57 protein-coding genes (1 of these 57 cut by a window edge) are annotated in these 56,811 nt (G+C 69.2%); 13 read left to right on the plus strand and 44 right to left on the minus strand.

Annotation, left to right across the window (positions count from 1 at the left end; translation table 11 throughout):
* Positions 1-317: 317 nt before the first annotated feature.
* On the minus strand, positions 318-1,586 hold the full coding sequence (locus IU449_RS09075) for a lipase family protein (protein ID WP_195001413.1): 1,269 nt from the start codon (positions 1,584-1,586) through the stop codon (positions 318-320).
* Positions 1,587-1,804: 218 nt separating this feature from the next.
* The gene (locus IU449_RS09080) at positions 1,805-1,960 is read right to left on the minus strand and encodes a hypothetical protein (RefSeq protein ID WP_195001414.1); all 156 of its coding nucleotides are present in this window, start codon (positions 1,958-1,960) and stop codon (positions 1,805-1,807) included.
* A gap of 121 nt (positions 1,961-2,081) precedes the next feature.
* On the opposite strand from IU449_RS09080, the gene IU449_RS09085 reads away from it, so the two are divergent.
* Together IU449_RS09085 and IU449_RS09090 are read left to right on the plus strand one after the other, a co-directional pair.
* Positions 2,082-2,669 carry a TetR/AcrR family transcriptional regulator gene (locus IU449_RS09085; RefSeq protein WP_195001415.1) on the plus strand — a complete coding sequence of 196 codons (588 nt, stop codon included), beginning with the start codon at positions 2,082-2,084 and terminating at the stop codon, positions 2,667-2,669.
* Positions 2,666-3,592: an alpha/beta fold hydrolase gene (locus IU449_RS09090; protein ID WP_195001416.1), complete on the plus strand. Its 927-nt coding sequence runs from the start codon at positions 2,666-2,668 to the stop codon at positions 3,590-3,592. The genes IU449_RS09085 and IU449_RS09090 overlap by 4 nt, the downstream gene beginning before the upstream one ends.
* Before the next feature lie 113 nt (positions 3,593-3,705).
* Here IU449_RS09090 and dprA read toward each other — a convergent pair whose 3' ends face one another.
* From dprA to IU449_RS09140, 10 genes are all read right to left on the minus strand, one after another.
* The gene (dprA, locus tag IU449_RS09095) at positions 3,706-4,881 is read right to left on the minus strand and encodes a DNA-processing protein DprA (protein WP_324188237.1); all 1,176 of its coding nucleotides are present in this window, start codon (positions 4,879-4,881) and stop codon (positions 3,706-3,708) included.
* A 581-nt stretch (positions 4,882-5,462) separates the two neighbouring features.
* Positions 5,463-6,971: a YifB family Mg chelatase-like AAA ATPase gene (locus tag IU449_RS09100; protein ID WP_195001418.1), complete on the minus strand. Its 1,509-nt coding sequence runs from the start codon at positions 6,969-6,971 to the stop codon at positions 5,463-5,465.
* On the minus strand, positions 6,971-7,336 hold the full coding sequence (locus IU449_RS09105; RefSeq protein WP_195001419.1) for a YraN family protein: 366 nt from the start codon (positions 7,334-7,336) through the stop codon (positions 6,971-6,973). The genes IU449_RS09100 and IU449_RS09105 overlap by 1 nt, the downstream gene beginning before the upstream one ends.
* A 90-nt stretch (positions 7,337-7,426) precedes the next feature.
* Positions 7,427-7,732 carry a DUF2469 domain-containing protein gene (locus IU449_RS09110; protein ID WP_011210678.1) on the minus strand — a complete coding sequence of 102 codons (306 nt, stop codon included), beginning with the start codon at positions 7,730-7,732 and terminating at the stop codon, positions 7,427-7,429.
* Positions 7,733-7,778: 46 nt separating this feature from the next.
* Complete coding sequence (locus tag IU449_RS09115; protein ID WP_195002432.1) at positions 7,779-8,525, minus strand: ribonuclease HII; 747 nt, start codon at positions 8,523-8,525, stop codon at positions 7,779-7,781.
* 33 nt (positions 8,526-8,558) lie between these two features.
* Positions 8,559-9,341, minus strand: a complete 783-nt coding sequence (gene lepB / locus IU449_RS09120) for a signal peptidase I (RefSeq protein ID WP_324188144.1) — start codon at positions 9,339-9,341, stop codon at positions 8,559-8,561.
* Between the two features lie 83 nt (positions 9,342-9,424).
* On the minus strand, positions 9,425-9,766 hold the full coding sequence (gene rplS / locus IU449_RS09125) for a 50S ribosomal protein L19 (RefSeq protein WP_011210681.1): 342 nt from the start codon (positions 9,764-9,766) through the stop codon (positions 9,425-9,427).
* A gap of 175 nt (positions 9,767-9,941) precedes the next feature.
* On the minus strand, positions 9,942-10,904 hold the full coding sequence (locus tag IU449_RS09130; RefSeq protein WP_228803842.1) for a hypothetical protein: 963 nt from the start codon (positions 10,902-10,904) through the stop codon (positions 9,942-9,944).
* 44 nt (positions 10,905-10,948) lie between these two features.
* Positions 10,949-13,297 carry a Tex family protein gene (locus IU449_RS09135; RefSeq protein WP_195002434.1) on the minus strand — a complete coding sequence of 783 codons (2,349 nt, stop codon included), beginning with the start codon at positions 13,295-13,297 and terminating at the stop codon, positions 10,949-10,951.
* 222 nt (positions 13,298-13,519) lie between these two features.
* Positions 13,520-15,184, minus strand: a complete 1,665-nt coding sequence (locus tag IU449_RS09140; RefSeq protein ID WP_195002435.1) for an AMP-binding protein — start codon at positions 15,182-15,184, stop codon at positions 13,520-13,522.
* Between the two features lie 93 nt (positions 15,185-15,277).
* Between IU449_RS09140 and IU449_RS09145 the strand changes: the two genes are divergently transcribed.
* Both IU449_RS09145 and IU449_RS09150 read left to right on the plus strand, forming a co-directional pair.
* Positions 15,278-16,135, plus strand: a complete 858-nt coding sequence (locus IU449_RS09145; protein WP_195001420.1) for a helix-turn-helix transcriptional regulator — start codon at positions 15,278-15,280, stop codon at positions 16,133-16,135.
* A gap of 139 nt (positions 16,136-16,274) precedes the next feature.
* Positions 16,275-17,465, plus strand: coding sequence for a PQQ-binding-like beta-propeller repeat protein (locus tag IU449_RS09150; protein WP_195001421.1), 1,191 nt, complete (start codon positions 16,275-16,277; stop codon positions 17,463-17,465).
* Between the two features lie 4 nt (positions 17,466-17,469).
* Here IU449_RS09150 and trmD read toward each other — a convergent pair whose 3' ends face one another.
* The 12 genes from trmD to ftsY form a co-directional block, all read right to left on the minus strand.
* A complete protein-coding gene (trmD, locus tag IU449_RS09155; RefSeq protein ID WP_195001422.1) occupies positions 17,470-18,153 on the minus strand; it encodes a tRNA (guanosine(37)-N1)-methyltransferase TrmD in 684 nt (227 codons plus the stop codon).
* Between the two features lie 33 nt (positions 18,154-18,186).
* Complete coding sequence (rimM, locus tag IU449_RS09160; protein WP_195001423.1) at positions 18,187-18,711, minus strand: ribosome maturation factor RimM; 525 nt, start codon at positions 18,709-18,711, stop codon at positions 18,187-18,189.
* Between the two features lie 17 nt (positions 18,712-18,728).
* Positions 18,729-18,971 carry an RNA-binding protein gene (locus IU449_RS09165; RefSeq protein ID WP_011210690.1) on the minus strand — a complete coding sequence of 81 codons (243 nt, stop codon included), beginning with the start codon at positions 18,969-18,971 and terminating at the stop codon, positions 18,729-18,731.
* A complete protein-coding gene (gene rpsP, locus IU449_RS09170; protein ID WP_195001424.1) occupies positions 18,971-19,405 on the minus strand; it encodes a 30S ribosomal protein S16 in 435 nt (144 codons plus the stop codon). Before rpsP ends, IU449_RS09165 begins: the two co-directional genes overlap by 1 nt.
* Before the next feature lie 204 nt (positions 19,406-19,609).
* Entirely contained in the window at positions 19,610-20,191 is a 582-nt protein-coding gene (locus IU449_RS09175; RefSeq protein ID WP_195001425.1) for a dihydrofolate reductase family protein, read from the minus strand.
* Positions 20,192-20,247: 56 nt separating this feature from the next.
* Complete coding sequence (locus IU449_RS09180) at positions 20,248-21,342, minus strand: amidohydrolase family protein (RefSeq protein WP_195001426.1); 1,095 nt, start codon at positions 21,340-21,342, stop codon at positions 20,248-20,250.
* An 86-nt stretch (positions 21,343-21,428) separates the two neighbouring features.
* On the minus strand, positions 21,429-22,997 hold the full coding sequence (gene ffh, locus IU449_RS09185) for a signal recognition particle protein (protein WP_195001427.1): 1,569 nt from the start codon (positions 22,995-22,997) through the stop codon (positions 21,429-21,431).
* Between the two features lie 95 nt (positions 22,998-23,092).
* Positions 23,093-23,407 (minus strand): hypothetical protein, encoded by a 315-nt coding sequence (locus IU449_RS09190; protein WP_195001428.1) that lies wholly within the window; start codon positions 23,405-23,407, stop codon positions 23,093-23,095.
* A gap of 122 nt (positions 23,408-23,529) precedes the next feature.
* Positions 23,530-25,974 (minus strand): [protein-PII] uridylyltransferase, encoded by a 2,445-nt coding sequence (locus IU449_RS09195; protein WP_195001429.1) that lies wholly within the window; start codon positions 25,972-25,974, stop codon positions 23,530-23,532.
* Positions 25,975-26,060: 86 nt separating this feature from the next.
* Positions 26,061-26,399: a P-II family nitrogen regulator gene (locus tag IU449_RS09200; protein ID WP_195001430.1), complete on the minus strand. Its 339-nt coding sequence runs from the start codon at positions 26,397-26,399 to the stop codon at positions 26,061-26,063.
* Between the two features lie 4 nt (positions 26,400-26,403).
* Positions 26,404-27,726: an ammonium transporter gene (locus tag IU449_RS09205; RefSeq protein ID WP_324188145.1), complete on the minus strand. Its 1,323-nt coding sequence runs from the start codon at positions 27,724-27,726 to the stop codon at positions 26,404-26,406.
* Between the two features lie 310 nt (positions 27,727-28,036).
* Entirely contained in the window at positions 28,037-29,575 is a 1,539-nt protein-coding gene (gene ftsY, locus IU449_RS09210) for a signal recognition particle-docking protein FtsY (RefSeq protein WP_228803846.1), read from the minus strand.
* Positions 29,576-29,699: 124 nt separating this feature from the next.
* Here ftsY and IU449_RS09215 point away from each other — a divergent pair, with 124 nt between their 5' ends.
* Entirely contained in the window at positions 29,700-30,089 is a 390-nt protein-coding gene (locus tag IU449_RS09215; protein WP_195001432.1) for a DUF2237 family protein, read from the plus strand.
* 36 nt (positions 30,090-30,125) lie between these two features.
* Here IU449_RS09215 and IU449_RS09220 read toward each other — a convergent pair whose 3' ends face one another.
* Entirely contained in the window at positions 30,126-30,938 is an 813-nt protein-coding gene (locus IU449_RS09220) for a TetR family transcriptional regulator (RefSeq protein WP_195001433.1), read from the minus strand.
* A gap of 108 nt (positions 30,939-31,046) precedes the next feature.
* Here IU449_RS09220 and IU449_RS09225 point away from each other — a divergent pair, with 108 nt between their 5' ends.
* Positions 31,047-31,997, plus strand: a complete 951-nt coding sequence (locus tag IU449_RS09225) for an NmrA family NAD(P)-binding protein (RefSeq protein WP_195001434.1) — start codon at positions 31,047-31,049, stop codon at positions 31,995-31,997.
* Positions 31,998-32,130: 133 nt separating this feature from the next.
* Here IU449_RS09225 and smc read toward each other — a convergent pair whose 3' ends face one another.
* Positions 32,131-35,748, minus strand: coding sequence for a chromosome segregation protein SMC (gene smc / locus IU449_RS09230; RefSeq protein WP_195001435.1), 3,618 nt, complete (start codon positions 35,746-35,748; stop codon positions 32,131-32,133).
* A 315-nt stretch (positions 35,749-36,063) separates the two neighbouring features.
* Here smc and IU449_RS09235 point away from each other — a divergent pair, with 315 nt between their 5' ends.
* Entirely contained in the window at positions 36,064-37,656 is a 1,593-nt protein-coding gene (locus IU449_RS09235) for a hypothetical protein (protein WP_195001436.1), read from the plus strand.
* A gap of 47 nt (positions 37,657-37,703) precedes the next feature.
* On the opposite strand, the gene IU449_RS09240 is transcribed toward IU449_RS09235, so the two are convergent.
* Positions 37,704-38,156, minus strand: coding sequence for a DUF1707 SHOCT-like domain-containing protein (locus IU449_RS09240; RefSeq protein WP_195001437.1), 453 nt, complete (start codon positions 38,154-38,156; stop codon positions 37,704-37,706).
* 192 nt (positions 38,157-38,348) lie between these two features.
* Here IU449_RS09240 and IU449_RS09245 point away from each other — a divergent pair, with 192 nt between their 5' ends.
* On the plus strand, positions 38,349-39,434 hold the full coding sequence (locus tag IU449_RS09245; protein WP_195001438.1) for an S-(hydroxymethyl)mycothiol dehydrogenase: 1,086 nt from the start codon (positions 38,349-38,351) through the stop codon (positions 39,432-39,434).
* A complete protein-coding gene (locus IU449_RS09250; protein ID WP_195001439.1) occupies positions 39,431-40,057 on the plus strand; it encodes an MBL fold metallo-hydrolase in 627 nt (208 codons plus the stop codon). Before IU449_RS09245 ends, IU449_RS09250 begins: the two co-directional genes overlap by 4 nt.
* A gap of 66 nt (positions 40,058-40,123) precedes the next feature.
* On the opposite strand, the gene IU449_RS09255 is transcribed toward IU449_RS09250, so the two are convergent.
* The 6 genes from IU449_RS09255 to IU449_RS09280 form a co-directional block, all read right to left on the minus strand.
* Positions 40,124-40,573 (minus strand): DUF350 domain-containing protein, encoded by a 450-nt coding sequence (locus IU449_RS09255; protein ID WP_195001440.1) that lies wholly within the window; start codon positions 40,571-40,573, stop codon positions 40,124-40,126.
* A gap of 60 nt (positions 40,574-40,633) precedes the next feature.
* Positions 40,634-41,800, minus strand: coding sequence for a glutathionylspermidine synthase family protein (locus IU449_RS09260; protein ID WP_195001441.1), 1,167 nt, complete (start codon positions 41,798-41,800; stop codon positions 40,634-40,636).
* The gene (locus IU449_RS09265; protein ID WP_228803848.1) at positions 41,800-42,480 is read right to left on the minus strand and encodes a hypothetical protein; all 681 of its coding nucleotides are present in this window, start codon (positions 42,478-42,480) and stop codon (positions 41,800-41,802) included. Before IU449_RS09265 ends, IU449_RS09260 begins: the two co-directional genes overlap by 1 nt.
* A gap of 31 nt (positions 42,481-42,511) precedes the next feature.
* Positions 42,512-42,808, minus strand: a complete 297-nt coding sequence (locus tag IU449_RS09270) for an acylphosphatase (protein ID WP_195001442.1) — start codon at positions 42,806-42,808, stop codon at positions 42,512-42,514.
* 76 nt (positions 42,809-42,884) lie between these two features.
* Positions 42,885-43,343 (minus strand): OsmC family protein, encoded by a 459-nt coding sequence (locus IU449_RS09275; protein WP_195001443.1) that lies wholly within the window; start codon positions 43,341-43,343, stop codon positions 42,885-42,887.
* Positions 43,344-43,511: 168 nt separating this feature from the next.
* Positions 43,512-43,700 carry a hypothetical protein gene (locus tag IU449_RS09280; protein WP_195001444.1) on the minus strand — a complete coding sequence of 63 codons (189 nt, stop codon included), beginning with the start codon at positions 43,698-43,700 and terminating at the stop codon, positions 43,512-43,514.
* A 510-nt stretch (positions 43,701-44,210) separates the two neighbouring features.
* Between IU449_RS09280 and IU449_RS09285 the strand changes: the two genes are divergently transcribed.
* From IU449_RS09285 to IU449_RS09295, 3 genes are all read left to right on the plus strand, one after another.
* Positions 44,211-45,344 carry a glycosyltransferase family 4 protein gene (locus tag IU449_RS09285; protein WP_195002438.1) on the plus strand — a complete coding sequence of 378 codons (1,134 nt, stop codon included), beginning with the start codon at positions 44,211-44,213 and terminating at the stop codon, positions 45,342-45,344.
* Entirely contained in the window at positions 45,341-47,476 is a 2,136-nt protein-coding gene (locus tag IU449_RS09290; protein WP_416382117.1) for a glycogen debranching N-terminal domain-containing protein, read from the plus strand. Before IU449_RS09285 ends, IU449_RS09290 begins: the two co-directional genes overlap by 4 nt.
* A 73-nt stretch (positions 47,477-47,549) precedes the next feature.
* The gene (locus IU449_RS09295) at positions 47,550-47,750 is read left to right on the plus strand and encodes a hypothetical protein (protein ID WP_228803851.1); all 201 of its coding nucleotides are present in this window, start codon (positions 47,550-47,552) and stop codon (positions 47,748-47,750) included.
* Positions 47,751-47,763: 13 nt separating this feature from the next.
* Here the strand turns inward: IU449_RS09295 and IU449_RS09300 are convergent, their stop codons facing one another.
* The 8 genes from IU449_RS09300 to IU449_RS09335 all read right to left on the minus strand — a co-directional run bounded on the left by IU449_RS09300 (position 47,764) and on the right by IU449_RS09335 (position 54,559).
* Complete coding sequence (locus IU449_RS09300) at positions 47,764-49,278, minus strand: PstS family phosphate ABC transporter substrate-binding protein (protein ID WP_228803853.1); 1,515 nt, start codon at positions 49,276-49,278, stop codon at positions 47,764-47,766.
* A 123-nt stretch (positions 49,279-49,401) separates the two neighbouring features.
* A complete protein-coding gene (locus IU449_RS09305; protein ID WP_195001445.1) occupies positions 49,402-50,466 on the minus strand; it encodes a PHP domain-containing protein in 1,065 nt (354 codons plus the stop codon).
* A complete protein-coding gene (locus IU449_RS09310) occupies positions 50,467-51,048 on the minus strand; it encodes a dihydrofolate reductase family protein (RefSeq protein WP_195001446.1) in 582 nt (193 codons plus the stop codon). It lies immediately after the preceding gene.
* Positions 51,049-51,205: 157 nt separating this feature from the next.
* The gene (gene mutM / locus IU449_RS09315; protein WP_195001447.1) at positions 51,206-52,096 is read right to left on the minus strand and encodes a bifunctional DNA-formamidopyrimidine glycosylase/DNA-(apurinic or apyrimidinic site) lyase; all 891 of its coding nucleotides are present in this window, start codon (positions 52,094-52,096) and stop codon (positions 51,206-51,208) included.
* Position 52,097: 1 nt separating this feature from the next.
* Positions 52,098-52,820, minus strand: a complete 723-nt coding sequence (rnc, locus tag IU449_RS09320; protein WP_195001448.1) for a ribonuclease III — start codon at positions 52,818-52,820, stop codon at positions 52,098-52,100.
* A gap of 23 nt (positions 52,821-52,843) precedes the next feature.
* The gene (gene rpmF / locus IU449_RS09325) at positions 52,844-53,026 is read right to left on the minus strand and encodes a 50S ribosomal protein L32 (protein WP_084495052.1); all 183 of its coding nucleotides are present in this window, start codon (positions 53,024-53,026) and stop codon (positions 52,844-52,846) included.
* Positions 53,027-53,089: 63 nt separating this feature from the next.
* Complete coding sequence (locus IU449_RS09330; RefSeq protein WP_195002442.1) at positions 53,090-53,713, minus strand: YceD family protein; 624 nt, start codon at positions 53,711-53,713, stop codon at positions 53,090-53,092.
* A gap of 99 nt (positions 53,714-53,812) precedes the next feature.
* Complete coding sequence (locus tag IU449_RS09335; RefSeq protein ID WP_195001449.1) at positions 53,813-54,559, minus strand: DivIVA domain-containing protein; 747 nt, start codon at positions 54,557-54,559, stop codon at positions 53,813-53,815.
* Positions 54,560-54,789: 230 nt separating this feature from the next.
* On the opposite strand from IU449_RS09335, the gene IU449_RS09340 reads away from it, so the two are divergent.
* The gene (locus IU449_RS09340; protein WP_195001450.1) at positions 54,790-55,344 is read left to right on the plus strand and encodes a GtrA family protein; all 555 of its coding nucleotides are present in this window, start codon (positions 54,790-54,792) and stop codon (positions 55,342-55,344) included.
* 44 nt (positions 55,345-55,388) lie between these two features.
* On the opposite strand, the gene coaD is transcribed toward IU449_RS09340, so the two are convergent.
* The 3 genes from coaD to IU449_RS09355 all read right to left on the minus strand — a co-directional run.
* The gene (gene coaD, locus IU449_RS09345) at positions 55,389-55,874 is read right to left on the minus strand and encodes a pantetheine-phosphate adenylyltransferase (protein ID WP_195001451.1); all 486 of its coding nucleotides are present in this window, start codon (positions 55,872-55,874) and stop codon (positions 55,389-55,391) included.
* A gap of 67 nt (positions 55,875-55,941) precedes the next feature.
* The gene (gene rsmD / locus IU449_RS09350) at positions 55,942-56,508 is read right to left on the minus strand and encodes a 16S rRNA (guanine(966)-N(2))-methyltransferase RsmD (protein ID WP_195001452.1); all 567 of its coding nucleotides are present in this window, start codon (positions 56,506-56,508) and stop codon (positions 55,942-55,944) included.
* On the minus strand, positions 56,508-56,811 hold the 3' portion of the coding sequence (locus tag IU449_RS09355; protein WP_195001453.1) for a pyruvate carboxylase. The gene runs 3,098 nt beyond the window's last position; the window shows 304 of its 3,402 coding nt (coding positions 3,099-3,402); its start codon lies off the right edge, out of view; the stop codon is at positions 56,508-56,510. The genes rsmD and IU449_RS09355 overlap by 1 nt, the downstream gene beginning before the upstream one ends.

Below are 56,811 nucleotides of genomic sequence, written 5' to 3' on the forward strand. Positions count from 1 at the left end.
TACACGCGAATCCACCGGACGACACGGTGCACGCGACCGCTCCGACACTCACCGGCCACCGTGATGCGCCTGCTGCGCGACCACGACCAGAACATGCTCACCGCCGCGGCGGCGACCACCCCACCACACTCGGGGTGATCGGCGTGAGCACGGCGAAGACCCTCGAGACAACACCGGTCCCGCCTGGTAAACGGCAGCCCGGTTCCTCGACGGGACTTCCCGGGAGAACCGGTGGCCAGGTCGTCGCCGTGAAGGATGTCAGGCCACTGTGAACGGCCGGTGCGATGCCGCGTCCTGTCGGTTCGGTTTTGCCTCGCTCAGCGGGTGCAGGTGCTCGGCGCAGGGGCGTCGGCGAGGCGTTGGGTCATCCAGTCGAGGGCGCGGGCGGTGGCCAGGGGGTAGACCAGTACGTGGACGGTACTGGTTCCGGGCAGGATCGCCGGTACCTCGGAGGCCTTGTCGAGGTGGACGGCGACGCCTTTGGCGCACCAGTCGGTAGCAAGCTGCTCGACCGACTGGTGCGGCACGATGTCGTCGGCGGTGTTGGACACCATCAGCACAGGCGCGTTCGGGGTGAGAGCGCCGATGTCTTGTTGAGCGAGCAGCTCGCGCAGGACCGGATTGCCGGTGATGGCGGACGATATCGTCTCGCCGGTGTGTGTCCAGGCCCGCGAGTCGAGCAGGCCGTAACGGGCGATGCTCTCGCTGTCACATTGGGTTGCTGATTCTTGCAGCCAGGTCTGCCCGGCCGGGCTCAGGATGTTCTGGATCTCGGGTCCGGCCTGTGGATAATCCGCGGCGAGGCCGTTGAGTGCCCAGGCGATGTATCCCTTGGCGACACTGGCGTCCAGCGTAGTCAGCAGCTGCGCCAGGTCTGCGGGCGGCGCGCCGGCGAAGGTACCGCGCACGTCCAGTTCGGGGGCGTATCGCGGCTGTAGTTCGGCAGCTGCGGCTGCGGCGCCCCCACCTTGGGAGTATCCCCAGATCCCGATGGGCGCGGTGGGGGTGATTGTGGTGGCGGGCAGATTCTTCGCGGCGCGCGCGGCGTCGAGAACCGCGTGTGCGGTGGCTGCGCGGTTGAGCCAGTCGTGCACTGCGGGAGTGCCCAGGCCGTGGTAGTCGGTGACCACCACCGCGAACCCGCGTGCGGCGAGCAGCTCGATTGTGGGTACTTCGTAGCCGGCGGCGAGCCCGAGCGGTGGGGTGTAGCCCAGCAGCGATCCGGCTGTTTTGGAGGGCGCGCACGTGTCGCCTTGGCCCTGGGTGCCCACGGCCAAGGTGATCAGCGGCCTCTCGCCGGGCCCGGTCCAGTCGGTGGTGGGCTCGAGGTAGAAGCCGCTGACTGCGATCGGGTTGCCGTGGGTGTCGTTGCTGCGGTACAGGATCCGTGTCGCGTGGCCGGGAAGCGGCCCGTCGGCGCTGGGGATCGACAGCGCCATAGGCAGTGGTTCTGTGCGTAACACATCGCCCGGCGCGGTGGCGCTCAGATCGGCGGGCACATCGTAGAAGTCTTCCGGGGTGGCGTTTGCCGGTGGTGTCTGGACTCCGCACAGCAAGGCCGCGATCGCCGCGACCGATCCCGCCATCGCCCTCGCTCGAGTGCGTTCGACTCCTTTTGGTCGTGGAGAAGGCTGCGACCAAAAGAGGTGTGAGCTTGTCGCCGATGAAGCGGGGGCTGTGGGCGGGAAGGTCGACATCGGAGGCTCCGTCGTTGGAGTGGTGGGCTAATGCGTGGTGGCAGGCCGAGCAGCACGGTCTCGGTGCGGGTCGATCGGTCGGGGCAGCCGCGTGAGCGGGCCGGTGACTACCTGGCTTGCAGAAACTGTCCGGCGTGCACGGCGGTGCCGAACCCTTCGGCGAAGAGACCGTATTCGTAGAACACGTCGTCGGCGAGGACGGTGGCCGCGACGGCGTGGTCGTTACGGTTGATCATGCGGTCGGGCCCATCGAGGCCGGGCATGAGTGATCCGGCGTCGGCGTAGACAGTTGATAGCGAGTAACTGCCCCAGGACGGTGCGACATCAGACCCTTCGATACTGGCAAGTATTGAAATTTGGATACTGGCGAGTATCGTCAGGCTGGTGACCACAGTCAACCCCCGAATCCGCACCCCACGTGCCGAAGTACGGGAAAGAGTCCTGGAAGCGGCTCTGTCCGAGTTCGTCGGCAAAGGATTCGCCGGCACCACGATCGACGCGATCGCCGAGGTCGCGGGCTTCACCAAGGGCGCCGTCTACTCCAATTTCGGTTCCAAAGACGACTTGTTCTTCGCGTTGCTCGACCAGCAGGTCAGTCGCCGGATCGAGGCGGTCACCGCGCTGGCCGACGCCGCTGCCACACGTCCCACGTTCGCAGCGATCGGCGAACTCTTGATGCAGGGCCTGCGCGACAACCGGGACTGGCAGCTGCTGTTCACCGAATACTGGCTGCGCGCTCTCCGAGACGAGGCAGTCCACGAGAGATTCGTGCGACACCGCCGCACCGTCCGGGCCGCGGTCGCCGAGGCTGTCCAGCGCTTGGACCTGGGAACCGAGATCGACCCCGCCACGACCGCGGTGCTGGTGCTGGCGCTCAACAGCGGCCTGTCGATCGAGGAATTCACCGAACCCGGCGTCGTACCGGCAGACCTGTTCGGCGCGGTCCTGCAAGCCGTCATCGCACCGCGATGACAGCGATCCCGCGACGTGCCGGACGTGGTGGCGCCGCGCCGGTGCGCACCGCGATCGGGGAACTGCTCACGATCGGATCCCACGAACTGCATATCCGGCAAGACGGGCCTGCAGACGCCGAACCTCTGCTGCTCGTGCACGGTTTCATGGAATCGCTGCACTGGTGGGACCGGCTCACGCCCTTGCTGAGCGACACCTACCGCGTCATCCGGGTCGATCTGGCCGGCTACGGATGCACCCGTGCCGCCACCGGGTTCGACGCGAGCTCCCAAGCCGCGCTCCTGGAAGCGGCTCTGGACAGTCTCGAACTCTCCGACCTCACCGCCGTCGGGCACTCCTGGGGCGCCGATCACGTCCTGTCTTTGGCCGAACGCTCCGATCGAGTTGCCAGAATCGTGGTCATCGGCCAAGCGCCCGACTGCAGCGACTTGCCGATACCGGCGATCGCACGCCTGCTGGGCTTCGAAGCCATGGACCCGATAGTCGCTCTAGCGCACCGGCTTGTGCCGGAACCGGTCTTCCGCCGCATCATCGCGCACGCGTTCGCCGAGGGATTCGATCTGACGACCTTGGACAACCCCGCACAGCTGTACGCCGATTACAAAGCCATGTCACCGCGAATGTTTCGCGCAGCTGCCCTGGACCGCCCGAAAGCACTCACGCTACGACCTCTCGACGCCCGAGTACGCGAGCTCGCCCGTCCGACACTGGTAATCCACGGACAGCGAGACCGCATGTTCGACTGCGCGAGGGCCATCGCCCGATACGCCGCCGTCGGCGCCCGCACCGAAGTAATCCCCGACGCAGGGCACTCACCGCAGGTCGAAACACCACACCACGTCGCCGCTCTCATACGAGACTTCTGCGGTGGGCTACCACTGAAGATGACTTCGAGCATCACTGAAGGCGACTTCGAAATCTGACAACGGCCCCTTCGACGGCTCGGTCACGCCAACCTAACACGCCACACCCGCCGGTATCGAACGAATGTGCTAACCCACCTCGAACGGCGGAGCCTGCGCACCGCACATCTCGGTCACGACCGGGCAGATCTACGCCAACCGGCGTCCTCGGGGACGGCGAGACCCGCCAGTTCGAGGGCGACCAGCGCCGCGCGTACCGCCGCGATCGCGAGTTCGGTGCGGACAGCCAGATCGGCGGGTGAACATCCGCCCGAAGCGGGCAGTGCGGTGTACACCGTCGCTTCGTCCCCGATGAGCTGATCCCCCGCGACCGTTCCGGCTGCCCCGTTCGCGGCCCGAGCAGTCATGTCAGGCACGGACAACCGCAGAGGGCCCGCTTCGGCGATCACCTCCTCGACGCGAGTGACGAGGTGCGCTTCTCCCTCCCGGATCATGTGATGGCAGCCCGCGGACGCGGCTGAGGAGACCGGGCCGGGGACGGCGAGCGCGGGGCGGCCGAGCCGACGGGCCCACTTGACGGTGTTGCGAGCGCCGCTGCGCATCCCCGCTTCCACGACGAGCACACCGTCGGCCAGCGCCGCGACCAGTCGATTACGGGCGAGGAAACAGTGCTTACGGGCGACGGCGCCCGGTGGGTACTCGCTGACCACCAGACCGGTTTCGGCGATCTGGGAGAGCAGGCGGTCGTGTTGGGCCGGGTAGGGACGATCCACTCCGCAGGCGAGCACCGCGACGGTGGGGCCACCGACAGCCAGTGCCGCGCGATGCGCCATCGCGTCGATGCCGAAGGCGGCGCCCGAGACGACGGTCCATCCCCGCGCGGCCAGCCCACCGACGATCTCGCCGGTCACGTGCTCGCCGTAGCCGGTGCTGCATCGCGCGCCCACCACCGCGAGCGCGCGCTCGCTGATGTCGAGCAACGAACGCGGACCACGCACCCACAGCACCAGCGGAACCGCGCTGTCCGGATCCCGCCCGGCCTCCAGCTGCCCCAAGCCCAACATCCGCCATGCGGGCCACTCCGCGTCGTCGGGCGTCACCACCCGGCCACCGAGGCGCCGCACAACCTCCAGATCGGCTTCGGCCCGGTCGATGTCGCGCCGCGCACGGACCGCCCCGCCGAACGCGTCCGGCAACTCCCGCTCGCGGACCGCTCGTGCGGCCTCGAGCACGCCCACCGCCGCGATCAACGCCGACAGCGGCGCACAAGGCCCCTGGGCGACACGCGACAGGTACACCCAGGCCAGCCGCCGCCGCTCGTCGTCGGACCGGGCCCCGGAATCATGCACCACATGACGCAGGAGATGTTGTCGACGGCGGTCGTCGGGTGCGGTGAGCGCGCGTTCTTCGACCACCGCGCCGCTCGACGCCACCTCCGCCGGACGACCGGTCGAAGATTCGCCTGCGCCGATGCCGGATCCGGCATCGGGGTGGCCGGGCTCGACGTCTCCCTGCGCCGCCGAGCCGCGGCCGTATCCCGCTCCCTCACCGGTGACCTCGTCCGCGTTCACCGGCGCCGGAAAACCGGAAACCTCTTGTCGCGCGGCCGCATCCGAGACCACACTCGAACCGCGTGCGCCGAGTACACAGCCGAGATCCACAGAACCGCCGGCGTTCGGCCCACCGACCGCACTCGATTCACGAACTCCGCTCGGACCCTCGACACCTCCAGCACCCACGGCTGCGGCCTCGGCACCTCGTGCGACCTCGATGTCGCCGGGTTCGCGAACTACACGGCTGTTGCGCACCGCGCTCGTTCGATGTGCCCGTCCGATGCCGGGCACATCGCAGATTACCTCGGGCACAATCACTTTCCCTTCGGTTTCGCCGACATCCACCGAGATTTCCGGCGTGTCTTTCCCCGGCCGTGTCATTGCGCGCTCCGGCGGCGAAAGTTCAACGCCAGCATCACGTCTCGCGCCGAGGGCAACGTGCCACCGCCCAGGTCGCTGATCGTCCAGGCGACGCGGATCGCGCGATCTGCGCCGCGCGCGGAAAGCCTGCCCATCCGGACGGCCGCTTCCAACGGGGCGATGGCGTCCGGGGGCAACGGAAACCTCCGCCGCAGAACATGCCCCGGTACCTCGGCATTGAGACGCCAGCCGTCGGCACGCCAGCGCTCGGCGGCGGCCACTCGGGCGCGGGCCACCCGTTCGCGCACGGCGGCGCTGCTCTCGGCCGCCTCGGAAGTCAGCACCGGCCCGGTGTGACCGTGCATCCGTACCCACAGGTCGATGCGATCCATCAGTGGTCCGGACAGTTTGCCGAGATAGCGGCGCCGTGCCAGCGGCGGGCAGACACAGTCGATGTCGCGTGCGGGAGCGCACGGGCACGGATTGGCCGCCAGCACCAGCTGGAACCGTGCCGGATAGCGCGCCACCCCGTCACGCCGGGCGATGCGCACCTCCCCCTCCTCCAAGGGGGTGCGCATGGCTTCGAGCACCTTGGTACCGACTTCGGCGCATTCGTCGAGGAACAACACACCGCGATGCGCGCGACTGACCGCACCGGGCCGCGCCGTGCCCGACCCGCCGCCGATCATGGCGGTGACCGAGGTGGAGTGATGCGGCGCGACGAAGGGCGGCACCGTCACCAGTGGATGCTCGCCGGACAGGGCCCCCGCCATGGAGTGGATGGCGGTCACCTCCAGCGACTCGGCGTCGGTGAGCGGCGGAAGCAGACCGGGAAGACGTTGGGCCAGCATGGTTTTGCCGATGCCGGGCGGACCGGTGAGCAACAGATGGTGACCACCCGCGGCGGCGACCTCCAGTGCCCAGCGGGCCTCCTCCTGCCCCACCACTTCGCTCAGATCACCAGGCGGGACCGTCATGTCCGGCAGCAGACCCTCCGGTTCGGCGAGTGTGCCCTCTCCCCGCAGCCAGGCCACGAATTCGCGCAGGCTGCTCACACCGAGCACCTCGATACCGCGCACCAGCCCCGCTTCGGCCAGCGCTTCGCGCGGCACCACCACGGTCGCACAGCCCGCGCGGCGTGCGGTCAACACCGCGGGCAGGACACCGCGCACCCGACGCACCCGCCCGTCGAGGGCGAGTTCGCCCAGCAACACCGTCTTCGCGAGCTTGGTCGCCGGTACCGCGTCGGCGGCGTCGAGGACCGAGGCGGCCAGGGCGAGGTCGTAGACACTGCCCAGTTTCGGCAGGGTGGCCGGGCTCAGCGCGAGAACGACCCGGCCGTCCGGCCACTTCTCCCCCGAGTTCGCCACCGCCGCGCGCACCCTGTCCCTGGACTCGGAGAGCGCGGTGTCGGGCAGGCCGACCAGATGCACCGAGGGCAGTCCCTGGCCGATGTCGGCCTCGATCTCGACCAACTGCCCGTCCACGCCGGCGACCGCGACCGAATGAGCTCGCCCGAGCGCCATCAGAAGACCGCCTGGAGATGATCGATGACCGGGCCTCGCCCCGGTGTCATCAGCACCGACACCACGTCGAAGCGGATGTGCCGCCACGGGCCGTCCTGTTCGGCCAGCCAGAGCAGGGCGAGCCGACGGATGCGTTGCCGCTTGCTGAACGTGACGGCTTCGGCGGGCGTGCCGTAGGCCAGCCCGCGGCGTGTCTTCACCTCCACGAAGACGGTGGTCGTCGCGTCCTGCGCGATCAGATCCAGCTCGCCGTATCGGCACCGCCAGTTCCGCGCGACGATCTCCAAGCCCGCGTCCCGCAGGAACCGGGCCGCCAGTTCTTCCCCTCGTGCGCCGAGCGCCTGTTTGTCTCCCACGCGGCCCATCGTGGCCGTATCCGGCATGGGCGCCCGGAGCGCGACCTGGGCTCACGCACCACCCTGTGGACTACCGGGCGGCTGTGCACAACTGCCCGGCTATTCGGGAAGCCGCAGGTCCGGCTTCTCCAACTCCTCGATGTTGACGTCCTTGAACGTGATCACCCGGACGTGCTTGACGAAGCGGGCGGGTCGGTACATGTCCCAGACCCAGGCATCGCTCATACGCACTTCGAAGTACACCTCGCCGTCGGCGTTCTGCGGACGCAGCTCGACGGAATTGGCCAGGTAGAAGCGACGCTCGGTCTCCACCACGTACGAGAACTGACCGACGATGTCCTTGTACTCGCGATACAGCGAGAGCTCCATCTCGGTTTCGTACTTCTCGAGGTCCTCGGCACTCATCGGGTGGGACGTCCTCCTTCTCGGCGCACTGCGTCGTATTCGACAATCATCCCGCATGCGCCGATTCGGCAGCCACCCGGCTGCCCTCCTCGGCACCGTCGGCGAGCACCCGACCCGCGTGGTCGACCGCGGCGCCGGGCCGCGTCGATCCCCGTTCGTCGCGTACATTGCGCCAGGATCTGCGGTGCTCGGGACAGGGACCGAGTCGCTTCAACGCCGCGATGTGCTCGGATGTGTTGTAGCCCTTGTGGGCCGCGAAACCATACCCCGGATGGCGGCGGTCCAATTCGATCATGATCCGGTCCCGGGTGACCTTGGCGAGGATGCTGGCGGCCGCGATGCAGGCCGCGGTCGCGTCCCCGCCGATCACCGGCAGGGAGGGCACCGCGAGCCCGGGCACCCGGAAACCGTCGGTGAGGACATAGCCCGGCCGCTGTCGCAGGCCCGCCACCGCGCGGCGCATGCCCTCGATGTTGGCCACGTGGATACCGATCGCGTCGACCTCCGCGGCCGGGATCACCACGACCTCGTAGGCCAGCGCCAGCCTGGTGATCACCGGGAACAACCGCTCACGCGTCGCCTCGGTGAGTTTCTTGGAGTCGTCGAGGTCGGCCAGCCGGTCGTAGGCCTTGGGCGCGAGCAGACAGGAGGCGACCACCAGCGGTCCGGCGCACGGCCCGCGTCCCGCCTCGTCCACCCCGGCCACCGGGCCGAGCCCGCCGCGGATCAGCGCCGCTTCCAGCGTGCGCAAACCACCCGCCTTGCGCATCACCATGCGCGGCGGCCACCCCATTCGTACTGTCACTCTTCGATCCTCCCCCGCCGATCAGTTCGCCTGCGGGTCCTCGGATCGGATCGGTCCGATCCGGCCGGGCGGCCAGATCTTGAACACCGCTTTGCCGCGCACATTGTCGATCGGCACGGTGCCCTGCCACTCGTCTCCCACATGCGCGCGCGAGTCCGCGGACTGGTTGCGGTTGTCGCCCATCACCCACAGATGGCCTTCGGGCACGACGACCGGGCCGAACACCCGGCCGGATGGGTAGGAGGCGTTCTGCTGGCCGGGAAGCCAGCGGAAATCGTTCTCCACATACGGCTCGACCAGCGCCTTGCCATCGACCATCACCCGCCCCTCGGCGTCACAGCACTGGACGGTCTGACCGCCGACCGCGATGACCCGTTTGACCAGATCGTTCTCGTCCGGCGGGACGAGTCCGAAGTAGGAGAGGAAGTTCTGCAGGCCGCGTACCACCGCGTTGTCCGAGCGGATCGACTGGTAGCGGGTGTTCCACGATTCCGGACCGACGAAGACCACCACGTCACCCGGCTGCGGGTCGCTGCTGTAGTAGCTGATCTTCTGCACGTAGATGCGATCGCCGATCTGCAGTGTCTCCTCCATCGACTGCGAGGGGATCACATACGGACGGCCGACGAAGGTGACCATCAACGCCGCGATGACGGCGGCGATCACGATGAGGACCGGTAGCTCCTGCCAGAACGGCCGTTGCGGCTTGGCTTTGCGCTTCGCATTGCGGCGGCCACGGCGCCTGCCGCCCGCGCCTTCATCGTCCGAATCGGACACTCGCACCGATCCACTCTCGTCTGCCACGCCGAACAGACTAGCCCGGCACCGGAACGTACGTCCGATGCCGGGCCAGTCGAAGATCAGTTGTGCCCCGCGAGGGCGAGCGCTCAGCGCTTCTCCTTGATCTTGGCCGCCTTACCGCGCAGGTCGCGCAGGTAGTACAGCTTCGCGCGGCGGACATCACCGCGGGTCACGACGTCGATGTGATCGATGTTGGGGCTGTGCACCGGGAAGGTGCGCTCGACGCCGACACCGAAGGACACCTTGCGCACGGTGAAGGTCTCGCGGATGCCACCACCCTGGCGACGGATCACGACGCCCTTGAAGACCTGGATGCGCTCCTTCGAGCCTTCGATGACCTTCACGTGCACGTTCAGGGTGTCGCCGGGACGGAAGTCCGGGACATCGCTGCGCAGCGACTTTTCGTCGACGAAGTCAAGGGTGTTCATTTTCATCCTTCTGGAGTTCGCGCGAACAGAGGACCCTGGCGGCACACGTGTGCGCGACCGGTTCATGCTCCGAATTAGGGGATGCCCCCGGGGTCGGGAAAAGCGCCCAGGGCAACCCGAGCATTGTGCCAGATCGGAGCGCCGCGGAGAAAATCGGGCCGCCCCGCACCCCAGCTCACGGACCGCGGCTCACGGTGGCGTCGGTCGTCGACTCGGCGTGCTCCCCTGTCCGTACACCGTCCCCGTCCGCCTCCTCGCCCGGCTCGTGGTGGCCCGTGCCGGGACGGTCCGCGATCCAGGAGAAGTGATGCCGGTGCGGCGAGGGCGGCGCAGGCACCACGGTGCGGCTGAGCTCGGCCTCGGCAGCCGTGCGGACATGCTCGACGTCGGGCTTGCCCGCGACCAGGTCCTGCACGAAGATCTTCGCCCGGATGACCGGCCTGCGGTAGCGACGTTCCCGCACGATCGCGCGCGCCATCAGTCGCCGCCGATCGCCGTAGCGCCACCGGGCCCACGGCGCGCCCGGCCTGCTCAACCGCAGCGCACCGACGAACAGCAGCGGTGGGAAGAACATCCCGAACAGGCCGGTCCAGATCTTGCCCTTGGCGATGACGATCGCGGCCATCGCCAGATTCGCCAGCGCGAACGCGACCGCCACCAGGTGCCCCCAGGTGCCCAGCGAGTCGCGGAAATCGTTGACCTCGAGCAACGAGAGTGGATGGAAGCCCAGCAACAGCAGACCGGTCACGGCCAGCGCGACGAAGACCGCGTCCACCGAGGTGCGACCTTGTTCCTCCCAGTAGACATCGCGCAGGTAGTAGATGAGCGCGAACTCGTCGAGCACCAGCGCCGCGCCGACCCCGAACCCGGCGGCCAGTGCCGCGGCGACCGGGGTACTCGCGTCCTCGAGGACCGCGACCATGCCGAGCCCGGAACCGAGGACGAGGACCACGCCGAACACCATGTGGTGGATGTGCACGTCACCGGCGCGCAGGTTGCCCGGCCACCAACGCACCTGCGCCCGGATCATCCGCACGCTGAGCCGGATGAACAGGAAGCCGAGCATGAACCCGAACAGGAAGCACAACAGCGGCAATCGGCCGGTCGCGATCACGTCCTCTTCGAGCCACCGTCGCATGACCGCCGATTCCTCCCCTCGTCGCCGGGTGCCCGGCTCCGGGGTCAGCTCCCGAAGCCGGCGCGGCGCAGAGCGTCTGCCATCGATCCGCTCGGCGCGGGCGCGGGCCGCTTGCCCTGATTGCCCTTCTGCTGCCGCCCCTGACCATTCTGCCGTTGTCCGCCGCCCGAAGCGGGCGAACCGCCGCGACGAGCGCCGTCGCGATTGCCACCGCGCTCGCTCTTGGCGGCGCCCGGCTCATCGTCCAAGCGCAGCGACAGCCCGATGCGCTGGCGCGCGACGTCGACCTCGAGCACCTTGACCTTGACGACGTCGCCGGACTTGACCACCTCGCGCGGGTCTTTGACGAACGAATGCGACATGGCCGAGACGTGCACGAGGCCGTCCTGGTGCACGCCGACATCGACGAACGCGCCGAAGGCCGCGACATTGGTGACCACGCCTTCGAGCACCATGCCCGGCTTCAGGTCGGCGACCTTCTCGACTCCCGCGGCGAATTCCGCGGTCTTGAACTCCGGGCGCGGGTCGCGGCCCGGCTTGTCGAGTTCGCTGATGATGTCGGTGACCGTCGGAACGCCGAACTTCTCGTCGGTGAAGTCCGCGGGACGCAGCGCGCGCAGGGCGCCGGTATTGCCGATCAGCTCGCTGACGTCGCGACCGGTGGATTCGATGATGCGCCGCACCACCGGGTAGGCCTCGGGGTGCACCGCGGAGCTGTCCAACGGGTCGTCACCGCCGCGGATACGCAGGAAGCCCGCGCACTGCTCGAATGCCTTGGGGCCCAGGCGCGGCACGTCGAGCAGCGCGGTCCGGGAACGGAACGGGCCGTTGCCGTCCCGGTGGGCGACGATGCTCTCGGCCACCGAGGTGGCGATGCCCGACACCCGCGACAACAAGGGCACCGAGGCGGTGTTGACGTCGACACCGACGGCGTTCACCGCGTCCTCGACGACCGCGCCGAGCGAGCGCGCCAGCAGTGTCTCGGACACGTCGTGCTGATACTGGCCGACCCCGATGGACTTCGGGTCGATCTTGACCAGCTCGGCCAGCGGGTCCTGCAGGCGCCGCGCGATCGAGACCGCGCCGCGCAGCGAGACGTCCAGCTCCGGCAGTTCCTGGGAGGCGTAGGCCGAGGCCGAGTACACCGACGCGCCTGCCTCGGAAACCACGATCTTGGTCGGCTTCTTCGCATCCTCGGTGGCGCCGATGCGCGCAATGAGCTCGGCGGCCAAGGCGTCGGTCTCGCGCGAGGCGGTCCCGTTGCCGATGGCGATCAGCTCGACACCGAAGCGCGCGACCAGCGCGCCGAGCACCGCCAGCGATTTCTCGGTCTGGCCCTGCGGTTTGTGTGGGTAGATCACCTCAGTGGCGACGACCTTGCCGGTGGCGTCGACGACGGCGACCTTCACACCGGTGCGGTAACCGGGATCCAGGCCCATCGTGGTCCTGGTACCGGCGGGTGCGGCGAGCAGCAGGTCGCGCAGGTTCGCGGCGAAGACGTCGACGGCGTCCTTCTCCGCGGCCTGACGCAGCCGCATCCTGGTGTCGATGCCGAGGCTGACCTGCAACTTGGTGCGCCACGCCCACCGCACGGTGTCCAGCAGCCAGGGGTCGGCCGGGCGGCCGCGGTCGGCGATACCGAACTTCGCCGCGATGCGGCCCTCGTAGATGCTGCGCCGACCGGGCTCGAGTTCCTCGGTATCCGGCTCGAGCTGCAGGCTCAGCACTTCCTCCTTCTCGCCGCGGAACAGCGCGAGCACACGGTGGGAGGGCAGCGAACTGAACGCTTCGCTGAATTCGAAGTAATCGGCGAACTTGGCGCCCGCCTCTTCCTTGCCCGGCCGCACCGAGGAGGTGAGCTGCCCGCGGTTCCACATCAGTTCACGCAGTTCGCCGACCAGATCGGCGTCCTCGGCGAACTTCTCGACCAGGATGGCGCGCGCGCCGTCGAGCTGCTCGGCGCTGTACTGTGCCGGGTCTGTGGCGGGATCGCCCAGCAGTGCCTCGGCCACGGGTTCGTGTCCGGCTTCGCGGGCGATCTGAGCCTTGGTGCGCCGCTTGGGCTTGTAGGGCAGGTAGATGTCCTCGAGGCGCGCCTTGGTCTCGGCCAGCAGCAGGCTGCGGTGCAGCTCGTCGTCGAGTTTGCCCTGCGCGCGAATGGATTCGATGATGGCCGCGCGGCGCTCGTCCAGCTCGCGCAGGTAGTGCAGGCGCTCGTCGAGCTGGCGCAGCTGGGCATCGTCGAGACCGTCGGTCGCCTCTTTGCGGTACCGGGCGATGAACGGCACCGTCGAGCCGGCGTCGAGCAGTTCCACCGCCGCGCGGACCTGGCTCTCGCGGACGCCGAGTTCCTCGGCGAGGCGTCTGCCGACACTCGCGGGGGCCGCGAGCACGGCCGTCGGTGCGGCGGCGGTCGTATCGGTGCTGTTCGTCTCTGAACCGGCGATCTCGGGCGCTGTCGTCACGAGCGGCAACACTAGCGGCTCACCCGCCGACGAGCTCGCCCCGCCTCGCGCGGGGGTGTCTGCTGTCTGCTCGGGTGGCAGACCGCGGCGCGGCCGGAAACCCGGCCGCGCTGGGACGATCCGTCACATTCTCGCCGATCGCGTCGGGTCTCAGCGGCCTTCGCGCTCGCGCAGGATGAAGCGCTGCACCTTGCCGCTGGGCGTCTTGGGCAGGCTGTCGACGAAATGTACCCGGCGCGGATAGGCGTGCGCGGCGAACTTGGTCTTGACCAGCCGCTGCAATTCCTCGGCGAGAGCGGCGTCGCCGCTCACCCCCGTGCGCAGCACGACGAACGCCTCGAGCACCTCACCGCGCAGTTCGTCGGGCAGGCCGACCACCGCCGCCTCGGCGACGTGCTCGTGCATCACCAGCACGCTCTCCACCTCGAACGGGCCGATGCGGTAGCCCGCCATGATGATGACGTCGTCGTCGCGGGAGGAGAAGTGGTAGAAGCCGTCGGCGTCGCGCGACCCCGCGTCACCGGTCAGGTACCACCGGCCGTCGGCGGTGAACCGCTGTGCCGTGCGTTCGGGCGCGTCGAGATAGCCCGCGAACCACATCAGCCGACTGCGCTCGGCGTCGATGGCCAGTCGCCCGACCACGCCGGGCCCGACCTCGACATCGGCGTCGTCGGCGAGCACCGAGCAGACCCAGCCGGGCAGCGGCCTGCCCATCGAGCCGATCGGCGCGACGGCGTCGAGGAGCTCGTGCCAGGCGTTGCAGATCACCATGCCGTGCTCGGTCTGGCCGTAGTGGTCGCGCACCGGCACACCGAGAGCACGCGCCGACCACGCCACCACATCGGGGGTGAGCGGTTCACCGGCCGAGGAAGCGCGGCGCAGGGCGATCCCGGCGGGTACGCCGGTGTCGCCGGAGCGCAGCGCCCGGTAGACCGTGGGCGCGGCGGCGAAGTTGGTGACGCCGAACCTCTCCAGCACCTGCAGGGTCAGGGCGGGCGAGAACGGGGCGTGCAGCAACAGGCTGCGGGTGCCCGAGGCGAGCGGCGCGAGAATCGCGTAGTACAGGCCGTAGGCCCAGCCGGGGTCGGCGGCGTTCCAGAACACGTCGTCGGGACGGACGTCGAGGGCGAACTCCTGGTAGGCGTGGAAGGACGCCAGCGCCCGCACCGGAATCGGCACTCCCTTCGGTGTGCCGGTGGTGCCGCTGGTGAACAGCTGCACCAGCAACCCGTCCCCGCCGACGGTGACCGCTTGGGCGCGCGGATCATCGGCGGTGTAGGCCTCGAGCAGCTCGGCGAGGGCCAGCGGCTCCCGTACCGCCAGATTCGGCGACGGCTGCCCGGACACGATCAGCCGCCACGGCACCTGTGCCGGGATGTCCTCGCCGGGCAGCAACTTGGCGGCCTGGTCCGCGTCGGAGATCACCACCGCGGTACGACTCGCCTCCAACCGCATCGCGATGGCGGGCGGCGCGAACGCCGTGAACAGCGGCACGTGCACCGCGCCGCGACGCCAGATGCCCAGCAGCGCGACCACCAGGTCCGCCGATTTCCCCATGAGAGTGGCGACCCGGTCGCCCGGGGCGACACCCATGCCTGCCAGCGCCGCGGCGAATCGGGCGGAGCGCTCGCGCAGCATGCCGTAGGTGAGGTCGGTCGAGGACAGATCGGATTCGATCACCGTGAAGGCGACAGCGTCGGCGGGATGCCGATCGCACAGCAACTCGGCAGCACATGCCTCGGGCCCGTCGTAGGTGCGCAGGAACTCGCGCACCCGCGTGTCGACGTCCACCAGCGCGTTCACGTCGATGGCCATTTCGGTCTCCTTCTCGATTTCACTGAACCCCACGTCGAATAGGATGTGGGTCTGATCACGTCGGCAACTACCCCCGAAAAGGGGTGACAACTCTTGACAGGCACCCCCCTGCTGCGTCCCCGCGACGGTGACGCGCTGCGCGCGGAGGTTCGCTGGGTCGCCCGGGAGACGGCCGCGCCGATCGTGTTCGGCGGCGAGATCCACGACGACACCCTGCTCCTCTCGGAGTTCGTCGGGACCAAGACCACCGGCCTGCGTGGGTTGCCGGTGTTGCGCAATTCCGGGCTGGGCGGGCGCGTCATGGACGTGGGACGTCCGATCTCGCTGGCCGACTACCGCAATGCCGCCTCGATCACCCACCACTACGACGAACCGGTCACCGGCGAGGGCATCCGTTCGGTGTTCGCGGTGCCGGTCATGGTCGGCGAGCAGTCCAGAGCGGTGCTCTACGCGGCCACCCGCGGCGGCCCGCTGGGCGATCGCACGGCCGAGCTGATGGTGCGTGCGAGCAGGCGCCTGGCCGGCGAGATCGCCGTCCGCGACGAAGTCGACCGCAGGCTGCGGATGCTGGACGTGCTGTCCCCGGCGCATACGGCGGGCCCGGAGATGCTCGAGGAACTGCGGGGCATCCACGCCGATCTGCGGGGACTGGCCTCGGTGGTGGGTGACGAACCGACCAGGCGACGTCTGTACGAGATGTCCGCGCGGCTCGTCCGGGTGCTCTCGGGCGAGCGCGCCGCGGACCCGTCGGCCGTGCCGACATTGTCGCGGCGCGAGCTGGACGTGCTCTCCGAAGTCGCCCTGGGATGCACGAACTCCGAAGTGGCCCGACGACTCTCGCTGCAGCCGGAGACCGTCAAGAGCTATCTGCGCAATGCCATGACCAAGCTCGACGCACACTCCCGGCACGAGGCCGTCGTCATCGCCCGCCGCCTCGGCCTGCTGATCTAGCCGACCTCGTGGGTGCCGTATCCGGCGCCGTCGTGCACAGCGCCCGAGTTGTCCACAACGGCGCAGCGGCCCGTTCCGCAGCTGTCGACGACCGTGCGATGATCGGTCCCGTCCGATTCCGGGAGGGGGAGTTTCGATCATGGGCTGGAACACGATTCGCGACGCCGCGCGCGTCGCCGTCGCCGCCGCACTGGCCGCCGCGCTGGCCGCCTGCGGTTCAGGTGCCGCCGAGACGGGTGGTACGAGCGGACCGCCGGACGCACCGATCCTGAACCTGTCCGGCATCGAGAAGATCGACCTCGGAACCTATCGCGACATCGGTGTCACCGAGAACGGGCTGTACACCGTCACCGAGGACGCGGTGACCGGCTTCGACCCGACCGGCGCGCGGCAGTGGACGCTCCGCAAGGACGGCATGGCACCCGATCCGGAGCGCGTGCAGGCGGTGCCCTATGAGGCAGTCCTGATGGTCGGCTGGGACGAGGCGCCGGGCCTGGTCGCATACTCCACCGAGACCGGCGAAGAGCTGTGGAGCACGCAGGCACCGGAGTGGCACCAGGTGGCGGTCACCGACGGGCGGGTGAGTTTCGCCGATGCCTACAGCGGGCGGCAACGCTGGTCGGTGGAACTGGCGTCCTTCGGCTGCCCGGTCACCGACGATCCACTCGCCCCGGTGTGGATTCGCGACGCCGTGCTCGTCCGGTGCTACACGGCCGTCGGCGCGGACGGGCGAGGCACCGATCAGTGGGCAGGTGCGCTGAATCCGGCCGACGGCACGGCACTGTGGCAGCGGCGGCTCACCGGGAGCGAGAACGTCGCCGTGGAGTCCAGGAACACGCTGGCGATCGAGCACGAGGGCGGAGACACCGAGGTCGTCGACCTCACGACCGGCACCGCGATCGCGCGTCGGCCGGCCGCACCGGGCTCCCGGTACCGGCTGCCCCGTCCCGACGGGATCTCGCTGGTCATGGACAGCACCACGCTGAGCGACAACACCGAGATGCGCTTGCAGGAAGCCGACGGCCGGGTGCGCTGGACGGCGCCACTGGACGCCGCGGAAGAGGTTCTGCCGCTCACCACGGTGGTCAGCGGCAATGTCATCCTGGCCACGATGCAGCGGACATCCGGCGACCGGACGGCGTCACTGCTGGCCTACGACATGACCACCGGTGCGCGCACGCTGGTGGCCGGGCCCGGCCCGAGCGTGCGGGACGAACAGCCGCTGCTGAGGATGTCGGTGCGACGACAACAGGTACGGACGCAGTCGGCGCCCTGGGGGGTGCTGGTGCCGGACGAAGACGGCAGTGTGGCGGTCGTGCCCGCCGAGTGAACGATCAGTCCGGCGGCAGCAGATCCGGGCGGCGTTGTCTGGTTCGCTCCACGGCCTGTTCGTGCCGCCAGGCCGCCACCTTGGCGTGATCGCCGGACAGCAGGACCGGAGGCACCTCGAGCCCGCGCCAGCTGACCGGGCGGGTGTAGCTGGGGCCTTCCAGCAGGCCGTCGGAGAACGAGTCCTGTTCGTGGGATTGCTGATTGCCGAGCACGCCGGGTAGCAGCCGGACCACCGCCTCGACCATGACCAGCACGGCGGCTTCGCCCCCGATGAGCACATAGTCGCCGATGCTGACCTCTTCGACGCGGACCCGGCGCGCCGCGTCGTCGAAGACGCGCTGGTCGATGCCCTCGTAGCGGCCACACGCGAACACCAGATGCTGTTCGCCGGCCCAGCGGTGGGCGGTGGCCTGGGTGAACGGGACACCGGCGGGAGTGGGGACGACCAGCAGGGCATCGTCGGGGCAGACCTCGTCGAGCGCATCGCCCCAGATGGTGGGCTTCATGACCATGCCGGGACCGCCACCGTAGGGCGAGTCGTCGACGGATTTGTGCACGTCGTGCGTCCAGCGGCGCAGATCGTGCACATCGACGGAGATCAGCCCCTTGTCGATCGCTTTGCCGAGCAGCGCCGTGCGCAGCGGCTCGAGGTACTCGGGGAAGATGGTGACGACGTCGAGTTTCATACCGGACCGCCCTTCATGACAGGCCGTTCTCGCTCATTCGGGATCGAGCAGGCCTTCGGGCGGATCGATCACGACGAGTCCCTCGGCGATCGAGACCGTCGGCACGATGGCGGTGACGAACGGGACGAGGATCTGCCTGCCGTCCTCGGCGGCGCGCACCGCGAGCAGTTCGCCCGCGGCCGAGTGCAGCACCTCGGTGACCGTGCCGATCTCCGCACCCGCGGTGTCGCGCACGGTCAGGCCCTCGAGTTCGTGATCGTAGAACTCGTCGGGGTCGTCCGACGGCGGCAGATCCGCGCTGTCCACGACGAACAGCATGCCGCGCAGCGCGTCGGCGGCGGAGCGGTCGCCGACCCCGGCCAGCGAGACCAGGAGTCGGCCCGAGTGCTCCCGAGCCGACTCCACGGTGAACTCGCGGGTTCCGGTCGAGCGGGGCATCCGCCCGCGCAGCGACGTGCCCTCGGCAAAACGGGCGTCGGGATCGTCGGTGCGTACATCGACGACGAGTTCGCCGCGCACGCCGTGCGACTTGGCGACCCGTCCCACGACGAGTTCCATCGGTCGGTCTCTCCCGACTACTGGTCGGTGTCGACGACGTCGACGCGGATACCCCGGCCGCCGATACCGGCGACGAGAGTGCGCAGCGCGGTCGCGGTGCGACCACCGCGACCGATCACCTTGCCGAGGTCGTCGGGGTGCACATGCACCTCGACGGTGCGTCCGCGACGGCCGGTGATCAGCTCGACGCGGACGTCATCGGGGTTGGCGACGATGCCTCGGACCAGGTGTTCGACGGCATCGGCGACGACGGCGCTCATTACTCCGCGGCCTCGGCCTCGGTCGCCTCGGCGGCGGCCTCGTCCTTCTTGGCCTTCTTCTTCGGGGTGACGGCGTCGGCGACCGGCTCGTTGTCGGCGGCGGCCAGCGCGGCGTTGAACAGGTCCAGCTTGGACGGCTTGGCCGGCTTGACCTTCAAGGTGCCCTCGGCGCCCGGCAGGCCCTTGAACTTCTGCCAGTCACCGGTGATCTCCAGCAGGCGCTGCACCGGCTCGGTCGGCTGGGCGCCGACGCTCAGCCAGTACTGGACGCGCTCGGAATCGATCTCGATCAGCGAAGGCTCTTCCTTCGGGTGGTACTTGCCGATCGACTCGATGGCCCGGCCGTCACGACGGGTGCGGGCGTCGGCCACGACGACGCGGTACTGGGGGTTGCGGATCTTGCCCAGACGGGTGAGCTTGATGCGAACAGCCATGCTGATCTGCCTCTTTCGAATAAGCGGCCATCGTCCCCGGGGGATGATGGCCAGGATGGTCACCACGCAATTCAGCGACCCGCACGGTCTGCGAGCCCGGTTTCGCGCATGGAGTGTGTGACCGCCGCGCGGTACGTGACCGGAGACGGGCTGACACTGTCCTGAACAGGACGAGGGCCCATTCTGCCAGACGCCTCGCCCGGCTCAGAAATCGGCACTCGCCGTGCGGCCGGCGCGCTCGGGTCGGTAGCGCAACAGGACCACGCCCGAGCGGAACGCCTTCGCCTCGGTCAGCCGCAACGAGGGCGCCCGCGTGCCGTCCGGGAACAGCCGCGCGCCACGACCGAGCACCACCGGGTAGACGAACAGCCGGTACTCGTCCACCAGCTCGGCGGCACCGAGCTGATGGACCACGTCGATGCTGCCGGTGCAGACGATGTCGCGGCCCGGCTGCCGTTTCAGCGCCGCCACCGCGTCGAGGTCGCGCAGGACTGTCGAGTTCCGCCAGGCAGGGTCGTCCATGGATCGGGAGAGCACGTACTTCGCCATGTTGTTCAGGTCGTCGGTGATTCCGGTCGTGTCATCGGCCTGCGCGGGCCAGTAGCCGCGCATGTCCTCGAAGGTCCGACGACCGAAGAGCACCGCGTCGCAGGCCGCTGTGTGCGCCATGATCTCGGCGAGGATGTCGGCATCGTCCGCGGCCTCGTCGTCGACGGTGAACCAGCCCTCGGTGGCATCGATCACCCCGTCCAGGGTGATGTTCTCGGTGACGACGAGATCGCGCACTGCAGGCCTCCTGATGGGGTGGTGTCATCAGTCGTGACGGCACCCACGCCGGGGATTCATCGGTGGCCGGTGACCGGGGACGCCGAGGCGACCACCCGGCCGCGCAACACCACCCACGCCGGTTCGGCGAGAACGGCCGGATGGGTGCGGGGATCCTCGCGGTAGACCACGAAGTCGGCGGGCGCGCCGTGCGCGATGGCGGGCCTACCCAGCCATGCGCGGGCGGACCAGGAGGCGGCGCCGAGCGCGTCGTGGGCGGACAGCCCGGCGGCGCCGAGGGCGGCGATCTCGTCGGCGATACGCCCGTGCCGGATCGAGCCGCCCGCATCGGTGCCCGCGTAGATGGGGACGCCGGCGTCGTGCGCCTTACCGACGGTGTCGCGGACACGGCGATGCAGGTCGCGCATGTGGGCGGCGTAGATCGGGAACTTGCCCGCACTGTCGGCGATATCGGGAAAGGTGTCGATATTGATCAGCGTCGGCACGAGCGCGGTGCCGTGCTCCACCATCATCGCGATGGTGTCGTCGGTCAGGCCGGTGCCGTGCTCGAGGCAGTCGATGCCGGCCGAGATCAGTCCGGGCAGCGCGTCCTCGCCGAACACGTGCGCGGTGACGCGAGCGCCGTTGGCATGCGCGGCCTCGATCGCCTCGGCGAGCACGGCATCGCTCCACAACGGCTGCAGGTCGCCTACGGAGCGGTCGATCCAGTCGCCGACGATTTTGACCCACCCGTCGCCGCGGCGCGCCTGCTCGGCGACGATCTCCGGCAGATCGCGTTCGTCGTCGAGTTCGATGCCGAGTTCGCGGATGTAGCGCTTGGGACGGGCGATGTGGCGGCCCGCCCGGATGATGCGCGGCAGTTCCTCGTGGTCGTCGATGAAGTGCGTATCGATCGGCGAACCGGCGTCGCGCAACAGCAGCGCACCCGCGTCGCGTTCGACCTCCGCCTGCGCGATCGCGCCGTCGTGATCCTCGTGACCGCCGCCGTAGCGGATGCCGACATGGCAGTGCGCGTCGACCAGACCGGGCACGATCCAGCCGCTCTCGCACAGCGTTTCGGCGTCGGGCACCGGCTCGAAGGATACCGTGCCCTCGTGCACCCACAGATCGCGGATGTCCTCGTCGGGCAACACGATTCCACGAAGATGCACGCGAACCTCCTCGGCGCGGTCGGGTGACTTCAACCTACCGCCCGGACGCGTTCCCGCGCCCGGCGAACAGCACCGGCTTCCGGGAACTACTGCTTGGGGAACTTGAGCTTCGACAGATCGAAGCCCTCGAGACCCGGCGGCAGCTGGTCGAGACCGGGAGGCATGTCGGAGAGGTCGGGCATCCCGGCCGCGGGCATGCCCGGCAATCCGGCGGGCATGCCGGGGAAGCCGCCGCGCATCTTCGGCGGGGTCGGACCGCGGCCGCCCTTCTTGCCCTTCTTGCCCTTCCTGGCGTTGCCGCGCCGCGAACCGGGCATGCCCATCTGACGGCCCATCATCGCCATCATCTTCTTGGCCTCGAAGAAGCGGTCGACGAGCTGGTTGACCTCGGAGACCTGGACGCCGGAGCCGTTGGCGATGCGCAGCCTGCGGGAGGCGTTGATGATCTTGGGGTTGGCCCGCTCGGCAGGGGTCATGCCGCGGATGATGGCCTGCACCCGGTCGAGCTGCTTGTCGTCGACCGCGGCGAGCGCGTCCTTCATCTGCCCGGCGCCGGGCAGCATGCCGAGCAGGTTGCCGATCGGGCCCATCTTGCGGATGGCCAGCATCTGCTCGAGGAAGTCCTCCAGCGTGAGTTCGCCGCTGCCGATCTTGCGGGCGGCCTCCTCGGCCTGCTGGGCGTCGTAGACCTGTTCGGCCTGCTCGATGAGGGTGAGCACGTCACCCATGCCGAGGATGCGGCTGGCCATCCGGTCGGGATGGAAGACATCGAAGTCCTCGAGCTTCTCACCGGTGGAGGCGAACATGATCGGCGCGCCGGTGACGTTGCGTACCGACAGCGCCGCACCGCCGCGGGCGTCGCCGTCGAGCTTGGTGAGCACCACACCGGTGAAGCCGACGCCGTCGCGGAAGGCCTCGGCGGTGGCGACCGCGTCCTGACCGATCATGGCGTCGAGCACGAACAGCGTCTCGTCGGGCTCGACGGCGTCGCGGATGCCCGCGGCCTGGCGCATCAGCACCTCGTCGATGCCGAGGCGGCCCGCGGTGTCGACGATGACCACGTCGTACTGCTTGGCCCTGGCCTCGGCGACACCGCCGCGCGCGACCTCCACCGGGTCGGCCGCGGAGATGCCCAGCGGGTTCTCGCCGCCACCGATCGAGGTGCCCGCGTGCGGGGCGTACACGGGCACGCCCGCGCGTTCGCCGACCACCTGGAGCTGGGTGACCGCACCGGGACGCTGGAGGTCACAGGCCACCAGCAGCGGTTGATGCCCCTGACCCCTGAGCCATTTCGCGAGCTTGCCCGCCAAGGTGGTCTTACCCGCGCCCTGCAAGCCGGCCAGCATGATCACGGTGGGCGGGTTCTTCGCCAGATTCAATCGCCGCGTCTCGCCGCCGAGGATCTGGATCAGTTCCTCGTTGACGATCTTGACGACCTGCTGGGCGGGGTTCAGCGCGCCGGAGACCTCGGCGCCCTTGGCCCGCTCTTTGACCTTGGCGATGAAACCGCGCACCACGGGCAGCGCGACGTCCGCCTCGAGCAAGGCCAGCCGGATCTCCCGACAGGTGGCGTCGATGTCGGCCGGTGACAGACGCCCCTTACCGCGAAGATCTTTCAGGGCACCGGTAAGCCGGTCGGACAGGGATTCGAACACCGATCGCGCTCCTGATCTCGAGTGACGTCAATTGACTACCCAGGGTAATGGGCTCACTCGGGCTTTCGCGCACTCGGTCGTCGGTATCGCCTCCGCTACTCGACCTGCGCGGGGCTCGCATCCCCCGCGCAGAGCAGATCGTGGTTCTCCAGCCGCACCAGATGCACCGACTGCCTGCCGGTGAGCCCGACGCGCAGGGCGAGCGGATCCAGCGTGGACCATTGCGCCGGTGTGTCCATCTTCTGGGTGGCGACCGCTGCCGCGATGGTCATCGCCGCGACGGCCTGCGGTCCGGTCAGCGTACGACCGGGCAGCCAGGAGACAACCCAGAGATCACCGCCGACACACCGTGCCATGTGTGAGGTGTCGTCACTGGTGATCATCGACGCCTCGACAACCTGAATTGCCATCGACCAGCTCCCATCGTCAGTGCGCGGGACGGACCGTTCTAGATCGTAGGGGCCACGCCGTTACCGAGGGACGCGACTCAGCAAATTATCTGCAACATTACGATCGCGGTTCCCGGCACCGATCAGACAGAGCTTGCGCCGTTCGCCTCCGGCGGCTTGGGAGCCGGCCGGGGAACCACCTGCAGGACCGCCTTCTCCACGGCCGCCCGCCGCTGCGGAGCGTCGGCCTGCCCCAGATCCAGGCAGAACGCGTCGACCACGGCCGAACCCCTGGTGACCACTTTGGCCCAGCGCACATTGACGCCGCACCCGGCCAGCGCCGCCGCGAGCCTGCTCAGCAGGCCGATGCGGTCCTCGGCGCGCACCTCGAGGATGACCTGCCCCTCGGTGGCGGTCGGCGACCACAGCAGACGCGGCTCAGCCTGCGCGTACGGTCCGCGATCGGCCACGGTGGCCTCGCGCTCGCGTTTGGCCAGCACCCCGGGCAGATCCAGATCGCCCGCGATGGCGCGGATGAGTTCCTGGCGCAGCAGACCCGCGTCCGGCGGATCGCCGAACTTGGGGGTGACCACGAACGTGTCGATCGCCGAATCGCCGTGTATGCCGACCGACGCCGAGAGCACCCGAAGCGAATGCAGCGCCAGCACGCCCGCCGCATCCGAGAGCAGACCGGGGGCGTCGGGCGCGATGACGGTGACCACGTGCGTGAATTTTCCTTCGCCCTGGGTCAATTCGACGTGCACGCCGCCGGCAGCGGCCTTGTCCAGCAACTCGGGCGCGATCTCCTCAGGGGACGGCAGTTCGTCGCCGGCCATCATGGCGCGGCAACGACGGACGAGATCCCCGATCAGGGAGGCCTTCCACTCCCCCCATACACCGGGCCCGGTGGCCAGCGAGTCGGCCTCGGCCAGGGTGTGCAGCAATTCCAGCAGCCTGGCGTCGCCGTCGAGCGCTTCGGCGACCGCGCGCACGGTCTCCGGGTCGTCCAGGTCGCGGCGAGTCGCGGTGTCGGGCAACAACAGATGGTGGCGCACTATGGCGCTGAGGGTGCGTACGTCCGAGGGCCACAGTCCGAGACGGTTGCCGATCTGGGTGGCCAGGTCGGCGCCGACGACACTGTGATCGCCCTGCCTGCCCTTGCCGATGTCGTGCAGCAGCGCACCGAGGGCGAGCAGATCCGGGCGGGCCACGCGCGTGCTGAGCGCACTCGCGTAGGCGACCGTCTCCATCAGGTGCCGATCGACGGTCCAGGTGTGCACGGCGTCGCGCGGCGGAAGATCGCGCACCGCACCCCATTCCGGCAGCAACCTGCCCCACAGCCCGGTGCGATCCAGCGCCTCGATCGCGCTGATCACGCCCCGGCCGGAGCCGAGCAGCACGAGCAGGTCGTTGAGCGCGTCCTTCGGCCATGGCTCGCGCAGTTCCGGCGCCTGCTCGGCCAGCCTGGCCAGCGTGGTGGCCGACATCGGCAGCCCGGTCTGCGCCGAGGCGGCCGCCACCCGCAGTGTCAGCCCGGGATCGCGCTGCGGACGCGCGTCACGGGCCAGCACCACTTCGCCCGCGTGCTCGACCACCCCCTCATCGAGTGGTCGACGCACCGGCATCCGCCGCAACTTGGCCAGGCCGCGGCGGGGCAGGGCGTTGGCGGCGGTCCGCAACCCGACCTCGACGGAGTAACTCACCGTCCTGGCCGAATCACTCAGTGTGCGAGCGAGATCGAAACGATCGCCGATGCGCAGCGCCGCACCGATCTCGTCGGCGTCCTGTGCCCGCAACTGGTCGCGACCGCGTCCGGCAACGCGGTGCAGTTCGGTGCGGACGTCGAGCAGCCTGCGGTGGGCCTGCTTCAACCCGCCGCCGGGCACCTCAGGACCGAGCCCCGGCATGGCGTCGGTCAACTGCGCGATGGCGAGCGCGTCGAGCAACTGGATGTCGCGCAGGCCGCCGCGCCCGTTCTTCAGATCGGGTTCGGCGCGATGGGCGATCGCTCCGCTGCGCTGCCATCGCGCTTCGGCCTGGCCGACGAGTTCGTCGAAGCGTCGGCGGATTCCGTTGCGCCACTGCCTGCGTACCCCGCCGATGAGCAGATTGCTCAGCTCCTCGTCACCGACGATATGGCGGGCCTCGAGCATGCCGAGGGCGGCGATCATGTCGTTGTCAGCGACCTGGAGCGCCTGGGCGACGGTGCGGACGCTGTGATCGAGCTTGATGTGGGCGTCCCACAACGGATACCAGAGCTGATCGGCCACCTCGGCGACCCGCGCGGAGGCGCCGTCGTCGTGCAGCAGCACCAGATCCAGATCCGAGTAGGGCAGCATCTCCCGACGGCCCAGTCCGCCGACCGCGACCACGGACAATCCACTGTCCGGGGTGATGCCCAGTTCGGCGCCCTTGTTGGTGAGCCAGAGTTCGTAGAGATCGACCAGCGCCAGACGCACCGACTCGGCGTCCAGGCGAGGATTGCGCGGCATTCCACCTTCGAGCAACTGCTTGCGCGCCTGCACCAGACCGGCCGCGCCACCGTTGGGCGCCTTCGCCCCGTCGGTTCGGCTACTTCCACTACCCATGACCCACCACCCGTTTCATGAGTGCGGCCCCGCCCCGACCGGGCTATCCGATCGGAGCGGGGCCACCGCTCGACTCGTTGTTCCGGCTACAGCGCGTCGGTGCCGCGCTCGCCGGTGCGCACCCGGATGATCGACTCGACCGGGGTGACCCAGACCTTGCCGTCACCGATCTTGCCGGTGCGCGAGGCCTCGACGATGATGTCGACGACCTTGTCCACCGACGCGTCGTCCACGACGACCTCGACTCGGACCTTCGGCACGAAGTCGACCGAGTACTCCGCGCCGCGATAGACCTCGGTGTGCCCCTTCTGACGGCCGTAGCCCTGTACTTCATTGACCGTCATACCGAACACGCCTGCCTGTTCCAGGCCGGTCTTGACGTCTTCGAGGGTGAACGGTTTGACGATTGCGGTGATCAACTTCATGTCGTCATGCCTCCTTGGACAGCGAGCGGGCGGTGGAACCCACAGCAGCGAAATCGTATGCGCTTTCCGCGTGCTCGGACTCGTCCAGGCCCGCTGCCTCGCCCTCGTCGTCGGCACGCAGTCCGATGGTGAACTTGATGGCCAGCGCGATGATCGCGGTCGCGACCATCGAGTAGACGAGGACGGTGAAGGCGCCCACGGCCTGCTTGATCAGCAGGTCGAGACCACCACCGTAGAACAGGCCCTCCGCCGCCGCAGGCGCTTCCGGCGCGGCGACCAGGCCGACGAGCAGGGTGCCGACGAGACCGCCGACCAGGTGCACGCCGACCACGTCGAGCGAATCGTCGTAGCCGAACTTGAACTTCAGGCCGACCGCCAGGGCGCACAGCGCGCCGGAGACGATGCCGATGGCGAGCGCGCCGAGCACGTTCACCGACGAGCAGGACGGGGTGATGGCGACCAGACCCGCGACGATGCCCGAGGCAGCGCCGAGCGAGGTGGGATGACCGTCACGCACCTTCTCGACCAGGAGCCAGGCCATCATGGCGGCGCCGGTGGCGATGGTGGTGGTCAGGAAGGTCGCGGCCGCGGTGCCGTTGGCGCCGACGGCGGAGCCGGCGTTGAAGCCGTACCAACCGAACCACAGCAGACCGGCGCCGAGCATGACGAACGGCAGGTTGTGGGGACGGAACGGGGTCTGCGGCCAGCCCTTGCGCTTGCCGAGGATCAGCACGAGCACCAGAGCGGCGGCGCCCGCGTTGATGTGGACGGCGGTGCCGCCCGCGAAGTCGATGGCTTCGAGCTTGTTGGCGATCCAGCCGCCCACTTCGGCGGTGGTTCCGTCGAAGGAGAACACCCAGTGCGCCACCGGGAAGTAGACGACGGTGGCCCAGATGCCCGCGAACAGCAGCCAGGATCCGAACTTCAGCCGGTCGGCGACCGCGCCGGAGATGAGCGCGACGGTGATGATCGCGAACATCAACTGGAACGCGGCGAACAGGGTCAGCGGGATGGTGCCGACGAGCGGGAGTTCACCCGTCTCGGTGGTACCGAACATCCCGGCCAGACCGAAGTACTGGGTGGGATCACCGAACAGGTTCCCCTTGTCTTCGCCGAAGGTCAGCGAGAAGCCGTACAGCGCCCAGAGGACGGTGATCAACCCCATCGCGCTGACACTCATCATGATCATGTTCAGGACGTTCTTCGCACGGACCATGCCGCCGTAGAAGAATGCGAGTCCTGGGGTCATCAGCAGAACGAGTGCGGCACTCGCCAGCATCCATGCGGTATCGCCGGTGTCCGGCGTACCGATTACGGGAAAAGCCACCTTAATGTCCTCCTCATCTGGAGCCCAGCCGCCCTTGGCAAATGGACCTGCAGAGAAGAGTGTTCTTCCGGTGTTTCAACTGGACCGCCGCGGTGTTTCACCTGAGTGAACGGATGCTCAGGTTGTGTTTCCGCCAGGTTTCACAAGGTGCACCGCATGTTTCGTCGCAGGTGTGAGCGCTATTCCGGCCAATGGGATGAATCGCCCCGTGATCGTCGGCAGCAAGTCCCCTCGACGACAACGGCGGCCGGGTTGCTCCCCCGGCCGCCGATATCGATGTCTGCGCAGTCGTCCCCGCGAGAGCGGCGGTTCAGCCCAGCAATGCGTCCACGAAGGCACCGGGTTCGAAAGGCGCGAGATCGTCGGCGCCCTCGCCGAGGCCGACCAGCTTCACCGGCACGCCGAGTTCGTGCTGCACCTGGAACACGATGCCGCCCTTGGCCGTGCCGTCGAGCTTGGTCAGCACCACGCCGGTGATGTCGACCACCTCGGCGAACACCCTGGCCTGCAGCAGGCCGTTCTGACCGACGGTGGCGTCGAGTACCAACAGCACCTCGTCGACGGCGGCCTTCTTCTCCACCACGCGCTTGACCTTGCCGAGCTCGTCCATCAGGCCGGTCTTGGTGTGCAGGCGCCCAGCCGTGTCGACGAGCACCGCGTCCACCCCGCGCTCGATGCCCGCGGCGACCGCGTCGAACGCGACCGCGGCCGGGTCGGCGCCCTCCTTGCCACGCACCGTGTCCGCGCCGACCCGCTCACCCCAGGTCTGCAATTGATCGGCCGCGGCGGCACGGAAGGTGTCGGCCGCGCCGAGCAGCACGCGCCTGCCGTCGGCGACCAGAACACGCGCCAGCTTGCCGGTGGTGGTCGTCTTCCCGGTGCCGTTCACCCCGACGACCAGCAGGATCGCCGGATGATCGGGGTGCGGCAGAGCGCGGATGGAACGGTCCAACTCCGGGCGCAGGGCCTCGACGAGCACATCGCGGAGCACCTGACGAGCTTGCTCGGGGGTGCGCACGGTGCGGGCGCTGATCTCCTCGCGCAGCCGCTCCACGACCGCCGCCGTGCTCGCGGTGCCGAGGTCGGCCAGGACCAGGGTGTCTTCGACCTCTTCCCAGGATTCCTCGTCCAGATCGCCGCCACCGAGCAAGCCGAGCAGGCTCTTGCCGACCGCGTTCTGCGAACGCGACAGCCTGCCGCGCAGGCGGGTCAGGCGCCCCGCGGTCGGCTCGATCTCCTCGAGCGCGGGCCGGGCTTCGGCGCCTTCGGCGGTGGCCGGGATCTCGGGGGCGGTGGTCTCGGAGGCTGCGCCGGGGGTCAGGACCTCCGGCTCGATGACCGGCGCGGTGCTGTCGCCGACGGGAGCGGGTTCCTCCACGGCGGGCGCGGGACCGGTGACCGGGACGTCGGTTCCGGTCGCGGGAGCCTCGGCGGTCGGGGGCCTGTCCTGTGTGGTGGTCGCGTCGGCGGCCTCCGGTTCCGCCACCGCGGCGCCGGAACCCGTAGGCGCTTCGGCGACGTCGGCGTCCGGCAAGGCCACATCGGTGATACCGCGCTTCGGCGCGTCCCGGGGGATCGCGGCGTCGTCACCGATGTGTGGCTGGCCTTCGATGTCCGTGCGTTCCGGGGGTCCCGGGCGGGTGGCCGTCGCCGCCGAGCCCTGACTGAAGGTGAATCCGCCCGCGGCGGTATAGCCGCCGGAGCGGTCGGTCAGCTCCTTGTCGGGGGTGGGCGCCGTGATCGAGACGCGGCGGCGCTTGTACAGGACGAATCCGGCGACGAACGCCACCAGCAGCAGGGCGGCGACCGCGGCTATCACAATCCAGGCTTGGGCACTCACGACGTCCATACTTGCAGAACGACTCGTCGCCGCTGTTCATCGCGCCTGTTCGACGCCATGACGGCAGTCGACACAGGTGCCGAGATTTCTTGTCCTGCGGAAGTTATCGCGAAGGAAACATAGGATCGGCGACGTGACCGATCGAAACGTGCTTGGGGGGCCGCTGGAAGAGTGCGGCGCCGATCCTCTCACCGGGTTCTACCGGGACGGCTGCTGTAGCACCGGGCCGGAGGATCTGGGCAGTCATACCGTGTGCACCGTCGTGACCGCCGAATTCCTCGAGCATCAAGCTTCCATCGGCAACGACCTGAGCACCCCGAGACCGGAGAACAACTTTCCCGGCCTGCGGCCCGGCGACCGCTGGTGCGTGGTCGCGGTGCGTTGGCTACACGCCCATGAGGACGGAGTGGCCGCCCCGGTGGTCCTGGCCGCCACCCACGAGAACGCACTCGAGGTCATCTCGATGGAGATCCTGCGGAAATACGCCGTCGACGTCCCCGACGACGTCAGTGATCTGCTCTGAGGATCTGCTCTGAGCCGCCGGCGGCGATCTCCGCTGCTACAGCCCGATCGGGTCCCCCGTCCGCTGCGCGGCCCGAGCCGCCACTCGTCGGCGATGCGCCTTCTGACGGCAGGCCGGTGAGCAGAAGCGGGCACGCCGACCCGCGGGCTTCCGCGTCACAGGCTCCCGGCACACCGGGCACCGCGCCGCGCCATCTGCTGTTGTTTCATCACGCCCGGTCATTTCGTCACGCGAGGTCGCGCCGGACCGGTATTTCGTCACGCCCGGTTCCTCCGGCCGCTCACGCAGCGAATCCAGAACGAGGGCGGCCGTTCGATCAACGGTTCCGTCGACCCTGCGCATCCGCTGGATCGCGACACACGCGGTGAAGATCCCCAGCACATCCTCCAGATCGACGTCGGCGCGCACCGCACGCTGTCGTTGCGCGGCCGAGAGCAGTTCGCCGAGCGCCCGGTGGAAGCGCGCGGCGGCCCCCTGCATCGAGGCCCGCGGCCAGTCGTCGTCGGACCCGAGGAACTCGCACAGCGCTTCGTTACGTGGCGTGACAGCGACGACGCGCGCACAGAATTCGAAGAACGCGGTACCCACGTCCCGTTGCGCCAGACACCTCTCGGCGAGGACGGCGAGTCGCTCGATGCGTTCGCGCATGACCGCTTCGAGCAGGTCCGCCTTGGAAGGAAAGTGCCGGTAGACGGTGCCCGCGCCGACACCGGCGCGGCGAGCGACCTCGGCCAGCGAGACCGAGGTCCCGTGCTCGGCGAAGGCGCGCTGGGCGGCGGCGAGGACGAGCGCGCGATTTCGTCTGGCATCGGCGCGGGTGGCCGGGTGCGCGGCGAGGGGTGCGCCCATTTCGTTACGCCCTTCGTCTCACTCGACCTGGATATCCGGGTCGGTGCGTCCATATGGTCGGTATCCGGGTCGAGCGACCCGATTCTACCGAGAACAGTAAGGCGGACAGTGTCCACTCACCACTTCCCGGAATCCGCCGGGAACCCTCAGAACGCGCACGGATCGATCCTCGTCACCGGTGCGACCGGCAAGCAGGGCGGTGCGACCGCACGCACCCTGCTCGCGCGGGGAACGCCGGTACGTGTACTGGTCCGCGACCCGCACACACCCGCTGCGACCGACCTCGCCGCCGCGGGCGCGCAACTGGTCACCGGGGATTTCGACGCCCCGGACACTCTCGAGCACGCGCTGGCCGGTGTCACCGGAACGTTCCTCATCCCACCGGCGACCTATGGCCCCGACGGCTGGGATGTCGACCGGGAGGCGACCCGCGGCGAGAACTTCGTCGCCGCCGCACAACGCGCGGGCGTCGCCCAGATCGTGTTCTCGGGTGTCGCCGCCCTCGGCGCGGACGATGCGTGGGGCTCCTCGGGCAAACAGCGGATCGAGGAGGCGATCGCGGCGTCCGGGCTCACCTACACACTGCTGCGTCCGGTCCGATTCATGGAGAACTACCTGCTGCGCGACGCCCCGGTGGACGGCATTCACCACGGCGTGCACCGCCATCTCTTTCCCGCCGATCAGCCGATGAAGATGATCGCCCTCGCCGACATCGCCGATATCGCCGCCCTCGCCTTCGCCGCACCCGAGCGTTTCCACGCCAGGGTGCTGCCTTTGGCCGGAGACGCCGTCGCGCCGAGCGAGGCCGCGGCAGCGATCAGCCGCGCGACCGGCCATCCGGTCGACTATCAGGAGATGAGCCGTGACGAGGCCGCCGCTCTCGGCCCGATGCTCGCCGACACCTGGCAGCGCATCCGGGATCACGGCGGCTGGGTGGCCGAGGTCGAGGAAACCCGGGCCGTCCATCCTGGTCTGCGTTCCTTCGACGCCTGGCTGGCCGAGTCCGGAGCACAGCGGATCAAAGCCGTTGTGGAGGCGGAGCCGGCGGAACGCCGCTGAGTCGGGTCGGTCGCAGGTCGGGGGATTCCAGCTCGTGCAGTGCGGCGGCGCAGGGACGGACTCGGTGTGAATCGACTTCACTTCGCGGCCGGTCTCCGGCGACGGTCGCCGAGCCCCGAGAGAGACGCCGCGATCAGGTCGCGACGGCCGGAGCGGGAGCTTCCGCGCGCAGGCGCTGGGAGATCACCTGGGTGATGCCGTCGCCGCGCATGCTCACGCCGTACAGCGCGTCGGCGATCTCCATGGTCGGCTTCTGGTGGGTGATGACGATCAGCTGACTCTTCTCCCGAAGCTGTTCGAACAGGCCGATCAGCCTCCGCAGGTTGGTGTCGTCGAGCGCGGCCTCGACCTCGTCCATCACATAGAACGGGGACGGCCGGGCACGGAAGATGGCGACCAACAGTGCCACCGCGGTCAGCGACTTCTCGCCGCCGGAAAGCAGCGAGAGCCGCTTGACCTTCTTGCCCGGCGGGCGAGCCTCCACCTCGATTCCGGTGGTGAGCATGTCGGAGGGGTCGGTGAGCAGCAGCCTGCCCTCCCCGCCGGGGAACAACGCCGAGAACACCTGGACGAACTCGCGTTCCACGTCGGCGTAGGCCTCGGTGAAGACCTGCAGGATGCGCGCGTCGACCTCGGCGACCACCTCGAGCAGATCCCTGCGCGCGTTCTTGACGTCCTCGAGCTGGGTGGCCAGGAAGTTGTAGCGCTCTTCGAGTGCGGCGAACTCCTCGAGCGCGAGCGGGTTGACCTTGCCGAGGGTGGCCAGATCCTTCTCGGCACGCTTGGCTCTGCGCTCCTGGGAGCTGCGGTCATAGGGCATCGGCTGGGGCGCGGTGACCTGTTCGCCGCGTTCCCTGGCCTGTTCGTATTCGGCCATCTCCAGCTCCGAGGGCGGCAGCGGCACATCGGGACCGTATTCGGCGATCAGGTCGTCCAGCGCGATGCCGAACTGCTCGGCGATGGTGGTCTCGAGCTGTTCGATGCGCAACGCGGCCTGCGCCTTGGCGACCTCGTCGCGATGCACGGCGTCGGTGAGCTGAGCCAGCTGCGTGTTGAGGGCGCGCGCCCGTTCTTTGATCTGCTCCACCTGCGTCGCGCACTCGGTGCGGCGGCGCACCAGGTCGTCACGGCGGGCGCCGGCCTCCACGACGACCTTCTCCAGCTCGCCGGCGATCCGGGCGCCGGACTCGGCGACGGCGGCGGCCACCGCGGCGGCGCGTTTGCGCGCGGCCTGAGCGCGTTCGGCGCGGGCGCGCGCCTCCCGCTCGGCGCGGGCGGCGCGACGCAGGCCGTCGGCCTTGCCGCGTACCGATTCCGCGCGCTCCTCAGCGGTGCGCACGGCCAGCCTGGCCTCGACTTCCATCGCCCGGGCTTCGGCGAGCGCGGCCGCGGCCTCCTCTCGTTCCCGCCCGGCGGCCTCGGTGCCCGCCGAGCCGAATCCCTCGTCGGCGGCGGCCTGTTCCAGTTCGGCGTTGCGCAGGCGTTCCTCGAATTCGGCCAGACCGGCCAGGGTCTCTTCTCTGCTCGCCTCGGCGGCGGCGCGCTGCGTGGTCAGCCGTTCGGCCTCGGTCTGCGCGGAACGCGCCGCCTGGCCGAGCCTGCCCAGCCGCTCGTAGATGGCGATCATCGCCTGATCGGATTCGTGCAGGGCGAGCAGCGCGTGATCGACGGCCTCCTTGCGATCGGCCTGCTCCTCGAGCGCCCCCGCCAGCGCGGCTTCCAACTGCTCGGCATGACGCTGGGCGGCGACGAGGTCCGCCTCGGCGGCGTCGATATCGGCCTGGATCTCGAGCTGACTCGGCGCGCGATCGGAGCCGCCGAGCACCCACCCGGTGCCGGTCAGATCGCCGTCGCGGGTGACCAGCCGGATCTCGGGGCGCTCGGCCAGCACCGCCGCCGCGGCAGCCAGATCGTCCACCACCAGCACACCGGTGGTCAGCGCGAGCACGCCCGCGCGCAGCTCCGGAGGGCATTCCACGACATCGGCCAACCGGTGCGCACCCGAGGGCACCGGGTCATCGGAGCGCTCGCCGGTCTCGGACGCGACGCCGAACACCAGTGCGGCCCGGCCACCGTCGGCGTCCTTCAACGCGCGGATCGCCGCGTGCGCGGACTCGCCGGACTCGGCGGCGACGGCATCGGCGACCGGACCGAGCACGGCCGCGACGGCGGCCTCGAACCCGGCACGAACCCGAAGCACTCCCGACAACGGGCCGAGCAGACCTTCCGGGCGATGCTCCACCAGCCACGCCGACCCGTCGCGGCGGGCCAGCCCCATCCCGAGCGCCTCGATGCGCGCGCTCAGCGAGGCGACCCGTTTGCTCGCGTCCCGATCCTGCGCCCGTAGTTCGTTCACCCGCTGGTCGGCGAGCTCGAGTGCCTGCACCGCGTGTTCGTGTTGAGCGTCGAGACCTTCCTCGCCCGCGTCCAGCTCGCCCAGTTCCTCCTGCACGGTGTCGAACTCCGCCTGCGCGGTCTCGCCGCGCCTGCGCGCCTCGGCGATGGCCACCGACAACCGCGCGATGTCCGCGTCGACCGACTGGGCCCTGGTGCGCATGTTCTCGACCTGGCCGGACAGCCGCGCGAGACCTTCCCGCCGATCGGCGATGGCGCGCACCGCGGCCAGGTGGGCCTGTTCGGCGGCCTTAGCCGCGTATTCGCGCTCGGCCAGTTGATCGCGCGCGGCCTCCAGCGTCTCGGCCGCCATCTCGACCGCCTCCCGCAATTCGGCTTCCTCGGCCTCGATGCGATCTGCTTCGGCTTCGAGCTGATCGGGGTCGCGGCCGGTGCCGACCGGGGTGTGGGTTCCGAGGTGGCGGGCGCGATCACCCGCGATGCGCATGGTGGCGTTGACCCGCTCGGCGAGCGCGGACAGCTGGAACCAGGTCTGGGCGGCCGCCTCGGCGCCCGGCGTCAGCCGCGACAGCTGGAACTCCTGCTGGGCCAGTGCCGCGTTGGCGGCGTCCAGCTCGCTCTGCACGGTGATCTGCTGTTCGCGGGCGTAGGCCTCTTTGCTCTGTTGACCGGCCAGTTCGGCACGCCGGGTGACCAGATCGTCGGCGGCCAGGCGCAATCTGGCATCGCGCAGGTCGGCCTGCACGGTCTGCGCGCGCCGGGCCACCTCGGCTTGGCGGCCCAGCGGCTTGAGCTGGCGGCGCAGCTCGGTGGTGAGGTCGGTCAGGCGGGCCAGATTGGCCTGCATCGCCTCGAGTTTGCGCACCGCCTTCTCTTTGCGCTTGCGGTGTTTGAGCACACCCGCGGCTTCCTCGACGAAAGCCCGGCGGTCCTCCGGTCGCGATTCCAGAATCGCCGAGAGCTGGCCCTGCCCGACGATGACGTGCATCTCGCGCCCGATACCGGAGTCGCTGAGCAGTTCCTGCACATCCATCAGCCGGCAGGAGTTGCCGTTGATCTCGTATTCGCCCGCGCCGTCGCGGAACATTCGCCGGGTGATGGACACCTCGGCGTAGTCGATGGGCAGCGCGCCGTCGGAATTGTCGATGGTCAGGGTCACCTCGGCGCGACCGAGCGGCGCGCGACCGGCGGTGCCTGCGAAGATGACGTCCTGCATCTTGCCACCGCGCAGGGCCTTGGCGCCCTGCTCGCCCATCACCCAGGTGAGCGCGTCGACGACATTGGACTTGCCCGAGCCGTTGGGCCCGACCACACAGGTGATGCCCGGTTCGAAGCGCAGCGTCGTCGCGGACGCGAAGGATTTGAACCCCTTCAACGTCAGGCTCTTCAGGTGCAAATTCGACGACCTTTCCTGGGCCGGAGACGGGCGGGGGTGCCATGTTATCGGCTGATCACGACATGTCGTGGCACGCCCGATCCCCCGCGCCGCGAGTGCTGTTCGATCAGACTAGCGAGCCCCGCGAATGCACCCCACCCGACCCAACGCTGGACAGTTGCCCAGAAGAGTGCCCTCGATCCGCGGTACTCCCAACCCGCCTCCGCGGCTCGTCGACCTCAGGAATGCCGGTCGCGAACACTGCCGTTTCGTCCGCCGTACGCATACGATCCACTCGGATTCAGGCGGAACTCATCGGTTCGGAGCGTTGGGCGAATGCGGGCACCATCGATCGGCACGGCCCTGCGGCTGGGCCGGATCACCGCTCTCGTCTTCGCCTGCCTGCTGTTCCTGCACGCCTGCGACCGGACCAGGCGCTTGTTGCCCATCGACGTATGGCTGGAACTCACCGCGGCCGCGCTGCTGGCCGCAGGCGCGATGATCGCCGCGTGGTTCGAGATCGTGCGGGCCGAGCGGATCGAGGAACTCGAGGAACTCGAGGCCGACGATCCGCCCGCCCCGCGCGCGGACGACCTGCTCTACGACACCAGCACCCACGCCATCCGCGCCAGGATCGCCAGGTCCGGCAATCTCGTCATCCACGGCCGTGAACACGGCGGCCCCCGCCCCGGTCACGAATGGTCCTGGACCTTCCGCACCGATACCTTCCCCGCCGTCCGCAACGCTCTCGGTGACGACGGCGACAGCGGCGATGTCCTCGAACTGCTGGCAGAGGTGGTCCCCCGACTCGACGCGGACGGCCGCGCGGACCCGGGCGCCTGGCTGCGCGCCCACGGCATCGCGGGCACCTATCGCGAGAAGGGCGACCATCCCAGTCGCACCACCCACAAACTCCCGATCCTGCGCCCCGCCCCGCGCCGCGCCACCGACACACGCGCACGTCGGTCGCATGATGGATCCGCCGCAGCTCCATCGACTTCCGAATCCCGGCCGCGCAGCTCCCGCCGAGCCGCATCGCCGCCCCCCTCCGCGTCCGCGCACACCACGCGCCGCCCGGCGACCTCCGATCCCCCTGACACCCGTTCCGGACCGAACCGCCGGGTCGCCGCCGAGGACGGCTCGTCGTCGCGCCGACGCCCGGGCGTGAGCGCACCCGGCTCCGGGCCGATCCGCACGGGCAAGGGCGCCACCCCGCCGAGCAAGGGCGCCACCCCGCCGGGCAAGGGCACCGCGAAGCGTCCGAGCTCCCACTCGGGCCCCCTGCCCGCGTCGAGACCCGCCGATTCCGGCCCACTTCCCTTCGCCGCGCAGCGCCCGAACGCCCTGGGGAACAGCGCCGAGCCGCATTCCGGACCGATCGCGCGAGCCGCGAAGCGCAGAGCTGCCGGATTCCGCGACAGCGATCCGCCGGCGGATCGCAGCCCTGGCATCGCCGACGCCCCGCACCCCGACCTGCCCCGCCGCAGCCGTCGACGACCGACAGCCGACGACCTTCCCGAGACGTCGATCCACGGCAGCAGGCGGGAGTCGGCGATTGAGCCGCCCGCGCCCGGGCTGTTCAGCGCCCGCACCGGAATCGACCCCGCCGACGGGCAGCGAGCCCAGGTGCCTCGGAGCCGGACACCCCCCTCCCGGCCGGGACCCTCGCCGTCGTCGCGACTCCCGGCCTCACCGGGCGAGGCCTCGTCCATGGGGCACTCCGCCTATCGGGGCTACGACAGCCCGGGTGATGCCGAGCCGCGACACGACCGCATGGCGTCCAACGATCCCGGGCGCGGCGGCCGGTACTACGACGGTCCGGATCGCAACGGGTCGGCCTACGCCGGGCCGGACTACAACAGCCGGGACTACCGACAGCCGGATCCGGAGCCGGAACAACCACGTCGACGCGGCCACCGCTACCGCTGACCGACGAACACCCGCGCATCGGGCGCACCTCGCTCGCGTCGGCCGGTCTATCCGGCCGAGGTACCCGGCGTCGCGCGCGCCCTCCGCCCGCACCCACGGCCGGACTCGAACCCGGTGACGATGCGGAAGGCCAGCACCGCACCCCATGGACCGATGACCCACACCGGCCACGGGTAGGTGAATTCGCCCGCGCCGAGCGAGACCGCCGCCCAGATGCCGAGCACGAGCAGGCTCACTCCGGCCCAGGTACGCAGCTCGATGCGCTGCCAGAGCGGCAGACGGGAGCCGGAGCGGACGGGCCGACCGGCGGCCTCGGCCGAGCGCGGTAGGTCGGAGAGCACGATGTCCAGATCGTCGCGGGTGGTGGTGGCGTAGACGCGCGCGACCCTGGCGTCGTACTCGGCGATATCGAGGCGGCCGTCGGCAAGGTGCCGGGCCAGTTGCTGCACGACCTGGTCGCGTTCGGCGTCGGAGGCGCGGGTGGCGGGCGAGATGTCCATGTCGGCTTCCCTCTATCGACCGGTTGAATACTCCATTGTGGAATGTCCACACCCAGAGTGGACGTTCCACAATGGAATGTCAAGAGATATCGAAGTTCAGACAGGTGTCCAGTTCTGCTGGCAATGCCCGCCCTCCCCGGGCAATATGGGCACCGTGCCGACGACGGCACGCCGAACCACGAGGAGGCATGCGTGTCCGAAACCGTGCGCGGGGTGATCGCCCGAGCCAAGGGAGAACCGGTCGAACTGGTCGACGTGGTGATTCCCGACCCGGGTCCGCACGACGTGGTGGTCCGCATCCAGGCCTGCGGCGTGTGCCATACCGACCTGCACTACCGCGAGGGCGGTATCAACGACGAGTTCCCCTTTCTGCTCGGGCACGAGGCCGCGGGCGTGGTGGAGACCATCGGCGCGGCGGTGACCCATGTCGAGCCGGGCGACGTGGTGGTATTGAACTGGCGCGCGGTCTGCGGCGAATGCCGCGCATGCAAGCGCGGACGCCCCTGGTATTGCTTCGCCAGCCACAACGCGAGCAAGAAGATGACCCTGACCGACGGCACCGAACTGAGCCCGGCGCTGGGCATCGGCGCGTTCGCCGACAAGACCCTCGTCCACGAGGGCCAGTGCACGAAGGTCGATCCCGAGTCCGACCCGGCCGTCGCCGGGCTACTGGGCTGCGGCGTGATGGCCGGACTCGGCGCCGCGCTCAACACCGGTGGCGTGACCCGGGGGGACACCGTCGCGGTGATCGGCTGCGGCGGCGTAGGCGACGCGGCCATCGCGGGCGCGAACCTGGTCGGCGCGCGTACCATCATCGCCGTCGACCGCGACCCGCGGAAACTGGCATGGGCCGAGGGCTTCGGCGCCACCCATACCGTCGACGCGAGCAGCGAGGACACCGTCGAGCGCATCAAGGAACTCACCGGCGGCTTCGGCGCCGATGTGGTGATCGACGCGGTCGGGCGGCCCGAGACCTGGAAACAAGCCTTCTACGCGCGCGACCTGGCGGGCACCGTGGTGCTGGTGGGTGTGCCGACCCCGGACATGACCCTCGACATGCCGCTGATCGACCTGTTCTCGCACGGCGGGGCGTTGAAGTCGTCCTGGTACGGCGACTGCCTGCCCGAACGGGATTTCCCGCTCTACATCGACCTGTACCGCCAGGGCAGGCTGCCACTGGACAAGTTCGTCTCCGAACGCATCGGCGTCGACGACGTGGAACAGGCCTTCGCCAAGATGCACGCAGGCGACGTGCTGCGCTCGGTGGTGGTCTGGTGAGCGCGCGTATCGATCGCGTCGTCACCTCCGGCACCTTCTCCCTGGACGGAGGCACCTGGGAGGTCGACAACAATGTCTGGCTGATCGGCGACGACAACGAGGTGCTCGTCGTCGATGCCGCACACGACGCCGAGGCCATCACCGACGCGGTGGGCAACCGCCGGGTGGTCGCGGTGCTGTGCACACACGGGCACAACGACCACGTCACCGTCGCGCCGGAACTGGCGAACCGCTTCGACGCGCCGATCCTGTTGCATCCGGGCGACGAGCCGCTGTGGCGGATGACCCACCCGGACGTCGGTTACCGCTCGCTCGAAGGCACCGACCGGCTGACAGTGGCCGGGCTCGACATCGAGATCCTGCACACGCCGGGACATTCGCCCGGCTCGGTGTCGCTGTCGGTGCCGCAACTGCACGCCCTGTTCACCGGCGACACCCTGTTCGCGGGCGGCCCGGGCGCGACAGGCCGGTCCTTCTCCGACTTCGACACCATCATCGATTCGATCAGGGATCGGCTGCTCACACTGCCCGAGGACACGGTCGTGTACACCGGCCACGGCGAGGGCACCACGATCGGCGCGGAGAAGCCGGCCCTCGCGGAGTGGGTCGCCCGCGGGCACTGACCCGGCAACCGGACAGTTCCACAGCCCGGCCGGTCCATCCGGCCGGGCTCGCGCGCACCGGGCCGATCAGAGGATGGCTACGGCGACCACGAGGCCGAGCGCGAAGTGCGCGGCGGCGACCACGAGCACCTCGGTGGTACGGACGTCGGAGTGCAACGCCGCGCCGATGTCGATGCCGAACACCCGCTCGAGCACCCGCACCGAGATGACCTGCGCGACGATGCCCACCAAGCCGAAGACCAGCGCGGCGATCAGCCCTTCGGAGAGCTTGCCCGCCGAGGAGTAGATGGCCAGCACCACGATGAAAGCCATGCTCACCAGGCCGGCGGCGGTGACGATGATCGCGTTGGGCTTGCCCTCGGCGACGAGTCCGCGCAGGTGGCCGGGGGTGGTCAGGTCGATGGCGTAGAAGCCGACGAGCATCAGCACCAATCCGACGACGGCGTAGAGGAGGATGGCGCCCACGCCCTCGCCGAGCGCGCTCCAGTACCCCGATTCGAGGGCGACTGCGGTCATCGTGAACCTTTCCGGAAAATGTGGCGTACGAAGTGGATCAGAGTCGGCCGGTGTGCGGGACTAGCCGGTGGGAATACGGTGCGGGACGAAGGCGGCACCGTCGTCGGTGATCAGGCCCGCCGATTCGCGGATGCCGAGCCCGGCCGAATCGTCACCGACCATCCAGGCGCCGAGTACCGGTCGCATGCCGTCGAATTCGGGCAGTGGGTCGAGCAGTTGGTAGACGTACCCCTCGGCGCCGTACACGCCGCCGGTGGCGGTTTCCATGCCCGCCCCGACGATGGTCATGTTCGCGCCTTCCCGCCCGAGCTTGGGTTTGCGGATGTACTCGGTGAGTTCGTGTGGTTCGTCGAGATAGGTGGGCAGCAGGTTCGGATGCCCGGGATACATCTCCCACAGCACCGCGAGGATCGCCTTGTTGCTCAGCAGCGCTTTCCACAGCGGTTCGATCCAGCCGGTGGCGGGCAGGCTCGTGACCACACGCTTGCCGAATTCGTCGTCGAGCACCCATTCCCACGGGTAGAGCTTGAAGATCGATTCGATCGGCGCTTCGGCGAGATCGACGAACCGCTCGAGTTCGGTGTCCCAGCCGATCTCCTCGATCGGCAGCGCGATGGTGTCGAACCCGGCTTCGGCGGCGGTCTCCTGCATGTAGGCGGTCGTGACATTGTCCTCCCCGGAGGCATCGGCGCTCGACCAGGCGAAATGCAACTGCGAATCCGTCGCCTGCTTGCGCAGCTCGCCCCAGCGCTCGACCAATTTCTCGTGCAGGGAGTTCCACTGATCGTCGCCGGGGTGGGTGTCGGTCAGCCAATGCCACTGCACGATCGCGGCTTCCAGCAGCGAGGTGGGGGTATCGGCGTTGTACTCCAGCAGTTTGGCCGGGCGCCTGGCGTCGTAGCGCAGGTCGAAGCGTCCGTAGACGTAGGCGTCGCCGCGCCGCCAGGACTCGGCGATCGGCCCCCAACTCCACTCCGGCAGGCCGAAGTCGGCGAATCGTTCGGTGAGCACGACGTGTTCGACGGCATGCAGGCACATCGAGTGCAGCAGTTCGACATCGGCTTCCAGCGCCAGAATCTCGTCCATGTCGAACTCGTAGTACACCGATTCGTCCCAGTAGGGGCGCGGCGCGCCATCGGCGTAGCGGCCCGGCGCACCGTAGACCAGGCCCTGTTCTTCGATGATGTGCTGCCAGCCGGGACGGGGCGTACCCCGCATCCGTCGCATCAGGAACCACCGCCGGTGCTCTTGCTACCCAGGCCGCCGCGCTGAATCGTGGTGCCGGACTTGGTGGTGATGTCGGCGCCCTTGGGTCTGATCGTGGTGCCGCCGAGGGGCGGTTTGCCGATGGTGTTGTTGCCGCCGTAGTAATAGCGGTACTGCGGGCCGCTGCCCAGGATGATCAAGGCGCCTGCGCCACCGTTGTCGTCGACGAACCCGCTCTGCCCCGGAGTGCAGTACCGATCCTCGACCACGACTTCCTGGCCGTTCTCCGTCTTCACGCAATAGGCGGTCACATCGGGCGCGCTGAGTGCACGGTAGGCGAGATAGCCGCCGCCGACCAGGCCGGCCACGCCGACGATGGCAACGCCGCCGATCAGTACCCGGTTGCGAGTGCGGCGCTTGGCTTCCGCCGCGGCGGCCGCGGCGCGCGCCCGCCCTTCGGCCTCTCTACGGGCCTTGTCCCTGGCGCGGGCTTCGGCAACCGTGGGCGGGCGCGGCTGGGTGACTCCCGGCTCCTGCCTGTGCACACTGCCCGCGAACTGCTGCCGAGGCTTGTCGGGCGCGTTTCCGAGGGGCGGATTCTCGTCCGGCACATTGAGTTGCGGCTGCTGGCGATCGGGCTGTCGCGCGTCCTCGGGGCCGAAGTCCTGTGGAGTGCCGTCCCCCTGCCCCGGCGTATTCACCGCCGGCTCCCCGACGGCATCGCACTTTCCACTAGCGCTCCTCGAATCCGGTGAAATCTCCCCGCGGGGTCTCCCAGCTTTCCACAACCAGATCGACCCGGCCAGGCGTTCGGCCCGAACGTAGCAGGTCGAGCAACCGATCGCAGTTCGCCCGCGACCCTTCGGCAACCACGTGGACCCGGCCGTCGGCGGCATTGCGCGCGTATCCGGTCACTCCGAGTTCGAGAGCGCGCGAACGGGTCCACCACCGGAACCCGACACCCTGCACCTGCCCGTGCACCCAGGCGACCAGACGCACCGGGGCACCCGTGTCCTCGCGTTCACTCATGCCCGACAGCATGCCGGGCGTGGGACACCGGTGGGGCAGCGGGTCGCTCACCCACGAGCGAGCGCGCGCGGCGGGCTCACAGTGTGTCGACGTCGAACGACAGTGTCACCTTGCTGCCGGCTTTCAGGGTGCGCCCGACAGTGCACACCTTGTCGATCGCCCGCTGCACGGTCACCAGCAGGCGCTCGCGCTCCTGCGCGTCGAGTTCGCTGAGGTCCAGTTCGAAGATCTCGTCGAGCTGCGGGTACACCTCGTTCTCCCGGTCGGGGTCGCCGGAGACCCGGATGGTGGCGTCGAAGTTGTCGCCGAGTTTGCGGGAGAGCGGGAAGTCGGCGCTGAGGCCGGAGCAGGCGGCCAGCGCGATCTTGAGCAGTTCACCCGGGGTGAAGGCGCCCGGCACGCCCTGCGAGGCGATCTTCACCTCCGCGCCGCGAGAACTGCGGCCGGTGTAGGCCCTGGTGCCGGTGCGTTCGACCCAGAGCGTGGTCGGCGCGTCGGTCGCGGTGGTAGCAGCGGTCGCGGTCGGTTCAGCCATAGCGTGAATCCTGCCATTCGTGTCCTGACCGCCCGTGTCGAGATCGGCCCACACCCGGCAACACCGGACGAACCGGCGGGCATTCCGCGAGCGGCCGACGCCACACGCGCACGCCGCGCTGCCGCGAGTGCGGTGCCGCGCACAGGCGGCACCGCACTCGACGCGGACCTAGTGGCGGCGCTGGGAGGCAGCGCCACGGGCGCGGCCGTGCGCGCGCGGGTCGATGTGCTCGACGGGCGCGGCACCCGCGGTGTCGGGGCTGCTGAAGACCGGGCGCGGCACCGCGGCCACGGACACGGTCTGGTTCTGTTCCTGCGTCGCGAGATGGCTGAACGACGGAAGGTCATCATGCGTCATGGGGACGCTCCTGTCCCGGCGAGACAGCGGCCGGATCGCAATTCGGAGGCGGCACGGCCACGTCGGCGGTGCGCTCGGAAATCCCCCGAATACCACCACCCTACGCGGTAGCCGTCCGATTCGCCCGCATCCCGCGCAAACCCGAGGTCCGCGCGGCGCACCACAAGGCCGCTGATGGTCACGCGACCGATATTCCAGCACCATTCCAGCTATCGCTTGGATAACAAACAGATAACGACACGCCAGGTGGGACGGTTGAGCCGCTCGTCACGCGGTACCACGGCGTCGGCCCCCTCTGATCGTGACATGCGTCACGACAAGCCTCGAGTGACGGAGACGGACCACATTTCGGCGCCCGGCACTCGGAAGTTGCCGGGTGAAGCGAGTGCCAACGGTTGTGTCCCTGGAAGGAGGGTCATGAGCGCAGCGTTCTCGGAGCCGGTAGCGGTGTCACGTACCGCCACGGACCTTGTGTCGATCGATCATCTCGGTAGCGAATTGCACATTGCCATGGTCGTTCCACCCTATTTCGACGTTCCCCCCAAGGCCTACGGCGGTGTCGAGGCCGTCGTCGCCGATCTCGTCGACTCCCTGGTCGATCGCGGCCACCGGGTCACCCTGATCGGCGCGGGCGAGCCGGGCACCAAGGGCGATCTGGTCACCGTCTGGGACCGGATCCTGCCCGAGCGTCTCGGCGAGCCGTTCCCCGAAGTCGTGCACGCGCTGAAGGTGCGCCGGGCCATCGAACGCCTGATGGTCACCGAGGGCGTGGATCTCGTGCACGATCACACCTTCGCCGGCCCGCTCAACGCACCGGTCTACCGCGCGCTCGGGCTGCCGACCGTGATCACCGTGCACGGACCGGTCGAAGACGATTCCTACTGCTATTACCGCGAACTCGGCGACGATGTGGCGCTGGTGGCGATCAGCGACAGGCAGCGCGCGCTGGCGCCGGAACTGCCGTGGGTCGGCCGGGTGCACAACGCGCTGCGGGTCAGCGAATGGCCGTATCGGACCGACAAGGAAGACTACGCGCTGTTTCTCGGGCGCTTCAACGAGTGCAAGGCACCGCATCTGGCGCTGGAGGCGGCGCACGCGGCGGGCATCCCGCTGGTCTTGGCGGGCAAGTGCAGTGAACCGCCGGAGCAGGCCTACTTCGAGGAGTACGTGCGCCCACTGCTCACCGAGCGCGATCACGTATTCGGCCTCGCCGACGCGGCCGCCAAGCGTAAACTTCTTTCCGGCGCACGGTGCCTGCTGTTCCCGATCCGCTGGGAGGAGCCCTTCGGGATGGTCATGATCGAATCGATGGTCTGTGGAACCCCGGTGGTGGCGCTGCGCGGCGGCGCGGTCTCCGAAGTCCTGGTCGACGGCGTGACCGGGCGCATCTGCGACGACCCGGCCGAACTGCCCGGCGCGATCGAGGAAGTGCGCTCGATCGATCCGGCGGCATGCCGCGCCCATGTCCTCGAGAATTTCGACGCCGCCGAAACACTCGGCCGCGGCTACGAACAGGTCTACCGCAGGCTGCTGCTGGCCGAAGCAGTCGCCGGCGCCGGTGATTCGGTGGCACGGGCGTTCGGCGCCCCACAGCTGACCGCCCCGAAGCGGGTGCGCGCGGTCACCGCGGGCGGGCCCGCGTGAGTATGGCGGAATCCCCAGGCGGCCCCTCGCCGCTGAACTCTGGCGAGGCGGCCGGTTTCGGCGGCTCCGGTTCGGTGACCTTGGTGGAAGGCTCCACCTTCTGCCTGTCGAACCGGATGGGTGACGTCGAACCCGGCCGCCCGCACGGGTTGTTCTTCCGGGACGCGCGTGTGGTGTCCCGCTGGGAGTTGCTCGTCGACGGCAAACCCGCCGAATCGTTGTCGGTGTTCAGCCCGGAAGCTTTCACGGCCCGATTCGTCCTGCGCAGGCCGCCGCAGGCGGGTCTGGCCGACAGCACACTGCTCGTGGTACGTGAGCGCATCGTCGCCGAAGGCATGCACGAGACGCTGATCCTGGAGAACATGGGCCGCGAGCCGACCGCGGTCACGCTGGAACTGAACGTCGATGCCGATTTCGTGGATCTGTTCGCGGTGAAAGAGGGTCGTGCGGGCCATCATCGCGCCGAGGTGACCGTGGCCGACGGCGAACTGCTGCTGCAGGATCGGGTCGATCGGATGCGCGGGCTGTCGGTCTCGGCCAGCGTCGAACCGATCGTGTTGCCGGGCACACTGACCTGGCGCGCGGTCGTCCCGGTCGGCGGCAGCTGGCAGACCGAGATCATCGCCCAGCCCACACTGGGCAATCAGCGGGTGCAGACCGCGGTCTCGCCCGGCGAGCACTACGGCGTCAGCGCGCCCGGCCGCAAGATCGAGGCGTGGCGCGACACCGCCACCGACATCGTCGCCGCCGATCCCGTGCTGATGCAGGTGTTGCGCCGCACCGAAAGCGATTTGGGCGCTCTACAGATCCACGACGACTCCGGTGAGAGCAGGCCCTTCGTCGCCGCAGGCGCGCCATGGTTCATGACCCTGTTCGGCCGCGACAGTCTGCTCACCGCGTGGATGGCGCTGCCGCTGGCGGTCGATCTGGCGCTGGGCACACTCCAGCAGCTGGCCGAATTGCAGGGCCGCGCCGTCGATCCCCTCACCGAGGAGGAGCCGGGGCGGATCATGCACGAGATGCGCCGCGGCCCGGCCGGCGGACAGGTGCTCGGAGGGCACATCTACTACGGAACAGTCGACGCGACCCCACTTTTCGTCATGCTGCTGGCCGAATGTCACCGCTGGGGCGCCGACGAGGACGCCATCCGCCGGTTGCTGCCCGCGGCCGATGCCGCGGTGGACTGGATCACCCGCTACGGCGACCGCGACGGCGACGGGTTCGTCGAGTACCGGCGCGCCACCGACCGGGGCCTGATCAACCAGGGCTGGAAGGACAGCTTCGACGGGATCAACGATGCCGAAGGGCATCTGGCCGAGGCGCCGATAGCGTTGTGCGAGGTGCAGGGTTACGTGCACGCGGCGCTGCTGGCGCGCGCCGAACTGGCCGACGCCTTCGGGGAGGCGCCCCTGGGCAGCGCACTGCGTGAGCGGGCGGCCGTACTACGGGTGAAGTTCGGCGAGCAGTTCTGGCTACCCGAACGCGGCTGGTACGCGGTGGCATTGGACGGCTCGAAACGCCGGGTCGACGCGCTGACCAGCAATGCCGCGCACTGCCTGTGGGCGGGCATCGCCGAGGACGACCATGTCGCCGAACTCGTGCGCCGATTGTCCGGCCCGGAAATGGACAGCGGATTCGGGCTGCGCACTCTGGCCTCGTCGATGGGCGCGTTCAATCCGATGAGCTATCACTGCGGTTCGGTTTGGCCGCACGACACCGCCATCGGGGTGGCGGGGCTGCTGCGCTATGGGCACGTGCCCGGCGCGGTGGAACTGGCCACCCGGCTGGCGACCGGACTGCTGGACGCCGCCGCGGCTTTCGACGGCAGGTTGCCGGAGTTGTTCTGTGGATTCTCGCGCTCCCGGTTCGCCGTGCCGGTGCCCTACCCCACCTCGTGTTCGCCGCAGGCCTGGGCCAGTGCCGCACCGCTGCTGCTGGTGCGCGCGTTCCTCGGACTCGAACCGGACGTGCCCGCCCGTACCATCACCCTGTGCCCGCGCCTGCCCGCCGAGTGGGGCCGGATCTCGCTGACCGAGCTACGCCTGGGCGAGGTCACCGTCGACCTGGAAGCCGAAGGCGACCAGGTGATCTCCGCCCGAGTCCCGCGGGACTGGCAGTTGATCACCGAATAGCGAACACGCCGATCCACGTTCGTACACTCCCGACCGGCCGGGTACCCCCGGACGATCCCACCGAACTGGAGTCATGATGCAGACGTCACTGGACAGGCTCGACCTCTGGGGTTCCGGCCACCGTGACTGCGCGGTGGCCCCCACCGACCTCACTCCCGATCTCGCCCGGTTCCTGCGCGCAGTCCACGCCGGCCACGGTCCGGAGTGCACCCAGTATCTGGCGGCCGCGGCCTACCTCGACGCCCTCCGAGCCGAGTCCGCGCCGCACACCTGAACTCGCGGCGAGGTCAGGATCTCGGGGCGCAGGTACCCGGGTCGACAGCCCTACCGGAACACGGTTCGTTGCCCAGAGCACGCAACACCTCCGTGCCCGGCCCCACGGTGATGTAGTGCAGGAAGCTCGCGATCGCCGAGCCGACTGGCGGATCACCGTGCGTGTAGACGTATTCCACGCCCCAGAACGGGTAGTCGCCGTCGACGGCAGCCTGCCGGTCCGGGGCCACGCCGCCGAGGGCGATCACCCGCATGCCCGCCCGCCGCGCCTCCGCGAGTTCGCTGTACCCGATCGCCCCGGGAATGTCCCGCACGGCATCGTGCATGTCCCTGGTGACGGATGCCACGCAGTAGGTGCCCTCGGTGTTCTCCAGCGACCGACAACTACGGTGTTCGCGCAGCTGCTGAGTACCGTCGAGCAGCGCGTCGGCGAAGATCGCCCGGCTACCGGATCCCGGGACCCGATCGACGACCACCACCGGCAGATCCGGACCCCCGAGCTCGCGCCAGTTCGTCACCCGCCCCTGGTAGATGTCGCGGACCTGCGCGACGGTGAGGTCGTCGACGGCCACCTCCGCGTGCACGAACACGCCGTAGACCGCCAGTGCCACAGCGCGTGCCCGGAATGCCGTGTAGCCCGGTCCCTTGGGCCCGTCCCCGAAAGCCACCACGGCGCCGTCCGGCCCTACTTCCGACAGCCGATCCAGACCGCGCTCGGTGCCGTCGAAGTCATAGGTGAATCGGACGTCACGGCACCGCTTCTCGTACTGCCCAGCGGCTTCGCGGATGACCGGTTCGAATGCCGAGGACCCGGTCAGGTTCACCGCGCCCGCGGCGCAGTCCAGCGGCATCGGCGGCTCCTCGACCATCGCCACCGCGAACTGGCCGACGATGACGGCCACCAGGAAGCCGGTCAATACCACCATCGCGCGTGGCACGCCGGTCCGACTGCGGGTCTCGGCGATCCGGCCGCCACGGAGATTGCCTTCCAGGACCGGCTGCTCGTGCTCGGGCGCCCGCGCGGCGCGGTCGAGAATCGCCAAGATCTTGTAGTGCTCACCACGGTTCAGCGGCACCTTGGGCAGATCGATGACCCCTACGCGACCGCCGTTCTCCTCCCGGACCGCGATACCGGAGTGTTCGTCGAGGCAGTCACGCAGTGCCTGGTCGCTGAGTTCGGTGACGGCCATGCCGACCACCCGGCGGTTCGGAAAACGCAGGTGCAGACCGACGTTCTCGCCCGGCGCGAGATAGTCGCCGCGTTCGATCGTCGTCGTGCCGCTGTTCTCGATACGCACCAGCACCACCGACAGATCGCGCAGCGCCGACGCCGTCGTCGGTTGGACGGGTCGCAATCGTCCGAGGACGCCGGGAAAGACCGACTCGACCTCGCCCGTGACGGGCGTGTCCATCTGGACCCGGTAGCCGATCCTGCGCCTGCCGGCGACGACGAACTCCCACACGAACGCGGCGACCGGAACGGCGATGCCGACGACCGCCAGTACGGTGTCGAGCGGAAACTCCCCCAACAACTGCCCTCCCCGCCCCCGGAACGAATCGTCCGCATATTCTCGGACCGCGACGGCACGAAATGTGCTGTGTCAGGGAAGAATTCGATCGGAGTTCACCAGGCGGCAAACCCGTCCCGGCGTTCAGCCCTCCGACGCGCCCGCCCAGGCGAGCAGTTCGTCCACCGGCCAGGTGTTGATCACTCGCTCGGGCGGCACGCCGATGGCGACGGCGCGTTCACACCCGTAGCCCTGCCAGTCCAGCTGCCCCGGCGCGTGAGCGTCGGTGTCGATCGAGAACAGACAGCCCAGCTCCACGGCCAGGGTCATGAGCCGGGTGGGCGGATCGCGGCGCTCGGGGCGGCAATTGATCTCGACGGCGGTGCCGTATTGCCTGCACGCTTCGAAGACCACCTCGGCGTCGAACCGTGATTCCGGCCGGGTGCCGCGACCGCCGGTGACCAGCCGTCCTGTGCAGTGCCCGAGCACGTCCACGTTCGGGTTCGCCACCGCGTAGACCATGCGCTGGGTCATCGCCGCCGATTCGGCACGCAGGTGCGAATGCACGCTGGCCACCACGATGTCGAGTTCGGCGAGCAGGTCGGCACGCTGATCCAGCGTGCCGTCGTCGAGGATGTCGACCTCGATTCCGGTCAGGATACGGAACGGGGCGAGCTGTTCGTTGAGCTCCGCGACCACGTCGAGCTGCCTGCGCAGCCGGTCGGCGGACAACCCGTTGGCCACCGTCAGTCGCGGAGAATGGTCGGTGAGCGCGCAGTACTCGTGCCCGAGGGCCGCCGCGACGCGCATCATCTCCTCGATCGGACTTCCGCCGTCGGACCAGTCCGAATGGGTGTGCAGATCGCCGCGCAACAGCGCACGGAGCGGTGCGCCGGGCGCGCCGATCGGTTGTGCGCGGCGGCGCAGGTCGGCGAGCGGACCGGGCACCTCGCCCGCGGCCGCCTGCGCGATGACCGCGGCGGTCTTCGGGCCGATGCCGGGCAGGTCCTGCCATGAGTTCGCGGCTGTGTGAGCCGCGAACTCGGCATCGTCCAGCGCGGCCACCACATCGGCGGCCCGCCGGTAGGCCTTCACCCGATAGGTCTCGGCGCGCTGACGTTCGAGCCAGAACCCGATCTCCCGCAGTGTTTCCACCGGCCCCGGCGCGTGCGCCGCGGGCCCTGGGTCCGCTGGATCGGGTTCGGCCATCTAGCGGATCCTGCTGTACTTCAGGAAGGCGACGCCGTCTTCGAACACCCGGCTGGTGATCACCCGGAACTGCGCCGGCTCGGGCAGGCGCGGCCCCGAACCGAACAGCGACCGGCCCCGGCCGAGCACGATCGGATACAGCTTGAGGAAGATCTGATCGATCTCCGGCAGCAGCACCTGGGCCAGCTCACCGCCGCCGCACAACCAGATCCCCAGACCCTTCTCCCGTTTGAGTTCGCGCACCCGGGCCAGGGGGTCGGCGGAGATCACCTCGATCCCGACGCCGGGGCTCTCCGGCAGCGTGGTGGACACGACATACTGCCGCAGGTGCTCGTACGGGCTCGAGGTGCCGGTCCGCACCCCGAAGTCGTGCGTCTTGCGGCCCATCAACACGGTGTCGAACGACGCGTTGCGCTTGCTGATGCCCATCGATTCCCTGACCTTGGTGGGCAGGGTCTCGGGATACTGCGCCGCGATCGCCTGGCTGTGGTCGCCCCCGACGGGGAAGAAGTCGACCGACCCTTCCTCGGTGGCGATGAACCCGTCGATCGTCGAGGCGACGAAGTAGGTGAGCTTGCGCATTGTGTCCTTCCTCCGACGGCACACATCGTCGGCCGTTCGAGGCAACGGTATCTCGCGCGGCTCGGCCTCCGCGAGATCTTCGCCGACACCGTGCGCACGACCGCGACGAGGACGTCCCCGACCTTTCGATATGGCGGATATCGCGGGCGGACGCAGGTCAGCGGCGACGAGGCCGGGGCTGACAGCGGGGGCAGGAATACGACGAGCGATTCATGAACTTCTCCCGCCCGATCGGCGCACCGCACCGCCTGCACGGCTCGTCCTGCCTGCCGTAGACCGCGAGGGCGCGCTCGAAGTAGCCCGACTGCCCGTTGACGTCGACATACAGCGCGTCGAACGATGTCCCGCCCGCCGCCAAGGCGTCGTCCATGACCGCGCGCACCTCGGCGAGCAGCCCGCGCAACGCGGGCCGACTCAGCCCCGAGGCGAGACGGTTGCCGTTGATACGGGCCCGCCACAGCGATTCGTCGGCGTAGATGTTGCCGATCCCGGAGATCACCGTCTGGTCCAGCAGGACGCGTTTGATCTCGGAGTTCTTGGCGCGGATCGCGGTGACGGCGGCCTCGACGTCGAAGAGCGGATCCAGCGGGTCGCGGGCGATGTGCGCGACCGGTTCGGGGACGAGCGACCCGTCGACCTCCAGCAGCGGAGCCAGCGCCCAGCCACCGAAGGTGCGCTGATCGACGAACCGTAGTTCGGACCCATCGTCGAGAGCGGCGCGGATGTGCGCGTGCTTCTCCACGGGCGCGCCCGCGGGCTGGACGAGCATCTGACCGCTCATGCCCAGGTGCACGACGAGGGCCGCGTCCATGGCCGGTGAGCCGGCGGCGGAGGTGTCCGGCTCGTCGAAGGTGAGCCACAGATACTTGCCTCGACGGCAGGCGGCACGCACACGGCGACCGGCGATCCGGGCGGTCAGATCGGCCGCGCCCAGAATGTGCCTGCGCACCGAACGAGGGTGGGTGATGACGACCGACTCGACGACCCGACCGACCACATGCTCGGCCAGCCCACGCCGGACCACCTCGACCTCGGGAAGTTCGGGCACGTCAGGATTCGGCGGTCAGCGCCTGGTAGGCGGCGCCCGCGGCCTTCTGCTCGGCTTCCTTCTTGGAACGTCCGACACCCGTGCCGTAGGACTGGCCGCCGATCACCGTCGTCGCGGTGAATTCCTTGTCGTGATCGGGACCCGTCGAGGTGATCTCGTAGGCGGGTACGCCGAGGCCGCGCTCGGCGGTCAACTCCTGCAGGCTCGTCTTCCAGTCGAGCCCGGCGCCCATTCGGGGACCACGCTCGAGCAGTTCGGCGAAAAGCCGCAGCACCACACCACGTGCCACCTCGATGCCGTGCTCGAGGTGCACCGCGCCGAGCAGCGATTCCATACCGTCGGCGAGGATGCTCGGCTTGTCGCGGCCGCCGGTGAGCTCTTCGCCCTTACCGAGCAGCAGATGCACACCGAGACCACCCTCGCCGAGCCCGCGCGCGACTTCCGCGAGCGCGTGCATGTTGACCACGCTCGCGCGCAGCTTCGCCAACTCGCCCTCGGACTTGTCCGGGTGCTCGTGATAGAGCCGCTCGGTGATGCTGAGGCCCAGCACCGAGTCGCCCAGGAACTCCAGGCGTTCGTTGGTGGGCAGGCCGCCGTTCTCGTAGGCGTACGACCGGTGCGTCAGCGCCAAGCGCAGCAGATCCGGTCGTACGTCGACACCTAGCGCCTCGAGCAGACTCGCATGCTCACCGGACGAGCCGGCTTCGTCCTTGCTGGCCGTCACGTTCGATTACGGTGATCGAGCCGTCAGACGGCGGAAGTGACCTGGCGGCCCTTGTAGGTGCCGCAGGAAGGGCACGCGATGTGCGGCAGGGTCTTCTCACCGCAGGCCCGGTTCGGGCAGGTGATCAGAGTAGGCGCGACAGCCTTCCACTGGCTGCGCCGCGACCTGGTGTTGGAACGGGACATCCGGCGCTTGGGAACGGCCACGACTACTTCTCCTCTTGTCCTGTAACTTGCTCTGCCGGTGAACGGCTGACTTGGGGTCTTGCGTTATCGGTCTGACTCGGCGTCCGCGTCGGGACCGCCGTTACCAGGCGATTCGGGGGCGAATTTCGCCAGCCCGGCCCAGCGAGGGTCAAGTATCTCATGCCGGTGATCAGATCCCGCAATCGCCATCGCCACGCCGCATTCCGGGCACAGCCCGGCGCAGTCCGGCGAGCACAGCGGCTGCAACGGCAACTCGAGCCCGATGGTGTCGACGATCAGCGGTTCCAGATCGATGAGATCGTCGCTCATCCGATAGACCTCGTCGTCCTCGGTGGTCTGCTCGGTGGTGCTGTCCGGGTAGGCGAACAGCTCGGTGACCGGCAGGCTCACCTCGTCGGTGAACGTTTCGAGGCAACGCGAGCACTGCCCTTCGGTGGGCGCGGTCACCGTGCCGGTGACGAGTACGCCTTCGGACACCGCCTGCAACTGCAGATCCAGCTCGACTTCGGCGCCCACCGGAATGGCCACCAGGTCGAGCCCGATACGCCCCTCGGTGGTGACGGTGCGCCGCAACTCCCGCATCGTGCCGGGGCGACGGCCCAGGCTACGGACGTCCAGCACGAAACCCGCGTCGACGTGGTGCGAAGACGCCCCACGACGCGAGGTGGAACCGGAACCGGCGGACATCACGAACTCACTCACCTGTCGAAGGGGATGGGCAACCACCCCAGGGTACGTGGATGGGCCGCTCGAGCCAAAACCGAGCCGAGCGGCGGGACACCGTCGTCAGCGACGGTACTCGGCGGCATAGTCGGGGGTGCCCGCACCGCTGCGCAACTGGTGCCTGCCACGCCCGACGGTGCGCAACGTGCTGTTCAGCGTCTCCTCCAAGCCGGCCAGCGTCGAGTCGACGTAGTGGTCGCATTCGTCGCGCATCCGGTCGGCTTCGGCCTGGGCGGAGTCGATGAGCCGGGCGGATTCGGCGTGCGCGGCACGCACCACCTCGGTCTGGGCGACCAGCCTGGCCTGTTCGGCCTGGCCGTCGGCGACCGAGCGCTCGTAGGAGGCCTTGCCGGATTCGATCATCCGCTCCGACTCCACCCTGGCCCGTCCGGTGACCGCCTCGTACTCGGCTTTGGCCTCGGCGACGGTGCGATCCGCCTCGGCCTGGGCGGTGGCGACGAGATGGTCGGCGTGCGCACTCGCCTCGGCGACCATCCGGTCGGCATGCGCCTTGGCGTCGGCGAGGATGCGGTCGGCTTCGGCGCGAGCGCCGCCGACGGTCTCCCTGGCGTGCTCGTCGGCCGTGCTGACCGCTGTCTCGGCCGCGGACCGCGCGTCGTTGACGATCTTGTCCCGATGGTCGAGCACATCCTGGGCGTCGTCCAGTTCGCCGGGCAGCGCGTCGCGCACATCGTCGAGCAGGTCGAGCACGTCGCCGCGCGGGACGATGCAGTTGCGGGTCGGCGGAATGCCGCGCGCCTCTTCGACGATGGCCACCAGCTCGTCGAGCGCCTCGAATACCCGATACATGCTCACCAACCTCGTTCTCGTGCCGACCACGGACAGCTCGCCCACAGGCCAGTGTGCCCGCCGTCACCGGTTCTGCCGAGTCGATTCCCGGTGTGTCGGGCCTGATGTCTCGAAGAACACAGGCAAAACCGGCAATCAAGTGGAGCCTGATCCTCCACTTCGTGTACATTTCTTGACGAAGGACCGCCGACGTCGGCCGGTCCCGCGAGCAACGTTCGATCGGATTGACCATGACCGCTCTGGAACCAGCGCGCTCGGCAGCCATTCCTGCCTGCATGTACACGCCGTGGGCACCGTGGGCTGTGCCGAATCCGGCGGTCGTCCCGTCCTCGGCAGCCCGGCAGGCTGTCCAGGAGAGTCCCGCGGCTTCGCGACGGATACGAGTCGTTCACTACCTGCGCGGCGATCGCGCACTGCCGCAACTGGGACGCTTCGCCCTCGTCGGCGGCGCCAGCAATATCGCCTACGTGCTGTTGTTCGCGGCCATGTACGGCATGGGCTCGATCACCGCCAACATCGCCGGTTCGGCGGTGAGCACCGTGCTCGCCAACGAGCTGCATCGCCGGCTCACCTTCAGGGCCGCCGACCGGGTGCACTGGTTCACCGCGCAGTGGGAAGCCGGCGGACTGGCCGCGCTCGGCCTGGTGATCACCACCGCCGCGCTGGCAGCCATCGAGTTCTTCACGCCCGGCCTCGGCGGTGGAGCGCAAGCGGCGGCCGTCCTGGCGATCACCGCCGCTGTCGGCGGAATGCGTTTCCTCGCACTGCGCGGATTCGTCTTCTGAGTTCGGGCTCGGCGGTCGGTCACCGAGCCCACGCGTTCGGTAACTCAGCCCCGGCGTTCGGCGATGCGGTCGAGCAGGCGCTTGTGCACGATCGGGGGCAGCATGTCGGAGACATCGCCGCCATAGGTGGCTACCTCTTTGACCAGCGAGCTGGACAGGTAGCTGAACACCGGGTTGGTGGCGATGAAGAAGGTGTCCACACCGGACAGCTTCTTGTTCATCTGCGCCATCTGGAGTTCGTAGCCGAAGTCGGTGGCATCGCGCAGACCTTTGACGATGGCCGTGATGCCCTCTTCACGGGCGAAGTCGACGAGCAGCCCGCGCCAGGAAGCGACCCGGACGTTGGGCAGGTGCGCCGTGGTCTCGCGCAGCAGTTCCATCCGCTCCTCGACCCCGAACATGCCCTTCTTGTTCGGGTTCACCATGACGGTGATGACGACCTCGTCGAATTGCTCGGCCGCCCGGGCGAATACGTCGAGATGTCCGTTGGTCACCGGATCGAACGATCCGGGGCACAGTGCTCCAGCCATGCGCCCGACGCTATCAGGCGGGCACTGGCGACTCCGCCGGTCCCGCGCCCGGCCGGCCCCGCACCCGTCACTGTCCGTGCGGCTCGAATTCGGCGAACTCCAGCCGCGTCTCCCCGTACCGTCGCGACGGAAGGGGGACGAACGGCTCGGGCCATGAGATCTCGGGACTGCGCGCCGAGCGTTCCACCACGATCAGTGCGCCGTCGGTCAGCCAGCCGCCCGTGGCCAGCTCGGCGACCTCGGCCGCGAGGATGTCGGTATCCAGGTCGTAGGGCGGGTCGGCGAACACCAGATCGAAGGCACCCGCACCACCCTGGGCCAACACCGCGCCCACCGAACCGACCCGCAGTTGCGCGCCTTCGAGCCCGAGTTCGGCGATGTTGGCCCGCACCACCTGCGCGGCCCTGCGGTCGGATTCGACCAGCAGCGCGAACGCGGCGCCGCGCGAGAGTGCTTCGAGGGCGAGCGCACCCGAACCCGCGTAGAGGTCGAGCACCCGCACGCCCGCGAATTCCATCCGCGCGTCCAGCGAGCTGAACAGCGCCTCACGCACCCGGTCCGAGGTGGGCCGGGTACCGGCGGGCGGCACCCGCAACCGGCGGCCGCCCGCGACGCCCGCGACGATCCGCGGCATCAGGCCGAGGGCTCGCGCAGCTCGAGTTCGACCAGCAGGTCACCGCCTTCGACCTGCTGTACCTTCGTGGTCGCGATTCGGGCGACCACACCGCCCCGTGGCGCGGTGATGGCGGCTTCCATCTTCATCGCCTCGATGGTGGCGATGGTGTCGCCGGCGGTGATGATGTCCCCCTCGGTCACGGCCAGGGTCACCACACCGGCGAACGGCGCGGCGACATGGGCGGGGTTGGCCTTGTCGGCCTTCTCCGCGGCCGGCACCTCGCTGGCCACCGACCGGTCACGCACCGCGATCGGGCGCAGT

The organism is Nocardia higoensis (genome assembly GCF_015477835.1).
Lineage (GTDB): Bacteria > Actinomycetota > Actinomycetes > Mycobacteriales > Mycobacteriaceae > Nocardia > Nocardia higoensis_A.

Bases quoted from the DNA above. Each gene is read 5' to 3' on its own strand.
- IU449_RS09110 (WP_011210678.1), bottom strand. From the start codon at position 7,732: ATGAGTGCCGAGGACCTCGAGAAGTACGAAACCGAGATGGAGCTCTCG.
- IU449_RS09285 (WP_195002438.1), top strand. From the start codon at position 44,211: ATGGTCGTTCCACCCTATTTCGACGTTCCCCCCAAGGCCTACGGCGGT.
- trmD (WP_195001422.1), bottom strand. From the start codon at position 18,153: ATGAAACTCGACGTCGTCACCATCTTCCCCGAGTACCTCGAGCCGCTG.
- rimM (WP_195001423.1), bottom strand. From the start codon at position 18,711: ATGGAACTCGTCGTGGGACGGGTCGCCAAGTCGCACGGCGTGCGCGGC.
- IU449_RS09260 (WP_195001441.1), bottom strand. From the start codon at position 41,800: ATGCGACGGATGCGGGGTACGCCCCGTCCCGGCTGGCAGCACATCATC.
- IU449_RS09075 (WP_195001413.1), bottom strand. From the start codon at position 1,586: ATGGCGGGATCGGTCGCGGCGATCGCGGCCTTGCTGTGCGGAGTCCAG.
- IU449_RS09310 (WP_195001446.1), bottom strand. From the start codon at position 51,048: ATGCGCAAGCTCACCTACTTCGTCGCCTCGACGATCGACGGGTTCATC.
- IU449_RS09270 (WP_195001442.1), bottom strand. From the start codon at position 42,808: ATGAGTGAACGCGAGGACACGGGTGCCCCGGTGCGTCTGGTCGCCTGG.
- IU449_RS09305 (WP_195001445.1), bottom strand. From the start codon at position 50,466: ATGGCCGAACCCGATCCAGCGGACCCAGGGCCCGCGGCGCACGCGCCG.
- IU449_RS09280 (WP_195001444.1), bottom strand. From the start codon at position 43,700: ATGACGCATGATGACCTTCCGTCGTTCAGCCATCTCGCGACGCAGGAA.
- IU449_RS09235 (WP_195001436.1), top strand. From the start codon at position 36,064: ATGCGGGCACCATCGATCGGCACGGCCCTGCGGCTGGGCCGGATCACC.
- IU449_RS09150 (WP_195001421.1), top strand. From the start codon at position 16,275: ATGGGCTGGAACACGATTCGCGACGCCGCGCGCGTCGCCGTCGCCGCC.
- IU449_RS09220 (WP_195001433.1), bottom strand. From the start codon at position 30,938: ATGGGCGCACCCCTCGCCGCGCACCCGGCCACCCGCGCCGATGCCAGA.
- IU449_RS09255 (WP_195001440.1), bottom strand. From the start codon at position 40,573: ATGACCGCAGTCGCCCTCGAATCGGGGTACTGGAGCGCGCTCGGCGAG.
- IU449_RS09140 (WP_195002435.1), bottom strand. From the start codon at position 15,184: ATGGCCATCGACGTGAACGCGCTGGTGGACGTCGACACGCGGGTGCGC.
- IU449_RS09130 (WP_228803842.1), bottom strand. From the start codon at position 10,904: ATGCGACGGTGGCTCGAAGAGGACGTGATCGCGACCGGCCGATTGCCG.
- ftsY (WP_228803846.1), bottom strand. From the start codon at position 29,575: ATGGACGTCGTGAGTGCCCAAGCCTGGATTGTGATAGCCGCGGTCGCC.
- IU449_RS09340 (WP_195001450.1), top strand. From the start codon at position 54,790: ATGACCGCTCTGGAACCAGCGCGCTCGGCAGCCATTCCTGCCTGCATG.
- IU449_RS09190 (WP_195001428.1), bottom strand. From the start codon at position 23,407: ATGGCAATTCAGGTTGTCGAGGCGTCGATGATCACCAGTGACGACACC.
- IU449_RS09080 (WP_195001414.1), bottom strand. From the start codon at position 1,960: ATGCCCGGCCTCGATGGGCCCGACCGCATGATCAACCGTAACGACCAC.
- IU449_RS09100 (WP_195001418.1), bottom strand. From the start codon at position 6,971: ATGGCGCTCGGGCGAGCTCATTCGGTCGCGGTCGCCGGCGTGGACGGG.
- rpsP (WP_195001424.1), bottom strand. From the start codon at position 19,405: ATGGCTGTTCGCATCAAGCTCACCCGTCTGGGCAAGATCCGCAACCCC.
- rplS (WP_011210681.1), bottom strand. From the start codon at position 9,766: ATGAACACCCTTGACTTCGTCGACGAAAAGTCGCTGCGCAGCGATGTC.
- IU449_RS09275 (WP_195001443.1), bottom strand. From the start codon at position 43,343: ATGGCTGAACCGACCGCGACCGCTGCTACCACCGCGACCGACGCGCCG.
- IU449_RS09090 (WP_195001416.1), top strand. From the start codon at position 2,666: ATGACAGCGATCCCGCGACGTGCCGGACGTGGTGGCGCCGCGCCGGTG.
- IU449_RS09165 (WP_011210690.1), bottom strand. From the start codon at position 18,971: ATGAGCGCCGTCGTCGCCGATGCCGTCGAACACCTGGTCCGAGGCATC.
- rsmD (WP_195001452.1), bottom strand. From the start codon at position 56,508: ATGCCGCGGATCGTCGCGGGCGTCGCGGGCGGCCGCCGGTTGCGGGTG.
- coaD (WP_195001451.1), bottom strand. From the start codon at position 55,874: ATGGCTGGAGCACTGTGCCCCGGATCGTTCGATCCGGTGACCAACGGA.
- IU449_RS09330 (WP_195002442.1), bottom strand. From the start codon at position 53,713: ATGTCCGCCGGTTCCGGTTCCACCTCGCGTCGTGGGGCGTCTTCGCAC.
- IU449_RS09105 (WP_195001419.1), bottom strand. From the start codon at position 7,336: ATGGGCCGCGTGGGAGACAAACAGGCGCTCGGCGCACGAGGGGAAGAA.
- IU449_RS09200 (WP_195001430.1), bottom strand. From the start codon at position 26,399: ATGAAGTTGATCACCGCAATCGTCAAACCGTTCACCCTCGAAGACGTC.
- IU449_RS09240 (WP_195001437.1), bottom strand. From the start codon at position 38,156: ATGGACATCTCGCCCGCCACCCGCGCCTCCGACGCCGAACGCGACCAG.
- IU449_RS09335 (WP_195001449.1), bottom strand. From the start codon at position 54,559: ATGTATCGGGTATTCGAGGCGCTCGACGAGCTGGTGGCCATCGTCGAA.
- IU449_RS09295 (WP_228803851.1), top strand. From the start codon at position 47,550: ATGATGCAGACGTCACTGGACAGGCTCGACCTCTGGGGTTCCGGCCAC.
- IU449_RS09115 (WP_195002432.1), bottom strand. From the start codon at position 8,525: ATGGGGTGGCCGCCGCGCATGGTGATGCGCAAGGCGGGTGGTTTGCGC.
- IU449_RS09195 (WP_195001429.1), bottom strand. From the start codon at position 25,974: ATGGGTAGTGGAAGTAGCCGAACCGACGGGGCGAAGGCGCCCAACGGT.